The organism is Arthrobacter sp. ov118 (assembly GCF_900116495.1).
Taxonomy (GTDB): Bacteria; Actinomycetota; Actinomycetes; order Actinomycetales; family Micrococcaceae; genus Arthrobacter.
The window spans coordinates 1-51,976 of the sequence record NZ_FPAY01000015.1 but is presented as its reverse complement, the minus strand read 5'-3'; the positions used below and the strand labels follow the sequence as shown (position 1 = coordinate 51,976).

Sequence of the window (51,976 nt, the reverse complement as noted above, 5' to 3'; positions counted from 1 at the left end):
GTTCGGATACCGTGGTCCCAGTCCTGCGCGGTGCGCGGGTTAACGCCCACCGCGCTGGCAGCTTCCCTGCGTGTGCTGCCGGCCTTGCGCAGCCGGAAATACTCCCCGAGCCCGGGATGAACCGGGCCGCCGGGCCTGCCCCGGAACCCGGCACGCCTTGCCCATTTCCGGCACGTGTACCGGTTAAAGCCCAGTGACTCGGCAGCCCGGGCCACATTACCCAACCGATCCAGAACCGAGAAGAACTCGTCCTTCTGCTCCTGCGTGTATTTCCTGCTGGTTCGTGGTGCTTCCGCTAAAGACGACACGGTCGTTGCAACTCCCAATTTTCATTGAGTGTTGCAACGACCGCTAGAACTCGCCAGTGCCGGAATGGGCGGTAAGTGACCCCGCGTTGCTTCTAGCTGGCGCTCTTCTGGGCGACGAGTTCGATCTCGACGAGCATCTTGGGATCCAGGAACGGCAGCACGTGAACCAGGGAGAGCGTGGGCCGGATGTCGCCGAAGACCTCGCCGTGGGCTCGGCCGGCCTCTTCCCACTTGCTGATATCGGTCAGGTACAGCTTGGACTGCACCACGTCCTCAAAGCCGAAGCCGGCCTCGGCCAGCACAGCGCCGAGCTTCTGCAGGATGTGCCTGGTCTGGGAATAGAAGTCGTCGCCTACAATTCCGTCCTCGCCGCTGGCGGCGGTCGCGGAGATGTAAAGGGTGTTGTCCACCTGGACAGCCCGGGAATAGCCGAGGGCCTGTTCCCAAGTGGAGCCGGTGCCGAAGGTCTTGCGCATGGGGGCCTTTCGCAGTTGCCGCAGGGATCGGCACAACTTTAGGTCGCCAGAGCCAAGAGCTGCCAAACCGGGTTGCTTTGTGTCGGCGGGCCCGCGTGGGGCGACTGCCCTGGCTAGAGCTCCTGCCGGTAGACGAGCAGTTTGATCTCCGTGCCCGGCACCAGCCAGTCACGCTCCGGAGCCCGCAGGAAGCCGGTTGTCCGGTAGAGCCCGTGCGCGCTTTCCCAGGTCTCGCCAGTGGTGAGTGCCACGGCATGGATCCCCGGCAGGGTCTTGGCGTGTTCGACAATGGCCTGGACCATGGCTTTGCCGGCGCCGCTGCGCTGGACGGACGGGTCCACCACCAGCATGCGGAACTCCAGCTCGTCGCTCCGGGCGATGTCCGCGTAGGGCTCGCCCTCGACCGCAAGTGTCACCGAGCCGAGAATCCGGCCGTCCCGCTCCGCCACCCAGATGGTTGCGTCTGCCGCACGCTGCGCGACGTTCTGGATCTGCCGCATGTAGGGGTGGTCGGCGTTCTCGAAATAGCCTGCTGCCAGGTAGGCATCCCGGGTGATGCGCGCTATGGCGTCGTAGTCGGCCGGAACGGCGGGGCGGATGAGGATCTGCGAAGGCACCCGTCAATGGTACGGGCGCTCGATGCCCGCCTCGCCCGGAAGAGCCGTTTCCGTGACTGAACTATCACCTTTAGCCGCGGCAACCGCCAACGGGTACCTCCGGTCAGAGGGGGAACTTGCCCGAGAGTTCCAGCGACCCGGCGCACGTCCAGGCCGCCAGCCGTTCCTCGTCGGACGGGCCTCCGGCCAGCGGACTGGTAAGCCGCGGCCGGCGCACCCAGCAGCCGGCCTCCTCAGCGATCAGGGCGCCGGCGGCGAAGTCGTGCTCATTGAGCCCGCGTTCACCGAAGGCGTCGTGGGTGCCGTCCGCCACGAGGCACAGGTCCAGCGCGGCCGAGCCCAGCCGGCGCATGTCGGCGAAACCGTCCATCAGGGCGCCCAGGCCGGCGGCCTGTTCGGCCCGGACGTCGGGATCGTAGCTGAAGCCCGTGGCCAGGATCTGACCGGCCCGTCCCGGGACCGGGCCGAACAGGGCAGTCAGCCGGCCTTGCTCCTGGAGCCACGCCCCCTCACCGCGGGACGCGAAGTAGGTGCGGCCCAGTGCCGGGGCGCTGACGACGCCGGCCAGCCAGGCGCCGTCGGCGTCGGCCACAGCCACGGAGGTGGCGTAGTAGACGATGTTGCGGATGAAATTGGTGGTGCCGTCGAGGGGGTCGATGGACCAGCGGTAACCGCTGGGCTCCGCCGGCAGGATGGTGCCGCCCTCCTCCCCCGTGATGATGTCCCGCGGCCGGGCCGCGGTGATGACCTCCCGGACGGCGGCCTCCGCGGCGACGTCGAAGGCCGTCACCCAGTCCCCCGAGTCGCCCTTGTTGCTGACATTGAGGACCGCTGCCTCCCGGGTGGCCAGGACCGCGGCCCCCGCGGCCGCGGCCGACTTCGCCAGTTCCAGCAATGCCGCCGGTGCGGGTGCGGAAGCGTCAGGGACGCCCGGACCGGAGCTCATTGGGCCGCTGCCTCGCTGTGGTCCTCGAGTCGGTCCTCGCCGTCCTCGTCGGCTTCAGCGGTGATATCAGAACTGCCGTCCGCGTCGCCGGTGGCCGCCGGGCCGTTGGCCAGCAGTTCTCGGAAGCCGTCCTCGTCCAGGACCGGGATGCCGAGCTGTTCGGCCTTGTCCAGTTTGGTGCCCGCGTTCTCGCCGGCCACCACATAGCTGGTGTTCTTCGAGACCGAGCCGGCGGCCTTGCCGCCGCGGATCAGGATGGCTTCCTTGGCCTCATCCCGGCTGAAGCCCTCGAGGCTACCGGTCACCACCACAGTCAAGCCCTCGAGGGTGCGCGGCGTGGATTCGTCGCGTTCGTCGGCCATCCGGACGCCGGCGGCCGCCCAGCGGTCCACGATGTCGCGGTGCCAGTCCTCGGCGAACCATTCCGTCAGGGCCTGGGCAATCACCGGGCCCACGCCGTCGACGTGGGCGAGCTCGTCCTCGGAGGCCTGCCGGATGGCGTCCATGTTGCCGAACGCGGTGGCTAGGGCGCGGGAGGCCCGCGGGCCCACATGCCGGATGGACAGTGCCACGAGGACCCGCCACAGCGGCTGGGCTTTTGCCTTCTCGAGTTCGCGAAACAGTTTGTCCGTGGTGGCCGTGGGCTTGGACGGGGTCTTGGCGGTGGCCTTGGTGTAGAAGTAAGGCACGAGTTCGAATTCCCCGGTGCCCACGCCCTTGGAGCGCTTCTCCCGGCGGACGCGGACGTCGGCGAGCTGCTCCGGGGTGAGGTCGAACAGCGTCGCCTCGGTGGTCAGCGGAGCGGTTTCGGGTTCGGCCGGCTGGGTCAGGGCGATGGCGGCTTCCCAGCCGAGGGCCTCGATGTCGAAGGCGCCGCGGCCGGCGAGGTGGAAGACGCGTTCGCGCAGCTGCGCCGGGCAAGAGCGGGAGTTGGGGCAGCGGATGTCCACGTCCCCTTCCTTCCCCGGGGCCAGCGGCGTGCCGCAGGCCGGGCATTCGGTGGGCATGATGAAGTCCCGGACGGGCGGGTCCTGCTGATCCCGGAGCGCCAGGACCGGGCCCACAATTTCCGGAATGACGTCCCCTGCCTTGCGCAGCACCACGATGTCGCCGATCTTCACGCCCTTGGCTTTGACGACTTCCTGGTTGTGCAGGGTGGCCATTTCCACGGTGGAGCCGGCAACCTTGGCTGGCTCCATCACGCCGAACGGGGTGACGCGCCCGGTGCGGCCGACGTTGACGGCGATGTCCAGCAGTTTGGTGTGGACCTCCTCCGGCGGGTACTTGTAGGCGACCGCCCAGCGGGGCACCCGGGTGGTGTAGCCGAGGGCACGCTGGGTGGCGAAGTCGTCCACCTTGACCACAATGCCGTCGATCTCGTGCGTAAGGCTGTGCCGCTTGTCGCCGTAGCGCTTGATGAACTCCAGGACGTCGGCCAGCCCGGGGAGGACCTCGAAATACGGGCTCGTGGGCAGGCCCCACTCGGCGAGCTGGCGGTAGGTGTCCGACTGGCTGACGGTCTGGAGTCCCTCGCGGGCGCCGATGCCGTGGACGTACATCCGCAGCGGCCGTTTGGCGGTTTCGGCGGGATCCTTCTGCCGCAGCGAACCGGCGGCGGCGTTGCGGGGGTTGGCCAGGGGCGCCTTGCCGGCCTCGATCAGGGCTTCGTTGAACTCCGCGAAGGCCTTGGACGGGATGAAGACTTCACCCCGGATTTCCATCTCCGCCGGGAAGCCGGTCCCGCTGAGCCGTTGCGGGATCTCCTTGATGGTGAGGACATTGTGCGTGATGTCCTCACCGGTGGTGCCGTCGCCGCGGGTGGCGGCCCGGACCAAGACGCCGTCGCGGTAGAGCAGGTTCACGGCGAGGCCGTCGATCTTCAGTTCGGTGAGCCACGACGGCCGGTTGTTTCCGTTGCCGATCTTGGCCACGCCGGCCTCGGCTTTGGCGATCCAGGCCTCCAGCTCCTCAAGCGAGAAGACGTCTTCCAGGCTGTACATGCGCTGCAGGTGTTCGACGGCGGCAAACGCGGCGGAGACCTCGCCGCCCACTTCCTGCGTGGGCGAATCGTTGGACACCAGCTCCGGATGCATCGCTTCGATGGTTTCCAGCCGCCGGTAGAGCTCGTCAAACTCGGCGTCGGAGATGATCGGCGCGTCCTCCTGGTAGTACGCAAATCGGTGTTTGCGGACCTGCTCCACGAGGTCCTCGTACTCCGTGCGAACGTCGCCGGCGGGGATCTGCTCCCCAGTGGGACTTTGGGTGTCGGTCTCTGCTGCGGTCTTCCCTGTGCTCACAGACCTATCCTGCCCTAGTTCGGTGCCGTTGTCCGGTCGCCGGCCCGCTCCCCGGCGTGGTCGGCAGTGTGGTCAGCCGGCGCTCGTTCAGGAGCGGGCATCACCGGAGGCGACGTGGGCGTCGACCACAATGGCGGTGACGTTGTCCCGCCCACCGCTGCGCAGGGCCGCCTGGATCAGCTCGTCGACAGCCGCCTGGGGGTCCGCCTGGGCCCCAAGGATGTCGGCAATCTGCTCGTCGCTTAGTTCGCCGTTGAGTCCGTCCGAGCAGACCAGAATCCTGTCGCCGTCCTCCAGGGGAAGCAGCCAGTAGTCTGCCCCGGTCTCATCGCCCGTGCCAAGTACGCGGGTCACAACGTGCCGCCGCGGGTGGACAGCGGCGTCGGCCTGGGTGATCTGGCCGGCGTCGACGAGTTCCTGCACCTCGGAATGGTCCACGCTGACCTGCACCAGCCCGCCTTGGCTGAACCGGTAGGTGCGCGAATCACCGATGTTCAAAACCAGCCAGTACGGAACGCCCAGTTGTTCCACCACCACGACGCCGGACAGCGTCGTGCCCGCCCGCGAGCCGGTGGCCTCCCGGATGGCTTGGTCCGCCTGGTCCAGGTACTGCTGGACGACGGCGGCGGTAGCCGTCCGCTCCCCCGCGGCCAGTTGCGGCGCCTCGGCGAGGGTGTGCACACAGATGCCGCTGGCTACTTCACCTGCTTCGTGGCCCCCCATGCCATCGGCGACGGCGAAGACGGGGTCGTAGGCGATGTAAGAATCCTCGTTCTCCTCACGCCGCAGGCCACGGTCCGTGCCGTAGCCGCAGGTGAGCCGATAGTCCGCGGTGCCGCCGGGGCTCGTGCTGGCGGCATCAGGAGCGGCGTCGGGCTGTGAATTCATGCCTGTCCTAGGTATTGGTCCAAAGTCCCGCCGGCGGCAGGTGGCTCCGACTATTGCACACTGTCCGCCGCATGGGAAACAGTTCCGGCCGCATGTTGCCGGAGCCGGCCGTTGCCGATTAGGGGACGTCAGTCCAGGATCAGGCCCCGGCCACTGCCGGGCTGCAGCTGCACCGGGTGGATTTCGCCGAACCCGCGGACATCCTCAGCCGGGCGGGGCACCAGGATGAAGCGTTCGTCCTGCTCCAAGGCGGCCGCCGTCATGGAGTCCACCAACACGCTTCCGGGGTCGGCGAGGGCAGTCAGGCGCGCGGCGAGATTGACGGTGGGTCCGTAAATGTCACCCAGCCGCGACAGGATGCGGCCCCACACCATGGCTACCCGAGCCTGCGGCAGGATCTCGTCCTCGGTGAAGGCGCGGCTAAGCGCCAGCGAAATCTCGGCGCCGGCCGCCGGTGTTTCGGCGATGTACAGGACTTCGTCACCGACCGTCTTGACCAGGCGGCCGCCGCCGACGGAAATGATTTCGGCGCACTTGTTTTCAAAGCGCTGCACCAGCTGGGCCAGCGTCTTCTCGTTCATCCTGCGGGACAGGCTCGTGTAAGACACCAGGTCCGCGAAGCCAACGGCCCGGGCCAAGGGCAGCGGCGCATCGTCCTCGTCGCCTTCGCGGCCCTCTTCGCTGGACTGCAGCCCGGCTTCGGCCCGGACGGCCAGGCGCTGGACGCCGGCGTTGAGCTGGCGGTGCCAGGAATAGACAAGCATTTCCTCGAGGGCGTCGATGAGAGACGGCAGCTGGTCAACGAGCTGCTTCCGGGCAACGGCGTCCGGCACCCCCTGCTTCTGGACCATGTCCTCCACCAGGGCCTCGATCTGCCAGACCACCATCCGGTCGGTCATCTGGCCGATGGCCCTGGTGATGGAGATGGCGGCTTCCTCGGTGAGCACGCCCTCACGCACCAGGTCCACGATGGTGGACAGGGCCGCCTGGTCACGTTCGGTGAAGGCGACATCGTCATCGCCGAGGTTGGGGAAGCCGAGGGCGCGCCACAGTTTCCGGGCCGACAGCAGCGACACTCCGGCACCGGCGGCGACTTCACGACGCCGGAGCTTGCGTTCGCCGCCCAGCAGCCGGGCTTCCAGGGCCTTGGCGGCAAGCCTTTCCGCGGACATCGCCCCGGTGGGCGGCGCGGGTTCATCCGCCGGCTCATCCGCCGGTGCGGCTGTTTGTTCTGCTGATTCTTCGGCTGTTGGTGCGGCTTCCTGGTCTTGCTCTGTCCCGTCTGCCGCGGGGCCAGCCGGACCGGTCATGGACTCCGCCGGGCCGGCTTCAAAGGCGGCGTCCGAGGCGGCGCCGGAACCGTCGTCGGGCTCCCGGGTCATATCCGGTGCGGCGAGGTCGGTGTCCTGGTGGACGTTCTCAGCGTTCATCTCTTCCACCTTCTCTCGTCTCCCAGGGCAAGGCCTCGCCCGGGTTGTAGTTCATGCCCTCAGCCTCCCAAACCCCGCCCGGAGGCAGAGCGCCGATGGCGTCAAGCATGTAGTTACGGAATGTCACGACCTCCGGGACGTCAGGAACCACAGTCCCGAGGGGATACCCGGTCTCCAAGGATATATTCCCCGAGCGCAATAGGCGCTGCAACAACGACTGCTCAATGGCCACATGGCGGACGGCCGTGAGCGGAACCTGCTCATCGCGCCTCCGTAACATGCCGTAGCGGGTAACTAAGCGCTGGCTGGTGAGGATGTAGCGGGTGGCCTGCCACCTCAGGAGTCGCGGCAGGCAATAACCCAACAGCACCCATGCCGCCAACCCCAGGCACACCCCGATCAGCCAGGGCGTCCATTGCTTGGGGATAAGAGGTGCCAGCTTTGCCGGGCCACCTTTAACCACCCAGGCGCAGGCGTACGCGGCCAACGCCGGAACAACGACGAACACTAGCCCCGGGACGATCAGCATCCTGGGCTGGGGCCGGGTTAGCACAATCACTTGCTCTCCCGGCAGGAGCACTTTACGCATAGCCACTTTCGGCCCCGCCGGCGGAGCCCTGCGCTCCCTTGCCCTGAACGGCGGTGCCCTGATCGGCGGCGCCGGCCGGATTCCACGGCCGCAGGTGCACGACGTCGCCGGCGGTCACCACATGTTCGTGGCCCGTCGCGTCGACCACCAGGAGCGAGCCGTATTCGTCCAGGCGTGTGGCGTGGCCGATGATCTCGTGGTCGCCCGGGAGCTGGGCACGGACCTGCTTGCCGAGGGTCGTCAGCAGGTGTTCCAGCCTCTTGTGCAGCGAAGGGCCACCGGCCAGGCCGGCGGCGGGGTCGCCGTCGGCATTGCAGAAACTCCGGTACAGCGTGGCGAAGCGAGACAGGTAGCTCTTCAGGAGTTCCGTCCTGTCCACAGTCTCCGGGTTTTCCAGCAGCACTGACGTGGCGGTGGGGACCGGGAGGTCGGGCTCCGTCAGCGTGACGTTCAGGCCGGTCCCGAGCACCACCGGCGGCGTCCCGGCGCCAGAGATCGGGCCGAGCTGGGCGAGGATGCCCGCGATTTTCCGGCCGCGCACCAGGACGTCGTTGGGCCATTTGAGGTCCGCAGGAAGGCCGGCCGTTTCCGTCAGGGCCTCGCGCAGGGCGAGGGCTGCGAGCAGGGAGAGCCAGGAGTAGCTATCCGTGGGCAGCGGGCGGCCGTCCGCGTTCACCGGGCGGAGCACCAGGGAGACGGAGACGGAGCTTCGCGCCGGCGCTTCCCAGCGGCGGTCGAGCCGGCCCCGCGCGGCGGTTTGGTATTCGGCGGTTAGCACCGACAGATCCGGCCAGGCGCCGGGATCCTCACTCACGCCACGGAGGAGGTCGGCGTTGGTGGAGCCGGTGGACTCCACCACCGTCAGGCGCGGAATGCCGTGGGCCGACAGGAATGCCTCATTGCTCAGGGCGTTGAGGTCCAGGGGCGGACGGTCCGGGGTTTCCTGCGCGGCTTCCATGCTTGAATCCTACCGAGGAAAGAGCGGCCCGGCTCCGGCCCCCGGAACTGCCCACCTTTGCCCCAGCAAGCTCAGAGGAAGATGTCAGGGACCAGCCGGTCCTCCGGCGCGCCGAGGCTGTACGGGCTGAAGTCCGTCACACCGGCCGCCGCAAGGACCTGCTCATCGGTATAGAAATTTCCGCTCCGGCTGCCGTCTTCGGGCAACGCGTTGCCGCCGGTCAGCACGGCGTGGGCGGCATCGGCCATGATTTCCGGGCCGCGGGCGCCCTTGACGATCTCGTCGCCGCCGGGCATGTTGCGGATGGCCGCCGTGTCGATCAGGGTGCAAGGCCAGAGCGAGTTCACGTTGACGCCGTCGGCCTTGAGCTCCTCGGCCAGGCCCAGGGTAGTCAGGCTCATGCCGTATTTGGCCAGGGTGTAGGCCAGGTGCAGGCCGGCCCACTTGGGGTCCAGGTTCAGGGGCGGGGAGAGCGTCAGGATGTGCCCGTCGTCAGATGCCCGCAGAGCCGGAAGCGCCAGCTTGGAGAGCAGGAACGTACCCCGCACGTTGATGTCCTGCATGAGGTCGTAGCGCTTCATGTCCACAGTGCCGGTCGGCGAGAGGTCGATCGCCGAGGCGTTGTTGACGACGACGTCGATCCCGCCGAAGCGGTCCACGGCCGCGCCGACGGCGCCGGCAATGTCGGCGTCGTTGCGGACGTCGCCGACCAGCGGCAACGCCCTGCCGCCGGCGGCCTCGATCTGCTCGGCCGCTGTATAGACGGTGCCTTCCAGCGTGGCGTGGGGCCGGCCGGTCTTGGCCAGAAGCACCACGTTGGCGCCGTCCCGGGCTGCGCGCAGCGCAATGGCCAGGCCGATGCCGCGGCTGCCGCCGGAGATCAGGAGGGTGCGGTCCCGAAGCGATCCGGCGGCCTGATAAGGCCCGGAGGCTGCGCCCGAAGCGTCGTTGCTTGAAGTCATGAGCACACTCTAGCCCACCGTTATTACTGGCGGGTAACATTCCGGAGGCCGGGGCGTGTACCGGGAAAATTGTAGGGTTCCTACAGCGGCACCGGCCAATACCGTCACTAGACTTGCCAGCAGAGCCCTGCTTTTGTGTATTCCAGCCAAAGGACCACGCTGTCGGGCGCCGAACAAGCTAGCGACAGAGCCGGAGACACTTGATGAGCCACGATCTGACCACGACTGCGGGAAAGATTGCAGACTTCCGCGACCGCCAGGCCCGTTCTGCGCAACCCTCCGGCCCGGAAGCGGTAGTCAAGCAGCACGCCCGGGGCAAGGGCACCGCCCGCGAGCGCATCGACCTGCTGCTGGACGCAGGCTCTTTCGTCGAATTCGATGCCCTGGCAGTGCACCGCTCCACCGCGTTCGGCATGGAGAAGAAGAAACCGCTGGGCGACGGCCTCGTCTCGGGCTACGGCACGGTGGACGGGCGCCCGGTCGCCGTCTACAGCCAGGACTTCTCGGTCTACGGCGGTTCGCTGAGCCAGGTCAACGGCGAGAAAATCGTCAAGGTCCAGGAGTTCGCGCTGCGCAACGGCTGCCCCGTGGTCGGCATCCTCGACGGCGGCGGCGCCCGCATCCAGGAGGGCGTCGCCTCCCTGGCCATGTTCGCGGACATCTTCCGCAACAACGTCCATGCCTCCGGCGTGGTCCCGCAGATCTCCCTCATCATGGGACCCTCCGCCGGCGGCGCGGCCTACTCCCCCGCCCTGACCGACTACGTGGTCATGGTGGACAAGACATCCCACATGTTCATTACCGGCCCGGACGTCATCAAGACCGTCACGGGCGAGGACGTGGACATGGAGACCCTGGGCGGCGCGCGCCAGCACAACGCCACCACCGGCACCTCAACGTACCTGGCCGCGGACGAGGCGGACGCCGTCGAGTTCGTCCGCGAACTGCTGGACTTCCTGCCCTCGAACAACCTCGCCGAAGCCCCGGTGCTCGACCACCAGCAGGAACTGGAGATCGATGACGAGGACCTCGCCCTCGATCTGCTGATCCCGGACTCCGCCAACCAGCCCTACGACATGCGCAAGGTCATCGAGCAGCTCGTGGACGACGCGCACTTCCTGGAGATGCAGGCCCTCTATGCCCCCAACGTGATCATCGGCTATGGCCGGGTCGAGGGGCACACGGTGGGCATCGTGGCCAACCAGCCCACGCAGTTCGCCGGCACCTTGGACATTGCGGCGTCGGAGAAGGCCGCCCGCTTTGTCCGCCACTGCGACGCCTTCAATATCCCCATCATCACTCTGGTGGATGTTCCCGGCTTCCTGCCCGGCAAGGACCAGGAATTCCAGGGCATCATCCGCCGCGGCGCCAAGCTGCTTTACGCCTACGCCGAGGCCACCGTGCCCAAGCTGACAGTGATCACCCGCAAGGCCTACGGCGGAGCGTACATCGTGATGGGCTCCAAGAAGCTCGGCGCGGACCTCAACCTCGCCTGGCCCACCGCCCAGATCGGCGTCATGGGCGCCCAGGGCGCGGTCAACATCCTGTACCGCCGCGAACTCGCCGCGGTGGCCGACGCCGGCGGCGACGTCGAAGCCAAGCGCGCCGAGGTGATCCGCCAGTACGAGGAAGAACTGCTTAACCCGTACCAGGCGGCCCAGCTGGGCTACGTGGATGCGGTCATCGCCCCGTCCGAAACCCGCGTGCAGATCATCAGGGGCCTGCGCGCCCTCCGGGACAAGCGCGCCGCGCTGCCCGCCAAGAAGCACGGGAACATCCCGCTGTGACCGCCGCTGACGTCCCCGCCGGTCCGGCCACGGAACCGGCAGACACGCCCGACACGCCGCTGCTCTCTGTGGTCAAGGGTGAACCGACGCCGGAAGAGCTGGCCGCGCTGACCGCCGTCGTGCTGTCGCTGGCGCAGGCACCGCAGTCGGCACCGGAGAAACCGGGTGTACGCCACTGGGTCCGCCGGCAGCAGCTTCGGCTGGCACCGAGGCCGGGTCCGGACGCCTGGCGCCGCAGCCTCGGCTGAGCGGCCGGCCTGCCGCCGCGCCGGCCCGAAAAAAGTTCAGTAACCCTTTCATAGCCCCGGCGGCCGGGCTAGTCTCGTCGGGTGACTACCGACACGATTGCCTCAGACAACACTGCCGCGCGCCAGCGGACGGCCATCGACGCCGTCGCCGATGCCTACACGGACACCCTCATCCGGCTTAACCCGAGTTTCGCCACCGAGCTCGGCCTGCCCGGGCACGAGACCGAGTACCAGGACTTCTCCCCCTCCGGCCACGAGGAATTCGCCGCCGCGGCGCGCGAGGCCCTTGCAGCGCTGGAGGGGCTGGAGCCCGTGGACGACGTCGACGCGGTGACGCTTGACGCCATGCGCGAGCGCCTGGGACTGCAGCTGGAAATCCACGAATCGGGCTGGCACACGGCGGATCTGAACAACATAGCCTCCCCGTCCCAGGACATCCGCGCGATTTTCGACCTTATGCCGACGGACACCGCCGAGCAGTGGGATCACATCGCCGGTCGGGCCCACAATGTCCCGGCAGCCATCGATGGCTACATCGAGTCGCTGCGCTCGGCCATGCAGGACGGCAAGGTGGCCGCGGCCCGCCAGGTGTCGATCGTGATCGAACAGGCCACCAAGCACGCCGCGGACGACGGCTTCTTCGCCAAACTCGCCGCAGGCGCCAAGACCGCGGAAGGGCCGTTGCCCGCCGACGTGCAGTCAAAGCTCGACGCCGGTACTGGCGCCGCGCGCGTGGCCTACTCGCGGCTGGCGGGGTTCCTGGAGTCCGAACTGCTGCCTGTCGCTCCCGCCAAGGATGCGGTTGGACGCGAACGCTACTCACTGGCCTCCCGCGACTTCCTCGGCGCCACAGTGGACCTGGAGGAAACCTACGCCTGGGGCGTGCAGGAGCTTGACCGCCTCATCGCCGAACAGGAGCGTGTGGCCGCGGAGATCCGCCCCGGCGCCACCATCGAGGAAGCCAAGGAAGCCCTGAACACAGACCCCGCACGGCAGCTCAAGGGCACCGACGCCCTCCAGGCCTGGATGCAGGGGCTCTCCGACAAGGCCGTGGCCGACCTCGCCGGCGTGCACTTCGACATCCCGGAGGTAATGAAGACCCTGGAGTGCAGGATTGCCCCGACCGACGAAGGCGGCATCTACTACACGGGGCCCTCGGACGACTTCAGCCGCCCGGGCCGCATGTGGTGGTCCGTCCCGCCGGGCGAGGACACCTTCACCACCTGGGCTGAAACCACGACGGTTTACCACGAGGGGGTGCCCGGCCACCACCTTCAGGTCGCCACCGCAACCTATCGCCGAGAACTGCTGAACAAGTGGCGTCGGAACGTCTGCTGGACGTCAGGGCACGGCGAAGGCTGGGCCCTGTACGCCGAGAAGCTCATGCAGGAACTGGGCTACCTCAAGGACCCGGGCGACCACATGGGCATGCTGGATGCCCAGCGCATGCGCGCGGCCCGCGTGGTGTTCGACATCGGCGTGCACCTGGAACTGGAGATCCCCGAACGCTGGGGCTCCGGGACGTGGACCCCGGACAAGGGCTACGAGTTCCTGAAGCAGAACCTTGCCATCAGCGAAGGGCAGCTGAAGTTCGAGTTCACCCGCTACCTCGGCTGGCCGGGACAGGCACCCTCCTACAAGGTGGGCCAGCGGCTCTGGGAACAGATCCGGGCGGAGCTTGAATCCCGCCCCGGCTTCGACCTCAAGGCGTTCCACACGAAGGCCCTGAACATCGGGTCGGTCGGTTTGGACACGCTCAAGCGCGCGCTGCTGGGGTAGCCCGCAGCCCCATGCGCGAATGGGCAGTTCGCGGCTGTGTTTTCCTAAAAACATTGCCGCGTACTGACTTCTCGCGTGACCTAGGGCGGCCGCCGAAGAGACAATCGCCACACTGGGCGCGGGAATAACTTCACAAAAGCGCCTGAATACACGGAAAGTACGGGGATTCCGTGCCGCGGGAGCATTTGTTACGTCGTAACATTTCTCAACATCAGTTCGTCGTGATACGGGCGGCGGTCCTAGCGTGTTCCGGTGAGCACTCAGACAAGCACCCCCGCACCCGCTGGAAAGACCGGGTTCCAGCTGCCCAAATGGGCCGGCTCGTTCGGTTTCCAGATCATCGCCGCCCTGATCGTGGGCCTCGGTCTTGGCCTCCTGGCCAAGTACACCGGCAGCACCAAGACAAACCCCAACGCCCTCGGCGCCACGCTGCAGACCATCGGCTCGAGCTACGTCTCGCTGCTGCAGACCGCCGTCGTCCCCCTCATTTTCACCGCCGTCGTCAGCTCCATCTCCAACCTGCGCGCGGTTTCCAACGCCGCCCGGCTGGCCTGGAACACGCTGCTCTGGTTCGCCATCACGTCCCTGATCGCCGTGCTGATCGGCATCGGACTCGGCGTGCTGCTGCAGCCCGGCGCCAGCACCGGCATCAGCCAGGAAGCCAAGTACTCCGGCAAGTCCGGCGACTGGTGGGCCTTCCTCGTTGGCCTGTTCCCCAAGAACTTCCTGGGCCTCGGCGCGAGCACCACTGTCACCGACGGCGTCGCCACCACCGCAGTGAGCTTCAACGTGCTCCAGATCCTGGTGATCGCAATCGCCGTCGGCATCGCCGCGCTCAAGGTGGGCAAGGCCGCCGAGCCGTTCCTGAACCTTAATGCCTCAGCCCTCGCCGTCATCCAGAAGGTCCTCTGGTGGATCATCCGGATCGCGCCGCTCGGCACTGTCGGCCTGATCGGCAATGCCGTTGCCGTCTACGGCTGGGACACCATCGGTTCGCTCGGCAAATTCACCGTGGCGATCTACATCGGCCTGGCGCTGGTGCTGTTCGTGGTCTACCCGGTCCTGGTCCGCAGCCACGGCCTGTCCATCAAGCAGTACTTCTCCGGAGTGTGGCCGGCAGTCCAGCTGGCCTTCGTCTCCCGCTCCTCCATCGGCACCCTGCCGCTGACCCAGCGCGTGACGGAACGCAACCTGGGCGTCCCCCGCGCCTACGCCTCCTTCGCGGTGCCGCTCGGCGCGACCACCAAGATGGACGGATGCGCCGCGATCTACCCGGCCATCGCTGCGATCTTCGTGGCCCAGTTCTTTGCCATCCAGCTTGATTTCACCCAGTACCTGCTCATCGCGCTGGTCTCCGTGCTCGGCTCGGCCGCGACCGCCGGAACCACGGGCGCCGTCGTCATGCTGACGCTGACGCTTTCCACGCTGGGACTGCCGCTGGCCGGCGTCGGCCTGCTGCTGGCGATCGACCCGATCCTGGACATGGGCCGCACCGCCGTCAACGTGGCCGGCCAGGCCCTGATCCCGGCGATCGTGTCCAAGCGACAGGGCATCCTGGACGAATCGCTCTACAACGCCCCGCGGAACGGCGATCCGTTCAGCGACGACGTCGTTGACGACGCTGCTGTTGTTCCCTCCGCGGCCGCAACGGGTTCGACGGCGGACCGCGAACTGGTGGACGCCAAGGCCTAAGCCGCGGCGCACCGGCGTGCGGGGCCAGTACGGCCAAAACGACGGCGGGGTCCCCGGAATTTTCCGGGGACCCCGCCGTCGTTTGGCTTTAATTGCTCGTCTCCATGTTGCTTGGTTCCATGTTGCTTGTTTCCATGTTGCTTGGTTCCATATTGCTTGGTTCCAGGGGGGCAGGGCGGCCCGTCAGCGTCCGCCGATCACACCCTTTTCGGCCGCCTTGGTGACGGCATCGGCTTCGGCCTGGGTCAGGGTTCCGTCCTTCACGGCCTGGTCCAACCGGGGCTTCAGCGCTGCGGCGTGCTTGGCCTGCTCCGCGGTGCGCAGTTCCTCAAGGGCGGCCGTGACCTTGGCTTCATCGATGCCGAGCGATTTCGCCAGGGAAGCGGCCAAGGCCTTCTCCCTCGCGGCCCGGTCCGGCCGCTGCTGCCCCTCGGCCGGCGGGGCGGCCGGCTTGTTGGCGTCGCGGAAGGCCTTAAGGGCGTCGGTGAGCTTCGCCTGGTCGACGCCCAGCTTGGCGGCGAGTTCCGAGGCGCTGGCGCCGAACGCCGCACCGCCGTGGCCGTGACGGCCGCCGCGCAGGCCGTGGCCGCCGGCGGAGTTGTCCCCCGGCGCGGTGGAAGTGGGAGTCGGCGCGGGGCTGGGCGTTGAGGTGGCCGATGCGATCCCGGCGACACCGAGCCCGGCGCCGAGTGCCACGGCTGCGGCGCCAAGGCTGAGCGCGATTCTGGTTGTGCGTGACATGTGCTGTCTCCTGGATCTGCCGCACAGTGACGGCGCTGTAGCTGCTGGTCTTCCCGGGAAGTCTGCTCCATGAGCAACTCCAGTCTGCACCTGCCCAAGCAGAGATAGCTGTTTCCCAGCTTTCATGTTCCTGTGAATCCTGCTGTTAATAGTGGATAGGCTCTGGGGCATGCTGATCGTTACCTCGAACGACATCCCGGGCCACCGGATCGACGCCGTGTTCGGCGAAGTCATGGGCCTGACCGTCCGCTCCCGGGACATCACCGCCCAGGTCGTGGCCGGCTTCCGGTCGTTGGCCGGCGGCGAGGTGGTGGAAATGACGCGGGCCCTGTACGAGAGCCGCCAGGATGTCATGGCCCGGATGGTGGCAGAGGCCGAACACCGCGGGGCCAACGCCATCATCGCCATGCGCTTCGATACATCCGCGATCGGGCCGAACTGGACGGAAATCTGCGCCTACGGCACCGCCGTCTTTGCCATCCCGCTGGCCCGGGACCAGCCCGGGGCCACAGGCCAGTCGAGCCACCTGACCTCCGGAGGGACGGCGCCGGCGCCCGCCTCCTGAACATCCTTGCTCAGAGTGCAAACATGCACGTAGTGTAATCCCGTGCCGTCAACCCCTTCTCCCGCCGATGCCCCGCCCGCAGCATCCGGCCAACCTTCCGGCGAACCCCGCCAGCCGTCCGGCGACCCCGTCCCCTCGCGCCGCGAACTGAACAAGGCGGCCACCCGGCAGGCCATCACCGACGCCGCCATGGAGTTGCTCCGGACCAGGGGTCCCGGAAACTTCACGGTGGAGGACATCGCCGACGCCGCCGGGATCTCCCGCCGCACGTTCTTCAACTACTTCGGCAGCACGGAGGCCGCACTGGCTTCGGTGACGTTCGGTTTCCTGGACACGGCGCTCCAGCAGTTCCGGCTGCGGCCGGCCGGCGAACCCATCCTGGAATCGGCCCGCGCGGCCCTGGTGGAACTGGCCGATCCCATGACCGTGGCACCGGTGGCCGAGCTCTACAGCCTGGGCCAGACCAATCCCCAGCTCAACCGCTCCGAACTCGAGGCCTGGGACCACTGCACCGCACAGATCATCAACGCCGCCCGCGAACGCTTTGCGCTGACCGCCGGCGGCGACATCGACGAACTGTATCTGCGCGCCCTCGCCGGCTCCATCATCTCCTGCGGCAAGGCGGCCCTGGACGTGTGGTTCGCCCGCCGCGGCGGCGACCTCGGCCCGGCCTCCCTGGCCGCCCTCCGCCAACTCCTGATCGACTCCATGGGTCTGCTCGGTTCCGGCTTCGCATCCCACTCCCCCGCCACCCCTTCCCCAGATCGGCACTGACATGGCCCTATTGCTCTACCGTCTCGGCAAGTTCTCCTACCGTCACCGCTGGCTCGTCGTTTCCCTCTGGCTCGCCGTCCTGGTGGCCGTCGGCGGCGCGGCGGCAGCCTTCCACGGCACCATGTCCAACAACTTCCAGATCCCCGGCACGGAAACCCAGCAGATGGCGGACAAGCTGAAGCGGGAACTGCCCAAGTCCTCCGGCGGGTCGGCCGGCATCGTGTTCCAGGCGCAGGACGGCCAGTTCACCCCGGCCGGGAAGGAAGCGGTCTCGGCGGCCCTGGCCAAGCTGAAGACCCTCTCGGACGTTCAAGGCACCGTGGATCCGTTCGCCACCCAGGCCCAGCTGGACAAGGCCGCCACGGACCTTGCCGCCGGGGAGCAGCAGGCATCCGATGGGAAGGCGCAGCTGGATGCGTCGGCCGCGCAGCTGGCCTCGGGCAAGGCCCAACTGGCGGCCGCCGAACAGCAGATGGCCGCAGCCGGCATGTCCCCGGAGGTCATCGACGCCCAACTCGGCCAGCAGAAGGCTGCCCTGGCCGCCGGTCAGGCAAAGCTCGACGCCGGGACCAAAGAACTCGAGGCCGGTACGGCCAAGCTCGCCCTGGCCAAGCGTCAGCTTGAGGCTTCGCAGGGCATGCGGTTCGTTTCCGAGGACGGCACGGCGGCGATCGCCCAAATACAGTTCAAGACCTCCATCAACGGGCTGGCCCCCGCCGTGCGCCAGCAGGTCCAGGACATCGCCCACGAGGTCTCGTCCGCGGGCGTGACCGCGCTCGCCAGCAAGGAAATCACTGAAGACGTCTCGGAGCTGTTTGGCATTTCCGAGATCCTCGGCATTGCCATCGCGGCTCTGGTCCTGATCATCATGCTGGGAACCTTGATCGCCGCCGGGCTCCCGCTGCTCATGGCGCTGGTGGGCGTGGCGGTGGGCGTCGGCGGCACTTTTGCCCTCAGCGGCGCCGTGGACATGAGTTCCATCTCCCCGATGCTCGCCCTCATGCTGGGCCTCGCCGTCGGCATCGACTACTCGCTCTTCATCGTCAACCGGCACCGCGGCCAGCTCCTGGCCGGCATGGACGGCGAGGAATCCGTGGCCCTCGCCACCGGCACCTCCGGCAACGCCGTGCTGTTCGCGGGCCTGACCGTCATCATCGCCCTCGCCGCCCTCGTCATCCCGGGGCTGCCCTTCCTGGCCGTCATGGGCCTGTCCGCCGCCGCGACGGTGGCAGTCGCCGTCGTCGTTGCCCTGACCCTCACGCCGGCCGTGTTGTCCCTCATCGGCCCTAAACTCATTTCCCGCCGCGCCTGGGCCAAGGCCGCGCAGCACAACGCCGCCCCAGGCCACGAGGCCGAGGACCGCGCCCGCGACGAACGCCGCAGCACCCGCGGCTGGGGCGGCCTGGTCACCCGGCACCCGGTCCTGGCACTGCTGGCCGGTGTCCTGCTGCTGGGCATCGTGGCGCTGCCGGCCAGCCAGCTGCGGCTCGCGCTGCCCGACGGCGGGTCCGAGCCCGTCGAGTCGCAGGCGTTCAAGGCCTACGACGTCACCGGCCGCAGCTTCGGCGAAGGCGTGACGGGCCCCATCGTGGTGGTGGGCGATTTCCCCGCCGGCCTAAGCGTTGCCGAAGCCGCGGCCAAGCAGCTCGACGTCGCCGATATACTCCGCGGCACGGCCAACGTCACCGCCGCCGTTCCGGTGGCCCTGAGCGAGGACCGCCGCACCGCGGTGTTCCAGGTCATTCCCCGGGAGGGTCCCGCCAGCGCCAGCACGGTCAAGGTGGTCTCGGACCTGCGCGCCGAAAAGAGCCAGATCAAGGACTCCACCGGCGTCAGCATCGGCCTTACGGGTCAGACTGCAGGCAACGTCGACGTCTCCACGAAGCTCGGTGATGCTCTGCCCCCGTACCTGGCGATCGTCGTCGGACTCTCACTGATCCTGCTGCTGCTGGTGTTCCGCTCGATCGTGGTGCCGCTGCTGGCCACGGGCGGCTTCCTGCTCTCGCTCGCGGCCGCCTTCGGCGCCGTCGTCGCGGTCTACCAGTGGGGCTGGCTGGGCACGGTGTTCGGCGTCGAAAACCCGGGCGCAGTGCTGAGCTTCCTGCCGATTATCCTGATCGGCGTGCTGTTCGGCCTGGCCATGGACTACCAGGTGTTCATCACCTCGGGAATGCGCGAATCGTTCATGCACGGCGAATCGGCCAAGCATGCGGTCCGCACCGGGTTCAGCCATGCCGCGTCCGTGGTCACCGCTGCCGCCATCATCATGGTCAGCGTGTTCGCCGGCTTCATTTTCTCGCACCTGAACATGGTCCGGCCGCTGGGCTTCGCGATGGCCTTCGGCGTGCTGGTGGACGCGTTCGTGGTCCGCATGACAATCGTCCCGGCCGTGATGTACCTGCTCGGCGGGAAGGCATGGTGGCTGCCCCGCTGGCTCAACCGGATCCTGCCGGACGTCGACGTCGAGGGCGCCAAGCTCCGCCAGCCGGCCCACGCCGCGGCGGCCGCGCCCGAAGCCGAGCCGGACGCGGAGCCGGACGCCGCGCCGGAAGAGGTCGCCGCGCGCTAGGAGGCCGCCGAACATCAAAGCAACGCGGGGTCACTTGGCGCCCAATGATGCCCTCCGATTGGGCCGTAGGTGACCCCGCGTTGCTTTGGTGGGGTGAACTAGGCTGGAGCCGTGACCCGCCTGATTCTTGCCTCCCAGTCCCCCGCCCGCACCAAGCTGCTCAGCCATGCCGGGATCCGGCACGAGGTCCTCGTCTCTGATGTGGACGAGGACGCCGTCCAGGCCCGCTACGGCGTGACCGACCCGCATGACACGGCCCTGCTGCTGGCCCGGGCGAAAGCCGAGGCTGTCGCCTCGCTGCCCGAGGCCGACGGCGCCATTGTGATCGGCTGCGACTCGGTGTTCGAGTTCGACGGCGAAGCCCACGGCAAGCCCTACACGGCCGACGTCGCCCGGGAGCGCATGCTTCGGATGAGCGGCAGCATGGGCGTCCTGCACACGGGCCACTGGCTCGTCGACTGCCGCGACACGGACGCGGACTCCGGGGAAGGCGACGCCGACGGCGGCTCCGGCAACGGCGCCACACGCGGCTCCGGGGCCACGCTGGGCTCGGTGTCCTCCGCCGAGGTGCACTTCATGGAGATGAGCGCCGAGGAGATCGAGACCTACATCGCCACCGGCGAGCCGCTCCAGTGCGCCGGCTCCTTCACCATCGACGGCTACGGCGGGGCGTTCATTCGCAAGGTCGACGGCGACCCCCACACCGTCGTCGGGCTTTCCATTTCCACGCTCCGTGCCCTGCTCAGCCAGGCCAACGTGGGGATCACCGAACTCTGGACCGGCGGGGCGGTGGACCCGTCGGACGTCCGCGCCGAGTGAGCGCGGGGTGAGGGTGAGGTGAGCGCGGGGTGAGCACCGACCGGACCAATTCGGCTGCCTTTTGTGGCAACCCTACAAAGGAAGGACCGTTTACGCGCGGATTCCGCAAGTAATATCGGCGGAACCCTCAAAACCGCGCTAGGCTCCCTGAAGGAAAGAAGGAGACGCCTTGTCAGCAAATTCGGAGCAGTCCGCCACCACCGTGCCGGGATCAACGCAGTCACAAGCAGCCGGAGTCACCCGCCGGCTCAGCAAGGTGCTGATCGCGAACCGTGGAGAAATCGCGGTGCGGATCATCCGCGCCGCCCGCGATGAAGGCATCGCCTCGGTGGCCGTCTACGCGGACCCGGACCGCGACGCTCTGCACGCCCGGCTCGCTGACGAGGCCTACGCGCTGGGCGGCAACACCGCCGCGGAGTCCTACCTCGTGATGGACAAGATCATCGACGCCGCCCGCCAGTCGGGCGCCGATGCCATCCACCCCGGCTACGGCTTCTTGGCCGAGAACGCCGAGTTTGCCGCGAAGGTGATCGACGCCGGCATCACGTGGATCGGGCCCTCCCCCGATGCGATCTCCGCCCTGGGCGACAAGGTCCAGGCCCGCCACATCGCCGAGAGGGTGGGCGCCCCGCAGGTTCCCGGAACCGCCGACCCGGTGGCGTCCGCCGAGGAAATCCTCGACTTCGTGGACAAGTTTGGCCTGCCCGTCGCCATCAAGGCCGCCTTCGGCGGCGGCGGCCGCGGCATCAAGGTCGCGCACACCCGCGAGGAAATCCCGGAGCTTTTCGAATCCGCCGTGCGCGAGGCCACGGCCGCCTTCGGCCGCGGCGAATGCTTCATCGAGCGCTTCCTGGACGCCCCGCGGCACGTCGAGACACAGTGCCTCGCCGACGCCTACGGCAACGTCGTCGTCGTCTCCACCCGCGACTGCTCGCTCCAGCGCCGCAACCAGAAGCTCGTCGAGGAGGCCCCCGCCCCGTTCCTCACGGAGGAGCAGAACAAGCGCCTCTACGAATCGTCCAAGGCTATCCTCAAGGAGGCAGGCTACCTCGGCGCCGGCACGTGCGAATTCCTCGTCGGCCAAGACGGCACCATCTCCTTCCTCGAGGTCAACACCCGACTGCAGGTGGAGCACTGCGTCTCCGAGGAAGTCACCGGCATCGACCTCGTGCGGGAACAGTTCCGGCTGGCGTGCGGCGAAGAGCTCGGCTACGGCGACCCTGAAGTCCGCGGCCACTCGATCGAATTCCGCATCACCGGAGAGGACCCGGGCCGGAACTTCATGCCCGCCCCCGGCACCGTCACCGCGCTGAAGAACCCCACCGGCCCCGGCGTCCGCATCGACTCCGGCGTGGAGCAGGGCGACGTCATCAGCGGCAACTTCGACTCCATGCTCTCCAAGCTGGTGGTCACCGGCGCCGACCGCGCCCAGGCCCTGCAGCGCTCCCGGCGGGCACTGGAGGAAATGGTGGTCGAAGGCATCCCCACCGTGATCCCGTTCGACCTCGCCGTGGTCTCCAACCCTGACTTCGCACCGGCCGAGGGTCCCTTCAAGGTCCACACCCGCTGGATCGAGACGGCCTTCGTCAATGACATTCCCGCCTGGACCCCGACCGGCACCGAGGCTGAGGCGGCCGACGACGGCGACCGCCAGCGCGTCGTCGTCGAGGTCGGCGGCAAGCGCCTTGAGGTTGTCCTGCCGGCTTCACTGGGCTCCGTCACCAACACGGGCGGAGCCAAGCCGGCCAAAGTCAAGAAGCGCTCCCGCGGCGGCGCAGCCACCGCGGCCGCGAGCGGCAACGCGCTGACCTCCCCCATGCAGGGCACCATCGTCAAGGTGGCCGTTGCTGAAGGTGACACGGTCGCCGAAGGCGATCTCGTCGTCGTTCTCGAAGCGATGAAGATGGAGCAGCCGCTCACCGCGCACCGCGCCGGGGTCGTGACCGGCCTCGCCGCCGCGGCCGGCGAGACGGTGTCCGCCGGCGCCGTGATCGCCATGATCGAAGACGGTGCGCCCGAGTAGTTCTGAGGGCCACCCCCGGGGCAGGACGCGGGCGCACCTCTGGCGCGCCTGTGTCCTGCCCGTGCAGACTTGGTCTGTGAAGCCATTCCTGCTGCTGGCCTCCCGCGCGGAGGACGGCGCCGCTGACGACGAGTACCGGGCCTATCTGCGCTACGGCGGGCTCGAACCCGCGCAGCTGCGGCGCATCCGGCTGGAAGCCGCGCCGCTGCCCCAGCTGGACCTCTCCCGCTACTCCGGAGTGATCGTGGGCGGCAGCCCCTTCACGTCCAGCGACCCTCCCGGGCACAAGACCGACGTCCAACACCGCGTCGAGCACGAGCTCGCCACGCTGCTGGACCGGATCGTCGCCGAGGACTTCCCCTTCCTTGGTGCCTGCTACGGGGTCGGCACGCTGGGCCGGCACCAGGGTGCGGTGATCGACCGGACCTATAGTGAAGGACTCGGTGGCGTGACCATCAAGCTGACAGCAGACGGGCTGGCCGATCCCCTCCTGCGCGGGCTGCCGGAAAGCTTCACGGCCTTCACCGGCCACAAAGAAGCCTGCACGCTTCTGCCCTCCCACGCGGTGCTCCTGGCCAGCTCCGCCGCCTGCCCCGTGCACATGTTCCGGATCAAGACCAACCTGTACGCCACCCAGTTCCACCCCGAGCTCGACGCCGAGGGGCTGGTCACCAGGATCGACATTTACCGCCATGCCGGCTATTTCCCGCCAGAATCGGCCGAAATGCTGATGGAGGACGCCCGGCGCTTCACTGCCACCGAACCCATGAAGATCCTCCGGAACTTCGTGGAGCGCTACGCGAGCTGAGGGCGTCGTCCACCGTCCCGCGCTGCTGCGCCCCGCGCTCCTGCCCAGTTACTTTCCGGCGGACACGCAAATGCCCGGCGTGTTCAGCGAACACCCCGGGCATTTCCGTCAGTAACCGGGATGGAGCGTTAGGCCACGTTGTTCGCGTAGTCCAGGTCGCGGGTTTCCTTGCTCAGGAACAGGGCGATGAGCGTCAGCACGGCCATGGACGCGAGGTAGACACCCACCAGCACGGTGCTGCCGTCGGCCAGTTCCCAGAGCGCGACGGCGATGAACGGAGCCACGGCCGCGCCCAGGATGCTGGAGAAGTTGTAGCTGATCGCGGAGCCGGTGTAGCGGACGTTGCCGGGGAACAGTTCCGGCAGGAGCGCACCCATGGGGCCGAAGGTCAGGCCCATGAGGGAGAAGCCGATGATCAGCAGGGCCATGGCGCCCACGAAGCCGGCGCTGAACAACGGAACGAACAGCAGGCCGAAGGCGAAGATGCCGGCCGTCACGGCGATCAGCATCTTGCGTCGGCCGTACTTCTCGGCCAGCGGGCCTGAGACCAGGGTGAAGATGCCGAAGAACACGACGCCGGCGATCAGCATCCAGAGGAAGTCGTTCCGGGTGTAGCCCAGGCCCGGGACGAACGCTGCGGCGGCGGCCTCGGTCATCGGTTTGCCGGCCTTTTCGGCGGCAGCCTTCGCCGCCTCCAGGCTGGCCGGCCGGGTGCCGTAGGTCAGCGTGAAGGTGGTCATCAGGTAGAAGAGCACGTAGGTGGCGAGCATGATGAACGTGCCCAGGATCAGCGGGCGCCAGCTGGTCTTGAAGACCCGTGCCAGCGGCAGCTTGGCAACCTCGTTGGACTCGATGACCTTGGTGAAGGCAGGGGTTTCGATCAGCTTGAGGCGCACCCAGAGGCCGATGATCACCATCACGGCGCTGGCCAGGAACGGCACGCGCCAGCCCCAGGCCTCGAAGGCCGCCGGGGTCAGGGTGTAGCTGAAGACCAGGAAGATCACGTTGGCGATGATGAAGCCGATCGGCGCACCCAGCTGCGGGAAAGTGCCGTAGATGGCGCGCTTGGAGGCCGGGGCGTTCTCGGTCGCCAGCAGGGCCGCGCCGCTCCATTCGCCGCCGAGGGCCAGGCCCTGGGCGAAACGCAGGACCACCAGCAGGGCCGGTGCCCAGAAGGACCAGCCCGGGACGGTCGCCGTCGGGAGGCAGCCGATCAGGAAGGTGGCAACACCCATCGTCAGCAGCGAGGCCACGAGCGTGCCCTTGCGTCCGAACCTGTCGCCGAAGTGACCGAAGACGATCGAGCCGAGCGGGCGGGCAATGAATGCGACGCCGAACACGGCGAAGGAGCTCAGGAGCTGGGTGGTCTCGTTCTGCCCCGGGAAGAACAGCTTCGGGAAAACCAGTACGGCTGCGGTGGCGTACACGTAGAAGTCATAGAACTCGACGGTGGTGCCGATGAGGCTGGCGACAATCACGCGGCCGCGCGAGTTGACCTGCCTGGCGGACCCATGTTCCGCGGAGGTTGCGGTGGATGACATGTAGTAGCGCTTTCATGAAGACCGGACGGAAATGTCCCCACAGCCCGATGCCCGGGGCCGCCGGCTAAGGATTCGTATATGTCCGATAATAGTTCCTACCGTCCAGTCATTGGACAAATGTTCCACTATTTGGACGGCGGGTCGTCGTCTCGCGTGATGGGCGCCCCACCGATCCTCACACAGTCACACAAGCCCCGATAGGCAAAAGTCACTTCCCGTTAATAAACGGCGACAGTCCCTGAAACGCGGCGTCCCTACCTTGGAAGGACAACACCCCCCAAGGAGGTCTCCCCCGTGACTGCTGAACGCACCGCCGAACTCGGCACCGCAGACGCCGACGCCGCCCGTCCCGGCACCCTTACCCTCGACCACCGCCCCGGCCGCTGGATCGCGAACTGGGATGCGGAAAACAAGGAGCAGTGGGAGGCGGCCGGCCGCTCCATCGCCCGGCGCAACCTGAACTGGTCCATCTTCGCCGAGTTCCTCGGTTTCGTGGTCTGGCAGCTTTGGTCGATCGTGGTGGTCCAGCTGCCGTCCGCGGGTTTCAAGTTCTCCACGAACGAGATCTTCTGGCTGATCTCCATGCCGAGCCTCGTCGGCGCGACGCTGCGGATCCCCTACACGTTCATGGTGCCGCGCTTCGGCGGCCGCAACTGGACCATCGTGTCGGCCCTGCTCCTGCTGCTGCCCACGATCGGCCTGGGCCTGTGCGTGGCCAACCCGGAAACCCCGTTCGGTGTCATGCTGTTCGTGGCGGCGCTGGCCGGCTTCGGCGGCGGTAATTTCGCCAGCTCGATGGCGAACATCACCTTCTTCTACCCGGCCCGGGAAAAGGGCTGGGCGCTGGGCCTGAACGCGGCCGGCGGCAACCTCGGCGCCGCCATCGCACAGCTGGCCGTCCCGATCGCCATCACCCTTCTGGCGGCCGGCACCGTGAACCTGCCCGTCGCCGGCTTCATGTGGGTTCCGCTGATTCTCCTGGCGGCCTTCGGTGCCTGGAAGTACATGAACAACCTCACCAGCGCCAAGGGCGACGTCGCGGGCTCGCTCGCCGCGCTGAAGGAACCGCACCTGTGGGTCATGGCGTTGCTGTACATCGGCACCTTCGGCTCCTTCATCGGCTTCGCCGGCGTGTTCCCCAAGCTCATCAAGGACTACTTCCCGGCGTTCTCCTCCATCTCCGTCGGCGCCGTGGCCCTGTCCCTGGCCTTCCTCGGCCCGCTGGTCGGCTCCCTGGCCCGGCCCTACGGCGGACGCCTGGCGGACCGGATGGGCGGGGCCCGGATGACCGTCACTGCCTTCGCGGCCATGACCGTCATCACCCTGACCATGATCTGGACGCTGCCGCTGAAGAACTTCTGGCTGTTCCTGTTCCTGTTCCTGCTCCTGTTCACGGCCAGCGGCTTCGGAAACGGCGCCACCTACCGCATGATCCCGGTCATCTTCGCCACCTCCAGCCGAGCCGCCCGCTCCGGCGCCAGCACCGTAGCCACGCAGCGGCTCGCGTCCTCGGCCCTCGGCCTGATCTCGGCCATCGGCGCCTACGGCGGATTCGTCATCCCCCAGGTGCTCAACGCCTCCAACACCGCCAGCGGCTCCTACACCTCGGCGTTCTACGGATTCGTCGGGGCCTACATCCTGATGCTGGTGGTCTGCTGGTTCTGCTACATCCGCAACGCCACCCGAAACGCGATGGGACACGTCTAACATGACCAAAAGCGCCGACACGCACTGCCCCTACTGCGCCCTGCAGTGCGCCATGACGCTGAAGTCTCCAGCGGCTCTGACCCCGGCTGTCCAGCCGGGGTCAGACCCCGTGCCGGCTCCACCCGCTCCACCCGCAGCCGCTGCAGCAGCGCCTGCACCCGCTGGCCCCCTCCTGGAAGTGTCCGGGCGGGACTTCCCCACCAACCGCGGCGGGCTGTGCCGCAAGGGCTGGACGTCCGCCTCGCTGCTAAGCCACCCCGGACGCGTCACCGAGCCCATGCTGAAGGACGCCGACGGCGTCCACCGCCCGGTCAGCTGGGACGAGGCCCTGAGGCTCATCACCGCAGCCGTCAAAGAAACCCGCGACCGCTACGGTGCGGACGCGGTCGGCGTGTTCGGCGGCGGCGGGCTCACCAACGAGAAGGCCTACCAACTGGGCAAGTTCGCCCGCCTGGCCCTGGGCACCTCGCGGATCGACTACAACGGCCGGTTCTGCATGTCCTCCGCGGCCGCAGCCGGCATGCGGGCCTTCGGCGTTGACCGCGGATTGCCGTTTCCGCTGGAGGACCTCGACGGCGCCAGCACCATTCTGATGCTCGGATCCAACGTCGCCGAGACCATGCCGCCCTTCGTGCAGCACCTGCAGGGCGCGCGCGACGCCGGCGGGCTGATTGTGGTGGATCCGCGCCGGTCCGCTACAGCCGCCTTTACGTCCGACGGCGGCGGCCTGCACCTGCAGCCCCTGCCGGGCACCGACCTCACCCTCCTCCTGGGCCTGTCCCACGTGGTGATCCACGAAGGCCTGGCGGACACCGGCTTCATCAGCACGCGCACCAGCGGCTTCGAAGCCCTGGCCCGCAGCGTCAATGCTTTCTGGCCCGAACGCGTCCAGTCCCTGACCGGGGTGCCCGCGGACCTGATCCGCGAGACGGCCCGCCGGCTGGCCGACGGCGCCACCAAGGGCGGCGCCTACATCCTCACCGGGCGCGGCGTGGAACAGCACATCGACGGCACGGACACCGCCACCGCCGCGATCAACCTGAGCCTGCTGCTTGGCCTGCCGGGCTCGAGCCGCAGCGGCTACGGCACCCTGACCGGCCAGGGCAACGGCCAGGGCGGCCGCGAGCACGGCCAGAAGGCCGACCAGCTCCCTGGCTACCGCAAAATCACCGACCCCGCCGCCCGCGCCCACATGGCGAAGGTCTGGGACGTACCCGAATCCCTCATTCCCGGGCCGGGCCTGCCCGCGGTCCAGCTCCTGAAGTCCCTCGGACAGCCCGACGGCGTCCGGTGCCTCTTCGTGCACGCCTCGAACATCGCGGTTGCCTCCCCCGATGCAAACGCGGTCATTGCCGGGCTCCGCAGCCTGGATTTCCTGGTGGTCTGCGACTTCTTCGTCTCCGAGACCGCAGCCGAGGCGGACCTCATCCTGCCGGTACTCCAGTGGGCGGAGGAGGAAGGCACCCTCACCAACCTGGAGGGCCGGGTCCTCCGCCGCCGCCGCGCGCTGCAGCCGCCGGCGGGTGCCCGCAGCGAACTGTGGATCATGGCCCGGCTGGCGGAACTTCTCGAGGCTCCGTCCACCTACAGCGAGGACCCCGAGACTGTCTTCGAGGAACTGCGCCTGGCCTCCGCCGGCGGCCTGGCCGATTACTCGGGCATCGACTACGCCATCCTGGACCGCGGCGAAGCCGCCTACTGGCCTTTCCCCGCCGGCGGCACCGGCACACCGCGCCTCTTCCTCGACGCGTTTGCCCACGCCGACGGCAAAGCGGTCATGACCCCGGTGGCGCCCCGCCGCCGTCGTCCCCCGGCAGCAACCCCCGACCGGGATAGCAGCCGGGACATATCAGCCCGGGACATTCCGGGCCCGGGCGCCAAAACCATGACGCTCATTACCGGCCGCCTGCTGGAGCATTACCAGTCCGGGGCGCAGACGCGCCGTGTGTCGGAACTGTTCGCCTCCCAGCCGGAGGCCAAAATGCAGATCCACCCCGCCGCTGCCGCGTCCATGGGCGTCACCGACGGCGCGTTCGTGTCGGTCGCCAACGAGCGCGGCGAAGTGCTCTGCCGGGCCGAGCTCAGCACGGACATCCGGCCCGAGACGGTGTTCCTGCCGTTCCACTTCCCGGAACTGGAGAGCGCCAACCGCCTGACAGAGGCCGCCACGGATCCCATCTCGGGGATGCCCGAGTTTAAGTTCAACAAGGTGTGGGTCCGGGTGGCCACCAACGCACAACAGAGCAGCGTTCTTCAGACATCGGAGGCCTCATGAGTGAGCAGGTAGTAATTGTTGGCTTTGGCCCGGTGGCCGCGCGGCTCATTGATGAGCTGCTGCCCGCAGTGCGCAGCGGACTTGCCCACCTGACGGTGATCGGCGAAGAGTCCGACGCCGCGTACAACCGCGTGCTGGTGGCCGACCTCGGCGTGGGGCGCACCACCGCCGGGGCGCTGGCACTCTCCGACGCCGCCGCCCTGGTCGCCGACGGCGTCGATGTCCGGCTCGGCGTCCGCGTCCGCCGGGTGGACCGGGCCCGCCAGCGGGTGGTTCTCACCGACGGAACCACACCGCACTACGACCGGCTGGTGTTCGCCACCGGTTCCCGCCCGGTGATCCCCAACCTGACCGGCCTGAACCCGGACCCGGCCCACCCCGTGCTGCCCGCCGGAGTGACCGCCCTGCGCGACCTCCACGATGCGGCGGTACTGCGCGAGGCCGTCGCCGGCGGCAAGCGCGTGGTGGTCCTGGGCGGCGGCGTGCTCGGTCTGGAGACGGCCCTCGCTGCCGCCGAGGAGGGGGCCAGGGTGACCGTAGTCCACAACGGACGCCACCCGCTCGGACGCAACATCGACCGCAGCGGCGGTGGGGTGCTCGCCGCTTCGCTGCGGAACTGCGGCGTGCGGGTGGCCGGCAACGCCCGCTCCACCGGTGTCGAGCACAACGCGCCCGACGGCGGTTTCTCCGCCCTGCTGCTCGAGGACGGTTCCGCGATCGACGGGGACCTGCTGGTCCTGTCCTGCGGTGTCCGTCCGCGGACCGAACTCGCCGAGGGCTGCGGGCTGTCCACCGCCACCGGCATCCTGGTGGACCACAAGCTCCGGGCGCACCACGAGCCGCACATTTTCGCCATCGGTGACTGCGCGGAAGTCCGCTGCCCCGATCCCGCCTGCGGTGAATGCCGCACGGCCCGCGGACCGTCCGGGCTGGTCGGCCCGGGCTGGCGCCAGGCGGAGTGGCTGGCCGAGTACCTGACCCTCCTTGCCGAAGGAACGGCTATCTGCCCCGGCGACTCCAACGACAGTGCACCGGGAGGCGGTGCGGTGGGGGCGGCTGCGTCCCTGCCTGAGCTGCCCATGGAGAAGCCGGGCGTCATTGTCCTCAAGGCCCGCGGCACGAACCTGGCCGTGGCCGGTGACGTTTCCGCGGATCCATGGGACGAGGAAGTCCTTTCAGCCGGTGCCGTGAACGGGCGGGCACGGCTGCAGGTCGCACAGTGGGCCGATCCCGAGCACGGCCGCTACGTCAAGATGACCACCCGCGCCGGCGTGCTCGAGGGCCTCGTAGCCGTGGGCATGCCGCGCACGGCGGCCGAGCTAGTGCAACTGTTCGAACGCGGCGCCGAACTTCCCGCCGACAGGTCGCTGCTGCTGCGCCTGGACGGACCGGACCAGCCCGCTTCCCACGGTGCCGCCGACGCCTCGCGGACCGTCTGCCGGTGCGCGGGCGTCAGCGGTACGGCCGTTGCCGCCGCGGTCACCGAGGGCTGCGCGACGGTGCCCGAAGTTTCTGCGGCCACCCGCGCCGGCACCGGCTGCGGCGGGTGCCACGAGGACATCAAGGGCATCATCGAGGCGCACTTTCAGGGGGCGGTTGCCTGATGGAAAACAGGTAGTCTACTCTCTGTTGTGTCGCCGACTCGGTGCAGTAGCCTGAGCCCCATCGCCAGCCAGCGGTGCGCGAGGGGGCGCGTTGCTCCGGCCTTTTCATCTACGGGTCGGCCACAGAAAATTACCCCTCACACCGCTTTCCGGCGAGTAGCTACAGGCCGCACCGGCCGGGTCCTTACCGGGACACTCGGCTAGTCGGTGCCGGAGCGCGCCGCCCAAGCGCGCCGCCCAAGACCGGGAGGCGGACCGGTGAACCGAGAACGGGGGACACCTCATGCAGCGACGAATCACACCACCAGCCGTCATCCTGGTCGCCTTGCTTGCCCTTACGGGCTGCGGGGCAGGCACCAGCCCTGGTGCCAGCACCGGTACCGCCACTGGCACCGCCACGCCAGCCATAGCGCCGGCGGCAGCTCCGACAGCCACACCTACTCCCGCGAAGAGCTTCAGTAACGCGGACCTGACCGGCCTGCTTTCTACGCTGAAAGATGCTCACGGCAAACCGCTTACAGTGGTCCCAGCGGCACAGATCGACCAAGGCATCATCAAAGCCAAGCAATTGCTCAAGACCGCCGTCTTCACCCCGGCGGCCTGCAAGGCCCTCGCCGACAGCAACGCCCAGATCCCGGACGGCAGCACCTACGCGGCCGGCACCAGTATCTCGGCAACTGACAAAACGACAACGGTGGTAACCGTCATCGCCCTCAAGGACGCCCAAACGATGACCAAACAGCTGAACACATCCCAGGCCGCTGCCGCGCAGTGCAAGACTTTCACCCTGGAAGCGGGCGGCCAGAAAATCACCACGGAAACGACGCCCGTGGACTCCGCAACTGACGGGGACGTGTCCTTTGCTGCCCTCACGAAGCAGCGCCTTGCCACGGGCCAGGCCCAAACAGCACTGACTGTTACCGGCATCAAAGGCAACCTTGCCGCGACTGCAGTAAAAGCAGGGCCAGCAGTCACGCAGCAGGCGTCAGCCGAACTGACCCAGCTGGTCAACACGATCCTCGCCCACGGCTGATGTTATTCGGTTAGTCCAGGCGTCCCCGGGCCGGCACCGGCGCCCGTCCCGGGGGCGCCCAGGCGAAACGACGGGCCGCGGAGAACAGCGCGCGGCCCGCTCCACATGTCCCTTCATGTGCAGAGTTCTAGTGGACCCTACACAACTCGGGAAGCCCGGAGATTGTTCAGACGCAGTGCATATGGCCGTGGTTTTCGCTGAGCGCAATCCCACCGGCATGTTCGAGGCCGCCGGACCACCTCGGACCAAGCAAGTAGTGGACTCCCCCGATGCCAGTGGTCAACACTCCAGAGGCGAGTGATGAACACTCGCGTTCGAGCTGTGAGGGCGGTGTAGTCTCCGAGGGCGCGAAAGTCAGGGACTTGTCCCGTAACTCTGGGGGGACACTCGCAAAGCTTTAAAGGAGGATCTTTCATGAAACGCTGGCTCGCATCCATCGCCATCACAGCAGGACTCGTCGCTGGCGCCGGCCCGGCTGTTGCCGCCGCGCCCACTCCGGTCGACGTAACGTTCACCTCGCCCTGTCCGGGCTTCGATGCCACGCTTCACGCCACGGGCAAAGGGGGAACCATCAACCTGCCGGGCGACCGGGTGACCCTCACCGGTCCCAACTTGAGGGTCACGGTCACGGGTCCTACGGGGAAGTCGGTGAGCTATGTCATCACCGGGGCGACCCACATTCAGAACCTGCCCGACGGTAGCCAGGACATCACCGCAACGGGACGAAATGTCGTCCTGGTTCCCGAGGCAAACGGGCATCCTGCAGGGCTGTTCCTCACGGTCGGAACTGTCAGCTGGACCCTCAATCCAGACGGGTCGGAGAATACCTTGTTTTCCGGCCACGGCAAGGTGACCGACGTCTGCCAACTGGTGGCTCCGTAACTCCGGACAAACGCAGGGCGCCCCCGGGAGTTACTGGGGGCGCTTTGCCCTTAAATCGGGAAGCCCGGAGTTCAGGACGACAAAGCAGCTCCCTCCAATTCGAAGCGGGCCCTTCTCCCCTTACCTCCGCCGCCGGGGTGGGGATGCAATGGACTGAGGCTCCGTTTGTCAGCAGGAGGCACCCCATGGACGTTTCGGTCATCTTGGCGCTGGGCGCGATCGTTGTGGTCGCCGTCGTGATCGCCATGACACGCCAACAGGATCCGCAGCAGCGGGCCACGGTCCTGACGCGCACCGGGGCGGCGATCATGGCCGTGTTCACGGTCCTCGCGGGAACCGTCATCACCGGCTGGGCCATGCAGGATCCGGGCGGAACTGCCGGACTGCTGATCACGCTCGTGTGGTTGGTGCCGATGCTCCTCCTGGCAATCACGGCCTGGTTCTGGCCGGCGCCCACCGCTCCCCTGTTGCTCGCCCTCGCTTCTGCGTTCATCGCGGCATGCCTGTGGCTCGCCTTCGACCCTGCGGCCCTGCGCAGCTTCGTCGGCGACAACGGACCCGTCATCGCCGTCAGCGTCGTCGCGCTGGCGTTCCCGGCCGCCGTGCTCGGCCTCAAACGCACGGCGCTGGCCGGCTGGCTGCTGGTGGCCCTGGGCGTGCTGCCCCTGCTGATCACCCTCATCGCACGGTCCGGCCCGGTCGCCACGCTCATCGCAACCAGCCTGTTCCCATTGATCGCAGGAATCAGCTACCTTGCCTCGGCCAGAATGGTCACCGGAAGCGCGGCCACGGGGAACCACCGCGCGGCGGCCACCTAGAACCGGGGTCTGCCACGTAACGCGAATCGGACCACGGCTGATCGGCAGGTAGCATCGGGGCCATGAGCGCCGAAGACGAGGACATCACCGAAGAGCTGTTAGCCGACGCCGGGAAACTCACCGGACTGAGCCTGGAACTGCTGGGGCTCGATCCGCACCCGGATGACATGACTGCCGAACAGCGGCTCCAGTTTGATCCGGAAGACCTGATTGAGATGGCCGCCGTCCCGCCGGAGGACCGCCAGAAAGCCGTGCGCCAGACGCGCCTGCTGGCCGGGCTCCTGTGGAACTCGTCCAGCATCCTCATCGACCAGCTGTTCCGAGATCTCGGAACGCTCAGCACCCTGGAGGTCCTCACACCGGCCGACATCGCCGGGACCTCCGTTCTGTCTTCGCTCCCGCCGCAGTTCGCCGCCAGCTACGACGCGAAGTTCACCCAGAAGTTCATCGTCGTCGCGGCAGATGTCACGGCCGCGCTCGCCCGCGGCTGGACCGCACCGGGCTGCCTTGCCGCCGAGCTCGCCGTCCGCTGCCTGCTCGACCAGGCGGAAATCACCGAGGACATCTACGAGCTGGACCTGCCGGAGGACTGGCGCGCCGACGTCGCGGAAGTCCTACTGGAGGACGCTGACAGTGACGCCCTGTACCCCGACGACGACGCCGCAGGCTCCGGGAGCCCGGACGATGCCGGCCAGTTGGGCTTCGAGCGGTGGTTCACCCCGTTCGCGCCGGGCGACGCGGTTCCGCCCTACGCCTGCTCCTGAACCTCACTCCTGGCCTCACTCCTGTCCCTGCCCGTCTATGCCTGGCCGGGTGCGTGATTGGGCGTGCTGGCCAGCCGCTTCAGGTAGTCCTCGGTGAAGCGCCGGACGCCGTCCCACTCGGTGTAGACGTAGTCCCGGGTGGTGTCCGTGTCCAGGGAGCCTTTGTCGCTGGCGATCTTCTTCATCAGGTGCTTTTTTATGAACCCGTAGTGGGTGTAGAGCAGCGCGCCGGCGAACAACCCGACGTGCGCGGGCCGCCACCCGGTGTTCTCCTCGAACTTCGTCACGTAGCCCTCGGCGGTCTCCTCGTCTCCGTGGGCGGCCATGCTGACCGAAACCAGCGCGGAGGGCAACCGCTCGAGCTCGCCGCGGTTCTTCTTCACGAAGTCCGTGACGTGCCCCTCGTGTTTGCCCATGTGGACCGAAGCCGCCACGATCACGCCGTCGTAGCCGTCGGGGAGGGTGTCGCCCGCGTGTTTCAGATCAGCCGTCTCTGCCTGATGACCTTGCGCCTTGATCACCTCGGCAATGTAGTCGGCAATCTGGGCTGTCTGTCCTTCGACAGTCCCGTACGGAACGTAGATGTTGGCCATGATCCAGTGTGGGAGCGCTGTGGCCTGCGGTCGTAGGGTCTAACGCCCCGACGGCGATGCGCAAGACCGTCGAGAACAGAAGAATCCCTGTCCGGATTTCCGGCCAGGGATTCTTCGTTTTTGAAAAGTGCTCCCAGTAAGAGTGCTCCTAGTATCCGGTGGGCCGGTCGAACCGCTGGCCGGACGGATTGGACGGCAGGATGGTCATCACCAGCACCGCCAGGCCGCCGAGGATCGGCACCAGCACCAGCAGGATCAGCCAGGCACTCAGGTTCACGTCATGCAGGCGCCGGGCCAGGAGGGCCAGGGACGGAACGATCGTTCCAAGCCCCCAAATGACGGCAAGGATCATCCCGATAACGGCACCGGGTCCCGTCATGGCGGATCCGGACGCAGTAGTCGTCGTGCCGGTGCTCGTGATGACGTTGATGATGATGCCGACGATGAGGGACACCAGCGCCCACCACCAGTACTCACTGCGGCTGGCCCGGCCGGAGAAGGTGGCGTACTTCTTGAAGAATCGCTGGACGGCTTGCTTGATGGTGGCCCCGTAGAGCGGCGCCCACAGCGGCGGCTCCCCGGCCTGGGGCGGAAATGCATTTGGCTGCTGCGGATAGCTCATGTAGTCCCCTTTAATGAGTGCGGATGACGAGTTAATGAGTGCGGATGACGAGATTCATCCTAGGGCCGCCGGCGCCCGGAAATGCCCGTTGAGCGGCGGGAATTCACGCCCGTTCATCGGTGCGGGTGCGGGCGGGTCCGTTGCCGTGCAGCTGCCGGATTTGGGGCGCCGTTTGGGACCGCTGAAGCTAGGCACGCCGATAGAGGACTCCGCGGTGAGGACCCAGGACAAGCTGATGTGGCGCCGGAGCGCCATTGGCGTCAACCATGCCGGGCGGCACCTTCAGGCGGCGTCGGCGACGCCCGTCCTGATTGAAATTCACGGCTGCCCAGCCTCCCGTAAACTCCCGCAGCCACGCGTGTCCGTTCCCTTTGGCTGCGCCCAGTGGTTGCCCCAGATCCCAGTCGAGTTCCGGAGAGTACTGTGTCCGGCTGTAGTCGTCATGGGCAGTCGCGGAGTAGGCCCCGGTACCCCCGTTGAATACCCAGAATGCGGCTAACCCGTAGCTGAAATTGGGATGACGGTCGTTCCCGTCCGTAGGAACCCGAAGAATCGTCAGGCCCGGGCCCTCGGCCTGGGGAAGTTGGGCTTCAACGGTTGCCGGGTCGAAGAGGTTGGTTGCGCTATACCCCAACCAAACCTCCTCGAAGCCCCCGCCGTAGGAGGCATGAGATGCCCACCGGCCCGGCTCGCGCCGGGACTCAGCGATGTTTGGAACCAGGACCTTCCCCACCCGGTTGAGCCGCGGACCCGCATCGTGTATTAAGCTGTTCAGGCCGGCGCGGATCGCTGACAGCGATTCGGCCCCCCGCAGTGGCAGGTTCAAGCCGTAGTAATCGTCGAACACGTCATTGTCAGCCATTACTCCGTCAAAAGGCGAGTCCTCGAGCTCGGCAATGACGTTGGCCACCCACCGGGACAGGTACTCCGGATCCCACACTTTCATCTGCCAGTGTCCGGGATACCGGTCCCACTCCACCCGCCTCCCATCCAGCCGCTGTGCAAACCACCCGGCGCCTTCTCTCTCTGCCTCTGCAAAGGAGACCCCCGACGAGTAGATCGGCCCCGGCTCGTAGTCGCGGGTCGAGGACAGGCACTTGTAGCACAACAACGTCATGTCCGGCCGCCTGCTCTTCAGCTCCCGGGCGGCGTCCAGCTCCCACGGCTGCAAAATCGCGGCCCGGTAGTGTTCGGCGGCGAAATCGATCTGCTCGGCGGTCATCGGATCGCCATACCGGATCCAGGCTCCGACACCGCTCATAATGCTGCCCTCAGGCTGTCGCCATGTTTCGCAGTTTCGGCCACCGGCAGAGCTGACATGTCGCCCAGCGCACGGTAGATCTCGTTGTATGAAGTCATGACGTCGTGCATCTGAAAGAACTCTTCCACGCGTGCGCGCGCATTGGCCGCATACTCTTTATATGTTTCTACGTTGCCGACGACGGACTGAATGCCGGCGGCCATCTGATGTACATCACCAGGCGCAGTGAGCACCCCGCAGGGACCCAATGTACGACCCTCGGGGGTGTAGAGGTCGTCGGCGACGAGTTGGCTCATGCCACCTACGTCCGAGCCGACGGTCGGGATGCCGGCGGCCATGGCCTCTAGAACCACGATCGGCTGGCCCTCGTTGTAGCTGGGGAGCACAAGAACATCGAACTGGTCCAACATGTCGCGCACGTTGACCGTGCCGTGAACTGTGACCTGATCGTGTAGGCCCAGACTTTCGATCTTCGCCAGGCAGGCCTCGTAGTATGCGGGGTCGTGCTCGGTTGGCCCCAGCACATCCAGATGGATGTTCGGATAGCCGCGTTGACCCAGCAGGTGGATGCTCGAGAGCAGGTCCATAAGGCCCTTGATCGGAACTAGACGCGCAATATAGACCAACCGCCAGGTGTGGGCGGACGGAAGCTGCGTAATATGCTGCAGCGCGTTTTGGCGGGCCCGGTACTTTTCCTCGAACTCCTCAATGACCATGCCATTTGGCACGACCACCGCCTTGTCAATATCGGTTCCCAGACGTGCTGCCTCAGTAATCGCCGTGGGGTACAAATACGTGATGAGTTTGGCACTCGGGTAGCAGAAATGACCCATTTCCGTCCACCATGCCATCCACGCCCTCTGCTCGGGCGTCACGTCAAAGCTGCGATAGTCGTCCGAGGTGACGGACAGTGCCATGTTGCGGCTCAGCAGGGTATTGATCGTATCCCTGACATAGAGGTTGTGCTCTGTCAGCAAGAAGGATGAGCCATGGTCCCGTGCGGCCGCAGCACCGAGCAAGGATGCGTAGCCCGTGGTGTGGGCATGGTAAACGCGGGCTCGGGGCATTGACTCGCCGAGCGTTGCGAAGGCCAGGGAGAAGAAATTACGCAAAGTCCAAAACGAGTCGGCCAACGAAAGATCGAGCTGGGGCATTCTCTGCGCCAGCGCTTCCATAAACTCACGGGAACCCAGCAATGCCCACAGCGGATAACGCCGGGTGCGTTCGTTGAGGCCCTCGCCAATGAGATCCCACAGGGCCTGCGTCTCGCCGTCCTCCGACAGCGCGTATAGAGCGTCGAACAAGCGGTGAGAAAGTGCCGTGCGCTCTTCAGCGGTCATGCCAAGGTCTTGGGCGGAAACCGCCGAGAAGTTGTGTCGGTGCTCCTGCATATTGAGGTACACGGGTCGAACCCACAGGACGTTGCCCGGCATCCCGTACAAGTCCTCGTGTGGGGCGTCGGAATCCCACGTGATGTGGATGATCCCATACGTGAGATCCGGGTTATGGGTGACGATGTCGTGAACTACGGCCGACACCCCGCCTTTTAGGTATGGGTACGTGGACTCCATGACTATCGCTACGTCAACGTCCGGGTACTCCCGATTACGGATTTCCTGGGCCGCTGGAACGGTCAGGGAGTCTTGAAGCCTTGGACGCCTGGCTTTAGGCAAGAGAAAGCTGTACATGAGTTATTCCTTAGGAGCGCTGGGATGTACGTAGACGCCGGCAGACCGGGCCCCGGCTGCCCGGGACTCGGGCGCGAAGCTGCAAAGTCTGGGCGGAGGTAAAGGCCTGTCCGGGATCACCAGGTCGTTGCGTGGCGCCAGAACAGGGTGTACTCCGGCTGGGACCAGTGTCGTTTGTAGAGCAGCCAGGCCACACAAACCAGAATGAGATCGGCAACAACCAGCGCCGAATAGGCACCCGCCCCGCTGGCTCCGTCACCCGGAACGCCGAACAAAGTGAACGCAGCCATGCAAAGGAGTAAATGGGCGCCCCCCAAGAATTGGGGGGAGGCCTTCTCTCCGATGAAATCAAGCTCGTAGCTTAGGAGGGTCAGCATCATGAAAGCCCACGACGATGCGCCCGCGAAGACTGCCAACAGCACCTGCGCCGGCTGCAACCCGTTTACCGCCAGCGAAACCGCCAAAGTAAGTAGAACCCCAATCGTGCCAGTTGTAAGCACGGATCGGTCCACGACGAGGCTCAGGCGTTTCGATGTCCTAAGCAGCACCGCCAGTGGTTCTTCGGCGATAGTCCTGTGGAGTCCTGCCACCTCACGGTCCACCCGAGGCGCCAGATTGATGAAGTAGAAGTTGTAGGCGACGACAGCGGGCAGCATCGCTGCGAACACCACTACAACCTGGAAGTCACCGCCCGTAGCCAGGAACAACACCAATTTGTCCGCCCACAGGACCGATCCCATAAGCAGTCCACGGAGAACATCGGCACCGAAATCGCGAATCCCAATTCTATGGGCTACTCCGAGTTGGCGTAGTCCGTGGCCCATAGCCGCAATCTGGGTCGCAGACCCGATCACCGGAGGCAGCCACCAGAGTGTCGGGGCAGCCAAGAGTGCGGCGGCGTACGCCGTCCAGGCCACGGCCCAAAGTCCACGACGGTTTGCTACGTTGGCCATCACCAGGGACTGCACGAACAGCAGGTGTAATCCGCACAACGCTGCGAAGGTAGCCACCGCCGTGTACGACCATCCCGTCAGAAGCCACAGCGGCAGCGCAAAAAGTGCCACCAACGGGAGCGACTGAACAAACATCATCGGCCAGAATTGGCAAAAGCGTCCGGTGATGGCTTTCAGATCCCGCTCAGCCATGAGATCCCCTATAACCCGATAGACCGGCAGACAAGCCGCCTGCGCGAGCCACGGTACGGTGATGGACGAAGCGAGAACCACCAGGGTCAACGGGACGCCTCCGACGTCCACCGCTGCCATCCCAGGGCTCACCGATGGGTAGACAAGGTTCAACAGGATGACCGGCGAAAGGTACAGCAGGAGGGCCGCCCCCGTTCGGGCATCACCACTGCGTTCCGCTAGGTCCTCCCCTGCCTCAATCCCCGGGCGCATCATGATGAGGAGCGTGATCATGACCAGAATGACGCCGGCGGCCAGGAGCACGGTGGATGACCCCGACGGCAGTACTGCCTCGGCGAATGGTACAAGTGCCGTGAGCACAAGGCCCACGGTCATGGCGAGCATCTGCTTGCGCGCGTAGGCGTCCCTCATCAGGGCGCTGAGTGGTTTCATTGCTTCCCCCATTGCAACTGCTTCCATGCCACATGCCTCCCCAGAGGCCGCCGACAAACCATGCTTCGCACGGGACGGCAGGTGGCGTGGACTACTAGACCGGTCTCATCGGTGCTTCTCTACGCGGCAGCATGTGCAACGCTGCTGAGACTCGCGAGATCAGCCACTGATTTCGGGCCCGTCCCTTCCAGACGACGAAGATTCCGGAGGGTCGTTTGGGCCCACTTGAAAATCTACCCACGACATGGAGAACGTTCGCCAGTAGTCCCTACCTGAGTTACATAGCCCTGGGGCGGACTCAGTACCTGCAGACAGCACTTGGCTACTCAGTCTCAAGCGCCTTGACTACTTGGGTGGCCGAACAAGACCGACCCGGCAGCGTCGTGGCACTTCCGGCGCCGGCTGCCGCAGCTCCCACTGCCCAAAAAATGGAAAGTATGCTTACGATGTAGTGGACAACACCGATCCGACAGCACTCGGTTTAACGACACCGCTTGGAAGGATGAACCAATGACTGACAATGGCAACAACGGCGAAGGCTTTGTAGTTCCGAACCCGTCGAAGCTCCGCGAGGACATCCCCGGCGACGCCGGTGACGAGGCCAACGCCATCCGCTTCAGCGAAGAGCAGGCCCTGATCGAGGAACAGTCTCACGGGATCCGGCCGGAGCGCTACGACGTTCCCGCCGGCGGGCCGACGATGGCCGAAGGACGCGGGAACATGGACCTGCCGCCCGAGGACGCCGATGGCTCACCCGCGGGTGACAGCAGCGACGACGGCCTGCACGGCGGCGCCGAACAATAGGCACGGAAGTGTAGGCGCCGAAGTGTAGGCACGGAATAGCCGGCCGCTCACCCAGGCTCAGCCTCCCGGCTCGAACGCTGCCGTTCCCATCATCAGGATGCCGCGCTGGGGTATCCAGAAATCCCCCAGCTTGTCCTGGACCGGCAGGGCCGTCGGCTTTCCCAGGTCGTGTCCCTGCAGTGCGGCCCGGCTGCCGGCGACCAACCACACGCGCCGGGGGCGGACGCCGAAACGCTGGCCGTTGGGCACGGAACCCGTCAGCCTGAGCCGGCCCGCTCCCAGGAGCGGGCCGGCGACGGCACCCATGGCCGCCAGGAAACGGCGGCTGCGCCAGAGCCGATCCGGCACAGCCCCGGAAACCGCCGACATGAACCTGGTGACCGGCGTGGCCCGCAGCGTGAGCTCCCAGTGCAGCACTGCGCCGCCGTCGACGTCCACAGTAAAGGCGTGACTGCCTCCCCAGGCGAGGGAGATGCGCGAGGTCGACGCCGATTCGAGGGCGGCGCCGAAGTACCGGGGGCAGGACAGTCCGGGGTCCACGGTGCCGTGCATTGACCAGGCACCGGCAGGATCCCGGATCCAGACCGAGGTGTACCCCGGCCCGATCGATGACGCGGCGAAGCGCCGCAACGCCAGGACGTAGCCGGAACTGAACGGAACCCCGGTGACGCCGAAGCCGGTAAAGCGTTCCTCGTCCCCGGTGAGGCCGACTCCGGTGACACCATCGCCGGCGCCGGCGTCCGCGCCAGAATGTCCGGCCGCCCGCTCGGCTGCCTCAATCAAGGTCTGGGGACTCGGCATGGCATCAGCCTCCGGATTGCGTCGGACCCGGCCTGTGCCCAGACTAGGTGTGCCCGAGCTACATGTGCACGTGCAGCCGGCGTGCCGCTTCCGAGATGGAGCCGCTCAGCGACGGGTACACCGTGAAGGTGCTGGCGACGTCGTCAACGTGCAGTTTCTGGGTGACGGCAATCGAGATCGCGAAGATGAGTTCGGAGGCGTTCGGACCCACCACGACGCCGCCGATCACGGTGCCGGAGCCCTTGCGGGCGAAGATCTTGACGAAACCGTCGCGGTGGTTGCGCATCTTGGCGCGGGCGTTGCTGCGCAGGGACAGCTTGATCACATCGCCCTGGTACTTGCCGGAGTCGATCTCCGCCTCGGACACGCCCACGGAGGCGATTTCCGGCGAGGTGAAGATGTTGGACGCCACTTGGTGCAGCTTGATCGGCATGACAGCGTCGCCGAGGAAGTGCGCCACGGCAATCCGGCCCTGCATCGCGGCCACGGAGGCCAGCGCGAGGACGCCGGTGCAGTCGCCCGCGGCGTAGATGTTCGGCGCCGTGGTGCGCGAGACGCCGTCGACCTTGATGTGGCCGCTCTCGGTGACGGCGACGCCGGCTTCCTCCAGGCCGATTCCGGCCGTGTTGGGGATCGAGCCGACGCAGACGAGGCAGTGGCTGCCGGTCACCTTCGAGCCGTCGCCGAGGGTGACCACGACGCCGTCCTCCGTGCGTTCCACGGTCTCGGCCCGGGCGCGGGAGAGCACCTTCAGACCGCGGCGTTCAAAGACGCCTTCAAGGACCTCCGCGGCGTCCGTGTCCGAGCCCGGCAGGACCCGGTCGCGGCTGGAAATCAGGGTGACCTTGGAACCCAGGCCGTTGTAGGCCGAGGCGAATTCCGCGCCAGTGACACCGGACCCCACCACGATCAGTTCCTCGGGGAGTTCGTCCATGTTGTAGATCTGGGCCCAGTTCAGGATGCGTTCGCCGTCCGGCCGCGCGGTGGGCAGCTCGCGCGGGTGGGCGCCGACGGCGAGCAGGATGGTGTCCGCTTCCACGATCTCGGTGCCGTCGGCGGTGAGCACCTCGATGGTGTGGTTGTCCAGCAGCTTGCCGGAACCGAGCAGGATGCGCACGTTCTGGTGTTCGAGACCGGCCTGGATGTCTTCCGACTGCTTCCGTGCAAGCCGGAGCAGTCGATCGTTGATGTGCTTGAGGTCCGCGCGCATCGCGGGGGCAAAGTCGCCGCCGTCGACGTCGAACTTGACGCCCAGCTCCCCCGCCTCGCCGACGCGGGTCATCAGGTCCGCCGTCGCGATCAGCGTTTTGGACGGCACGACGTCGGTCAGCACCGCAGAGCCGCCAAGACCGGCGCGCTCGATGATGGTGACTTGCGCCCCCAGTGAGGCGGCGACCATGGCGGCTTCGTAGCCGCCGGGCCCTCCGCCGAGAATTGCGATGCGTGGTGAGCTGAAATCGGGATGCGTAGTCACAATCACCCATTCTCCACCATCCCCACCGAGCCACCAATAATCCGGCCCCCCACGGGTCCGGACCGGGGTGCTGGGCAGCAGGCCCGGGGCGCGATAGCTTGTACCAGTGAGCTATACAAAATTCCTGGACGCAGACCCCTTCGATGCCGCCCGCGACGCCGCCGCCTACATCGCCGAAGAGACTGGCGTCGATTCCCACGATGTCGCGCTGGTCCTCGGATCGGGCTGGGGCGACGCCGCCGAACTGATCGGCGAGACCACCGCCACCCTGTCCGCCACCGAAATCCCCGGCTTTTCCGCACCGTCAGTGGTGGGGCACGTGGGTACCATCCGCTCGGTGCTGACCAGGGAGGGCAAGCGGGCCCTGGTCCTGGGCGCGCGCACCCACTACTACGAGGGCAAGGGCGTCCGCTCCGTGGTCCACGGGGTGCGCACCGCCGCGGCCACCGGCTGCAAAACCCTGGTGCTGACCAACGGCTGCGGCGGGCTCAACGAGAACTGGACGCCCGGCACCCCGGTGCTCATCAGTGATCACATCAACCTCACCGCCACCTCTCCCTTGGAAGGGGCAACGTTCGTGGACCTCACGGACCTGTACTCCGCCCGCATCCGCGGCCTGGCCCGCGAAGTGGACCCGTCACTGGACGAGGGCGTCTACGCACAGTTCACGGGGCCGCACTACGAAACACCCGCCGAGGTGCAGTACGCCAAGCGGATCGGCGCCGACCTGGTGGGGATGTCCACGGCACTGGAGGCCATCGCCGGCCGGCACGCGGGAATGGAGGTCTTCGGCATCTCGCTGGTGACCAACCTCGCCGCAGGGATCAGCCCGGTGCCGCTCAGCCACGGGGAAGTCCTGGAGGCCGGCCAAACCGCGGGACCGCGCATTTCCAAGCTGCTCGCGGAGATCATCGCCAAACTTTGATGCGGCCCCAGCGCCTGATCACGGCGCAGGTCTGACCCTGAAACCCACGAACGGGGCTAGTCCGCCGCCAGGTAGTCCAGGACCTTGGCTTTGTCCTCCGGGAACCGGCGCTCCATCGAATCCGCGAGCCCGGCGATGCTCTGGCGGGCCAGGGCCTGGCGCCAGGCGAGCTCGGCCTGGCGCATCGTCTGGGAAATGAGGCACGTCCGGGCGAAGTTCTCCTGCCGGGCCGGTTCCGGGACATTCCCCATGATCGCTGCGCACCGGAAGGCCGGGTCCGTGCCCTCCAGAGCCAGGACGATGTCCAGGACGGAAATGTTCTCCGGCCTGCGGGCCAGAAGGAAGCCGCCGCGCGGGCCCGAGACCGAATCCAGCACCCCGGCCCGGACCAGCGGCTGGAACTGCTTGTTGAGATAGGCGGCGGGGAGCTTGTAGTACTCGGCGAGGCGTGCACTGTTCACCGGCTCCCCCGCCGGCGTCCACGACATGTTGACACAACTGTGCACGGCCCATTCCACCCCGCGGCCCATCTTCATATTTCAGACACTACGTATCCGGAAATTTGGGTGTCAAGGGTCCGCCGGCCCGCGGGAAGAGCCCGCCACTCGATTGCCCGGCGAGGAATCACGATAGTTTGGTTCCTATGACGTCTTCTGATGCCGAACTCGCCCGACTCCTGAGCGACGCCCGCGACTGGGCCGACCAGGACCCGGACCCCGCCACTGCCACCGCCTTGACCGAGCTGATCCGCCTCACGGACGCGGGCGTCCCGGCGGCCCGCCAGGAACTGGCTGACAGCTTCAGCGGCACCCTGCAATTCGGCACCGCAGGACTGCGGGCAGCCCTGGGGCCGGGCCCCAACCGGATGAACCGCTCCGTGGTGCGCCGCGCCGCCGCCGGGTTTACCGCCTTCCTCACCCACGCCGTCGAGCAGGCCTCCCCCGGGACCCGCCCGCGCGCCGTCGTCGGTTTCGACGCCCGCTACAACTCAGACATTTTTGCCGAGGAAACCGCCGCGATCCTTACCGCGGCCGGGGTTGAAACCTTCCTGATGCCGGCCGCGCTGCCCACCCCGCTGCTCGCCTACGCGGTCCGGGCGCTCGAGTGCGACGGCGGCGTCATGGTCACCGCCAGCCACAACCCGCCGCAGGACAACGGCTACAAGGTCTACCTTGGCCGCCATGCCGTCGAAGAGAGCGGCCGCGGCGCCCAGATCGTGGCACCGTACGATGCCCTGATCGCGGCGAAGATCGACGCCGTCGACACCGTGGAGTCCGTCATCCTGGCCGCGGACGGGTGGACCGTGCTGGAGCCCTCCGTCGCCGCCGACTACGAGGCCGCCGTCGCCGCGCTGGCAGCACCGGAACACTTCCCGGCCCGTGACCTGAAGATCGTCCTGACCCCCATGCACGGCGTGGGCGGCGAGACGGCCGCCGCCGTGCTGAACGCCGCCGGCTTCGCCGACGTCACGCTCGTCGCGGAGCAGGCGCAGCCTGACCCGGACTTCCCCACCGTGAACTTCCCCAACCCCGAGGAGCCCGGCGCCCTGGACCTGGCCCTGGAAACGGCCGCCCGCGTCGACGCCGACATCGTCATTGCCAACGATCCCGACGCCGACCGGGCAGCTGTGGCGGCAAAAGACCCGGCCACCGGGGCGTGGCGCATGCTGCGCGGCGACGAGGTCGGTGCCCTGCTGGGCGCGCATATCGTGGCCCGGCAGGCGGCCGGCGGCAGCGACGGGTCCGACGGCGTGTTCGCCAACTCGATCGTGTCCTCACGGCTGCTGGCGCGGATCGCGGCCGCGGCGGGCTATGCGCATGAGGAAACCCTGACCGGCTTCAAATGGATTGCCCGGGTGCCCGGACTGGTCTACGGCTATGAGGAGGCGCTGGGCTACTGCGTTGCCCCGTCGCTGGTGCGGGACAAGGACGGGATCTCCGCGGCGGTCCTGATCGCCGAACTCGCGGCGGCGGCCAAGGCCGCGGGGAAGACCATTTTTGACACCCTGGACGAGCTCTACCTGGTGCACGGGCTGCACGCGAGCGACCAGCTCAGCATCCGCGTGGCGGACCTGGGGCTGCTGGACGCCATGATGAACCGGCTGCGGGTCAGCCCGCCGGAATCATTCGGCGGTTCCGCCGTCGAGACGGTCACGGACCTCGCCGAGGGCAGTGAGAACCTGCCGCCCACCGAGGGCCTGCTGTACGTGGCGAAGGACCTCAGCCGCGTCATCATCCGGCCCAGCGGCACCGAACCGAAGCTCAAGTGCTACCTGGAGGTCATCCGCAGCGTCGGCTCGGCCGCGGAACTCCCGGCGGCCCGGACCGAGGCCCGCGCCGCCCTGGACAGCGTCCTCGCGGACGTTCGCGAGGCCTTGGGCCTGTAACCGCTCCCGGCTTAGAGCTCGACCTCGATGTAGCCGTTCACGACCCGGGTGGCGAACGTGGCCAGCCGGAGTCCGGGTGCCGTGAGGCATTCACCGGTGGCGAGGTCGTAGACCTCCTTGTGCAGGGGGGAGGCGATGGTCGGGCGCGCACCGCGGGAACCGGTGATGCCGCGCGCCATAACGTGGGCGCCGGTGGCCGGATCTTCCTGCGCGACGGCGAAAACCTCTCCGGCCAGGGTCCTGAACAGAGCGACCTGCCGGCCGGAAATCAGTGCTGCCTCACCCCATCCGGGCTCCAGGTCCGCAACGGCGCACACACCGTACCAGCCGGCAACAACGTCGCCATTTCCCCGGGACGCGCGTTCTTCAATTTCAAGTACTGCGGTCATTTTGGCCCCTCTCAACGTACCCGTTCATTCGGGCAGGACCGCTGGTGCGGCCACCTCTCCAAGCTAGGGCCGCGGTGTAACAACCGCGTGCAGTCAATGTGTCCGGCGCGTAAAAGAGACTTCACGGGGCCGGAAATCTATTCGTGATGCAGAAGTTAAGATCACGAAACAATTGGGAAACTGAAGCGAAACTGCGCCTCCCTAGGCTGATTGGACAAGCTGCAGAGCACCGTCTGCGGCCCATGCGAAAGGCCCACCGTGACCGGACAGACTTCAAGCCACCCAAACTTTGGCGCAGCCAGCGCCGCCAGCCCGCGACGCATCGTGGTGGCCGGCGGCGGCCCTGCAGCCCATCGTTTCGCCGACGCCATGCACGCCCGCGGCCTCGACGGGTGGCAGGTCACCGTCCTCGCCGAGGAAGCCCACCTCCCCTACGACCGCGTCGCACTGAGCAAGGCGCTCACTGACGCCGACGTCGACCTCACCCTGGGCGATGCCTCCATGTGGGACCACGAAGCCCTCATCCTCAAGACCGGCGAGCGCGTGATCAGCATCGACCCCGCCGGCAGGACCGTCGCCACCGCCGCCGGCACCGTCTACCCCTACGACGAGCTCGTCGTCGCCACGGGCTCCGACGCGGCCCGCCTGCCCATCCCCGGTGCCGAGCTCACCCACGTCTACCGCACCCTTGAGGACGTCTGGTCCATCAACAAGGCCATCGCGGAACTGACCGAGAAGCTGGGCCGCCAGGTCATTGCCGTGACGATTGGCGGCGGCCTCCTGGGCCTCGAGTCCGCCGCCGGCACCGAACAGCTCGGCGCCGTCCCCGTGGTCATCAATGGTTCGCCCTGGCTCATGAACACCCAGCTGGACGAAGGCGCCGGGCAGGCCCTCGGCCGCCTGATCGAAGCCAAGGGCTTTACCGTCCACGGCGGTGTCTTCCCCACCGAGGTACTCTCCGACGACGACGGTCAGGTCACCGGCGTCCTCATGGCCGACGGCCGGATCATCGATGCCGACATCGTCATCGTTGCGATCGGCGTCAAGCCCCGCGACGAACTGTTCCGCGCCGCGAACGGCCCGGACGGGCAAAGCGGGGCACAGCAGTTCCAGCTCGGCCCCCGCGGCGGCGTCGTCATTTCCGACGGCTGCGAAACCGAGGTCCCCGGCATCTGGGCCATCGGCGAGGTCGCGAACTTCGGCGGCATGTGCCTGGGCCTCGTCGCCCCGGCCAACACCATGGCCGAAATCGTCGCTGACCGGCTGCACGGCGGCGAGGCTACGTTCCCCGGCTTCGACACCGCCACCAAGCTCAAGCTTTCCGGCGTCGACGTCGCCAGCTTCGGCGACGCCTTCGCCAAGACCGAACACGCCCTTGAGATCGTCTACGCCGACCCGGCCCGCGGCGTTTACCAGAAGATCGTCACCACGGACGACGCGAAGACCCTCCTCGGCGGCATCTTCGTCGGCGACGCCGCCCCGTACACCAGCCTGCGCCCCATGCTCGGCCGCGAGCTGGCTGCCGAACCCGGCGCCTACCTCACCGCCGCCGTCGGCGGGGACGCGCCGGAAACAGAACTGCCGGACGACGCCACCCTGTGCTCCTGCAACAACGTCGCCGCCGGAACCATCCGCGACACCATCAACGGCTGCGGCGCCTGCGAGGGCAACGCCCCCGTCCGGGAACTCGGCGAGCTCAAGGGCTGCACCCGCGCCGGAACCCAGTGCGGCTCCTGCGTGCCCATGCTCAAGAAGCTGCTCGAAACTGAACTGACCAAGTCCGGCGTCGAAGTTTCGAAGGCCCTCTGCGAACACATCGAGCTCTCGCGCCAGGAACTGTTCGACGCCATCCGCGTCCTGGAACTGACCTCGTTCGAAGAAATCATGACCAAGTACGGCACCGGTGCGGGTTGCGACATCTGCAAACCGACCGTTGCCAACATCCTGGCCAGCCAGAACAGCGCCTACGTCCTGGACGCCGGCCGCGGAACCCTGCAGGACACCAACGACCGCGCCCTGGCCAACATGCAAAAGGACGGCACCTACTCTGTGGTCCCGCGCATCGCCGGCGGCGAGATCACCCCCAAGAAGCTGGGCGTGATCGCCTCAGTCGCCGATAGGTACGGCCTCTACACCAAAATCACCGGCGGCCAGCGGATCGACATGTTCGGCGCACGGCTGGAGCAGCTTCCGGAGATCTGGAAGGAGCTCGTGGACGCCGGCTTCGAATCCGGCCAAGCGTACGGCAAGAGCCTGCGCACCGTGAAGTCCTGCGTCGGCTCCACCTGGTGCCGCTTCGGGGTTCAGGACTCGGTGGCCATGGCCATCCAGCTTGAACTGCGCTACCGCGGACTCCGCAGCCCGCACAAGCTGAAGATGGGCGTCTCCGGCTGCGCCCGCGAATGCGCCGAGGCCCGGGGCAAGGACGTCGGCGTCATCGCGACGGCGGACGGCTGGAACCTGTATGTCGGCGGCAACGGCGGCGCCACCCCGGCGCACGCCCAGCTGCTGGCCAAGGACCTCGACGACGAAACCCTGATCAAGTACATCGACCGCTACTTCATGTACTACATCCGCACCGCCGACCGCCTGCAGCGCACCGCGCGCTGGCAGGAGGAGCTCGACGGCGGCATCAAGCACGTCGAGGATGTGGTGGTCAAGGACACCCTGGGCATCGCCGAGGACCTTGAGGCCGCCATGGCCAAGCACGTGGACACCTACGTCGATGAATGGGCCGACACCCTGAAGGATCCCGAGCGCCTGCGCCGTTTCCGCTCCTTCGTCAACGCCCCGGACCAGAGGGACGATTCCATCACCTTCGTCCCCGACGAGCGCGGCCAGATGCGCCCCGCCACGGCCGAGGAAAAGGGCTCGACGCTGATCGCGACGACTATTCCCGTCCGGGCAGCCGATCTCACCAGCAGCGACGCCACCGAAAGCAAGGTCTAACCATGCAGCTCAGCATCGATCTCACCGGCCGCGACGTCCTGATCACGGGTTCCGAGACCGCCGCCCGCCAGGCCGTGCGCCGCTACGAAGCAGCCGGCGCCGTGGTCTCCCGGCTCAGCACTCCCCACGGCGCCGGGCACGACCGCCCCCTGCCCGAGCGGCCCTTCCTGGTGGCGGCCGTGGAGGACGGCCAGCCCGGATGGGACGCCCTGCTGGATCGCTGCCGCGCTGCCGGCATCCCCGTCTCGGCCGAACCCGCCGCGGGCCCCGCCGGGCACGTCACCCTGGTCGGCGGCGGCCCCGGGACCACCGAGCTGCTGACCGTGGCGGCAGTCAACGCGCTGCGGGACGCCGACGTCGTCTTCTACGACCGCCTCGCCCCCTACCAGGACCTGCCGTCCCTGGCCTCGGCCGAGCTCGTGGACGTCGGCAAGAAGCCCGGCCACCACAAGGTCAGCCAGGGCGACATCGAGAAGCTCATGGTGGAAAGCGCGCTGGCCGGCAACAACGTGGTCCGGCTCAAGGGCGGGGACCCCTATGTCTTTGGCCGGGGAGGAGAGGAAGTCGCTTCCTGCGTCGCCGCCGGCGTTCCGGTCCGGGTGGTGTCGGGCGTGACCAGCGCCATCTCGGTGCCGGCCGCCGCCGGCATCCCCGTCACCCACCGCGAGGTCAGCCACATGTTCACCGTAATCTCCGGGCACGCCCCGCTGACCGAAAATGAACTCAAGCATTTGGCCGGGCTCGGCGGAACCATCGTAGTCTTGATGGGCATCGGTACCTTGCACCACCTCACAGCCGGGCTCCGCCGGGCCGGGATGCGCACCGACATGCCGATGGCCGTCGTCGAACGCGGCTACCGTCCCGGCCAGCGCACCACGATCGCCGAACTCGGCACCATCACCACCGCGGCCGCCGGCTGCAGCAACCCGGCCGTCCTGGTGATCGGCGACGTCGTCCGGGTGGCCGAAGCCAACCGGGGCTGTGCCGAGGCCACGGCAGAACTCGACCGCCTGGCCGCATCACTGCTGGAAGCTTAAGGATTCACATGAGCGCACTGAACGCCATCGCCGCCGCCTTTCCGGAGCCCGGCGCCCCGGCCACTGCCGGCACGCCGGATCCTGCCGATGACGGGTCCGAGAAGGACCTGCCGCTGGACGGATTCCGGATCGGCGTCACCTCGCACCGCCGCTCCCAGGACCTCATCGAGGCCCTGGAGCGCCGCGGCGCGGAAGTGCTCCACGCCCCGGCGCTGAAGATCGCCCCGGTCCGGGAGGACCAGAGCCTGATCGATGACACCCGGGCCATCATCGCCGCCAAGCCCGATCTCTGCATCGCCACCACCGCGTACGGCATGCGCCGCTGGTGCGAGGCCGCGGACACCTTCGGCATCGGCGAACAGCTGCTGGAGACCCTCTCCGCCACCCGGATGTTTGTGCGCGGGCCAAAGGCCCGCGGGGCCGTCCGTGCGGCCGGGCTCGCCGACGTGGGGATCAGCAGCGACGAAACCACCGCCACGCTCGTGGACATGCTCCTGGCGGAGGGTGTGCGGGGCAAGACGGTGGCGGTGCAGCTGCACGGCTACACCGACGTCCGGCAGCTGGAGCGCCTGCGCATGTCCGGCGCCACCGTCCTGACCGTCACCCCGTACCGCTGGGTCAAGCCCGACGGCGCGGACCGGCTGCCCAAGCTCATTGAAGCCGCGTGCAGCGGCAACCTGGACGTCCTGACCTTCACGAGCGCCCCCGCCGTGGATGCGATGTGGAGCACGGCGCACGAGATGGGCGTCTACAAGCAGCTCGTGGAGAGCCTGAAAACCACGGTGGCGACCGCCGTCGTCGGGCCCATCACGGCGCAGCCGCTGCTCGACGCCGGGCTGCAGCCGCTGATCCCCGAACGGTTCCGGATGGGTGCCCTGATCCGGCTCGTCTGCGAGCACCTGGCGCTCAACCACGTCCGCCGGCTCGACACCGTGTCCGGCAGCGTGGAGCTGCGCGGCCGCTCGCTGCGCATCAACGGCGAGCCGATAGAGATGGCGCCCGCGCCGCTGCTGCTGCTGCGCGCGCTGATCGGCGCCGGCGGGGCGGTGCTGTCCCGCGAAGCGCTCTCGGACCTGCTGGAACTGCGCGGCTCCGTGCACGCCCTGGACATGACGGTCAGCCGGCTGCGGTCCGCGCTGCCGGACACCCGGCTCGTGGAAACCGTCGTGAAGCGCGGTTACCGCATCCGGGTCTAACGCAACGCGGGGTCACTTAGCGCCCAATGATGCCGGCGGTTTCTAGTGGTCGTTGCAACACGTTTGGCGGCTTAGGTCGTTAGTAGTAGATCACGCAGGCGCTCGGCTGGGGTATCCCAGTCGAGCGTTTTGCGTGGGCGGCCGTTGAGTTTCTGGGCGACGAGCTCGAGATCCTCTGGCCCGTAGGCGGACAGGTCGGTGCCTTTGGGGAAGTACTGGCGCAGCAGTCCGTTCGTGTTTTCGTTCGAGCCGCGCTGCCAGGGGCTGGCCGGGTCGCAGAAGTAGACGTCCATGTCCGTGGCGAGGCTGAAGGATTTGTGGGCGGCCATTTCCGCTCCCTGGTCCCAGGTCAGGGACCCCCGCAGGTGCGCTGG

Annotated in this window: 44 protein-coding genes and 1 pseudogene; 23 read left to right on the top strand and 22 right to left on the bottom strand. The window is 67.4% G+C overall.

The window, feature by feature from the left end; translation table 11 throughout:
• The 10 genes and pseudogenes from BM372_RS20910 to BM372_RS19740 form a co-directional block, all read right to left on the bottom strand.
• A pseudogene (locus BM372_RS20910) lies at positions 1-308 on the bottom strand (hypothetical protein); the annotation flags it as partial.
• Between the two features lie 92 nt (positions 309-400).
• Positions 401-784, bottom strand: coding sequence for a RidA family protein (locus BM372_RS19780; RefSeq protein ID WP_090957152.1), 384 nt, complete (start codon positions 782-784; stop codon positions 401-403).
• A 113-nt stretch (positions 785-897) separates the two neighbouring features.
• A complete protein-coding gene (locus tag BM372_RS19775) occupies positions 898-1,401 on the bottom strand; it encodes a GNAT family N-acetyltransferase (protein WP_090957151.1) in 504 nt (167 codons plus the stop codon).
• 103 nt (positions 1,402-1,504) lie between these two features.
• Complete coding sequence (locus BM372_RS19770) at positions 1,505-2,347, bottom strand: inositol monophosphatase family protein (protein ID WP_090957150.1); 843 nt, start codon at positions 2,345-2,347, stop codon at positions 1,505-1,507.
• Complete coding sequence (gene ligA, locus BM372_RS19765; RefSeq protein WP_371261769.1) at positions 2,344-4,587, bottom strand: NAD-dependent DNA ligase LigA; 2,244 nt, start codon at positions 4,585-4,587, stop codon at positions 2,344-2,346. Before ligA ends, BM372_RS19770 begins: the two co-directional genes overlap by 4 nt.
• A 144-nt stretch (positions 4,588-4,731) precedes the next feature.
• The gene (locus BM372_RS19760; protein WP_090957148.1) at positions 4,732-5,532 is read right to left on the bottom strand and encodes a PP2C family protein-serine/threonine phosphatase; all 801 of its coding nucleotides are present in this window, start codon (positions 5,530-5,532) and stop codon (positions 4,732-4,734) included.
• A gap of 128 nt (positions 5,533-5,660) precedes the next feature.
• Positions 5,661-6,962, bottom strand: a complete 1,302-nt coding sequence (locus tag BM372_RS19755) for an adenylate/guanylate cyclase domain-containing protein (RefSeq protein WP_090957147.1) — start codon at positions 6,960-6,962, stop codon at positions 5,661-5,663.
• Positions 6,952-7,551 (bottom strand): PH domain-containing protein, encoded by a 600-nt coding sequence (locus tag BM372_RS19750; RefSeq protein WP_090957146.1) that lies wholly within the window; start codon positions 7,549-7,551, stop codon positions 6,952-6,954. Before BM372_RS19750 ends, BM372_RS19755 begins: the two co-directional genes overlap by 11 nt.
• The gene (locus BM372_RS19745; RefSeq protein WP_256214463.1) at positions 7,544-8,509 is read right to left on the bottom strand and encodes a biotin--[acetyl-CoA-carboxylase] ligase; all 966 of its coding nucleotides are present in this window, start codon (positions 8,507-8,509) and stop codon (positions 7,544-7,546) included. Before BM372_RS19745 ends, BM372_RS19750 begins: the two co-directional genes overlap by 8 nt.
• A gap of 71 nt (positions 8,510-8,580) precedes the next feature.
• Positions 8,581-9,471 (bottom strand): SDR family oxidoreductase, encoded by an 891-nt coding sequence (locus BM372_RS19740; protein WP_090957159.1) that lies wholly within the window; start codon positions 9,469-9,471, stop codon positions 8,581-8,583.
• Positions 9,472-9,674: 203 nt separating this feature from the next.
• Here BM372_RS19740 and BM372_RS19735 point away from each other — a divergent pair, with 203 nt between their 5' ends.
• The 4 genes from BM372_RS19735 (at position 9,675) to BM372_RS19720 (ending at position 14,977) form a co-directional block, all read left to right on the top strand.
• A complete protein-coding gene (locus BM372_RS19735; protein ID WP_090957145.1) occupies positions 9,675-11,258 on the top strand; it encodes an acyl-CoA carboxylase subunit beta in 1,584 nt (527 codons plus the stop codon).
• Entirely contained in the window at positions 11,255-11,506 is a 252-nt protein-coding gene (locus BM372_RS19730; RefSeq protein WP_090957144.1) for an acyl-CoA carboxylase subunit epsilon, read from the top strand. The genes BM372_RS19735 and BM372_RS19730 overlap by 4 nt, the downstream gene beginning before the upstream one ends.
• A gap of 81 nt (positions 11,507-11,587) precedes the next feature.
• Positions 11,588-13,285: a DUF885 domain-containing protein gene (locus BM372_RS19725; protein WP_256214462.1), complete on the top strand. Its 1,698-nt coding sequence runs from the start codon at positions 11,588-11,590 to the stop codon at positions 13,283-13,285.
• Positions 13,286-13,537: 252 nt separating this feature from the next.
• Positions 13,538-14,977 (top strand): dicarboxylate/amino acid:cation symporter, encoded by a 1,440-nt coding sequence (locus BM372_RS19720; protein WP_090957143.1) that lies wholly within the window; start codon positions 13,538-13,540, stop codon positions 14,975-14,977.
• A 183-nt stretch (positions 14,978-15,160) separates the two neighbouring features.
• Here BM372_RS19720 and BM372_RS19715 read toward each other — a convergent pair whose 3' ends face one another.
• On the bottom strand, positions 15,161-15,718 hold the full coding sequence (locus BM372_RS19715) for a Clp protease N-terminal domain-containing protein (RefSeq protein WP_090957142.1): 558 nt from the start codon (positions 15,716-15,718) through the stop codon (positions 15,161-15,163).
• A gap of 169 nt (positions 15,719-15,887) precedes the next feature.
• Between BM372_RS19715 and BM372_RS19710 the strand changes: the two genes are divergently transcribed.
• The 6 genes from BM372_RS19710 to BM372_RS19685 all read left to right on the top strand — a co-directional run bounded on the left by BM372_RS19710 (position 15,888) and on the right by BM372_RS19685 (position 23,276).
• Positions 15,888-16,283 (top strand): YbjQ family protein, encoded by a 396-nt coding sequence (locus BM372_RS19710; RefSeq protein ID WP_090957141.1) that lies wholly within the window; start codon positions 15,888-15,890, stop codon positions 16,281-16,283.
• 42 nt (positions 16,284-16,325) lie between these two features.
• A complete protein-coding gene (locus BM372_RS19705; RefSeq protein WP_371261768.1) occupies positions 16,326-17,057 on the top strand; it encodes a TetR/AcrR family transcriptional regulator in 732 nt (243 codons plus the stop codon).
• Position 17,058: 1 nt separating this feature from the next.
• On the top strand, positions 17,059-19,626 hold the full coding sequence (locus tag BM372_RS19700) for an MMPL family transporter (protein ID WP_090957140.1): 2,568 nt from the start codon (positions 17,059-17,061) through the stop codon (positions 19,624-19,626).
• Between the two features lie 111 nt (positions 19,627-19,737).
• Positions 19,738-20,445, top strand: coding sequence for a Maf family protein (locus tag BM372_RS19695; RefSeq protein ID WP_090957139.1), 708 nt, complete (start codon positions 19,738-19,740; stop codon positions 20,443-20,445).
• Positions 20,446-20,647: 202 nt separating this feature from the next.
• Positions 20,648-22,468: an acetyl/propionyl/methylcrotonyl-CoA carboxylase subunit alpha gene (locus BM372_RS19690; RefSeq protein ID WP_090957156.1), complete on the top strand. Its 1,821-nt coding sequence runs from the start codon at positions 20,648-20,650 to the stop codon at positions 22,466-22,468.
• Between the two features lie 76 nt (positions 22,469-22,544).
• The gene (locus tag BM372_RS19685) at positions 22,545-23,276 is read left to right on the top strand and encodes a glutamine amidotransferase (RefSeq protein ID WP_090957138.1); all 732 of its coding nucleotides are present in this window, start codon (positions 22,545-22,547) and stop codon (positions 23,274-23,276) included.
• 128 nt (positions 23,277-23,404) lie between these two features.
• On the opposite strand, the gene BM372_RS19680 is transcribed toward BM372_RS19685, so the two are convergent.
• A complete protein-coding gene (locus BM372_RS19680; protein ID WP_090957137.1) occupies positions 23,405-24,817 on the bottom strand; it encodes an MFS transporter in 1,413 nt (470 codons plus the stop codon).
• A gap of 294 nt (positions 24,818-25,111) precedes the next feature.
• Between BM372_RS19680 and BM372_RS19675 the strand changes: the two genes are divergently transcribed.
• The 7 genes from BM372_RS19675 (at position 25,112) to BM372_RS19645 (ending at position 33,900) form a co-directional block, all read left to right on the top strand.
• On the top strand, positions 25,112-26,524 hold the full coding sequence (locus BM372_RS19675; protein ID WP_090957136.1) for an MFS transporter: 1,413 nt from the start codon (positions 25,112-25,114) through the stop codon (positions 26,522-26,524).
• Position 26,525: 1 nt separating this feature from the next.
• The gene (locus BM372_RS19670; protein WP_090957135.1) at positions 26,526-28,799 is read left to right on the top strand and encodes a molybdopterin oxidoreductase family protein; all 2,274 of its coding nucleotides are present in this window, start codon (positions 26,526-26,528) and stop codon (positions 28,797-28,799) included.
• A complete protein-coding gene (locus tag BM372_RS19665; RefSeq protein WP_090957134.1) occupies positions 28,796-30,403 on the top strand; it encodes an FAD-dependent oxidoreductase in 1,608 nt (535 codons plus the stop codon). The genes BM372_RS19670 and BM372_RS19665 overlap by 4 nt, the downstream gene beginning before the upstream one ends.
• Positions 30,404-30,686: 283 nt before the next feature.
• Positions 30,687-31,436, top strand: a complete 750-nt coding sequence (locus BM372_RS19660; RefSeq protein WP_143111520.1) for a hypothetical protein — start codon at positions 30,687-30,689, stop codon at positions 31,434-31,436.
• Positions 31,437-31,850: 414 nt separating this feature from the next.
• Complete coding sequence (locus tag BM372_RS19655) at positions 31,851-32,318, top strand: hypothetical protein (RefSeq protein ID WP_090957132.1); 468 nt, start codon at positions 31,851-31,853, stop codon at positions 32,316-32,318.
• Positions 32,319-32,503: 185 nt separating this feature from the next.
• Positions 32,504-33,136 carry a hypothetical protein gene (locus BM372_RS19650; RefSeq protein ID WP_090957131.1) on the top strand — a complete coding sequence of 211 codons (633 nt, stop codon included), beginning with the start codon at positions 32,504-32,506 and terminating at the stop codon, positions 33,134-33,136.
• 62 nt (positions 33,137-33,198) lie between these two features.
• On the top strand, positions 33,199-33,900 hold the full coding sequence (locus BM372_RS19645) for a hypothetical protein (RefSeq protein WP_090957130.1): 702 nt from the start codon (positions 33,199-33,201) through the stop codon (positions 33,898-33,900).
• 35 nt (positions 33,901-33,935) lie between these two features.
• Here BM372_RS19645 and BM372_RS19640 read toward each other — a convergent pair whose 3' ends face one another.
• The 5 genes from BM372_RS19640 to BM372_RS19620 form a co-directional block, all read right to left on the bottom strand.
• The gene (locus BM372_RS19640; protein WP_090957129.1) at positions 33,936-34,493 is read right to left on the bottom strand and encodes a flavodoxin domain-containing protein; all 558 of its coding nucleotides are present in this window, start codon (positions 34,491-34,493) and stop codon (positions 33,936-33,938) included.
• 148 nt (positions 34,494-34,641) lie between these two features.
• Entirely contained in the window at positions 34,642-35,115 is a 474-nt protein-coding gene (locus tag BM372_RS19635; protein ID WP_090957128.1) for a DUF805 domain-containing protein, read from the bottom strand.
• A 187-nt stretch (positions 35,116-35,302) separates the two neighbouring features.
• Positions 35,303-36,337 carry a putative glycoside hydrolase gene (locus tag BM372_RS19630; RefSeq protein WP_371261767.1) on the bottom strand — a complete coding sequence of 345 codons (1,035 nt, stop codon included), beginning with the start codon at positions 36,335-36,337 and terminating at the stop codon, positions 35,303-35,305.
• A gap of 35 nt (positions 36,338-36,372) precedes the next feature.
• Positions 36,373-38,064 carry a GT4 family glycosyltransferase PelF gene (gene pelF / locus BM372_RS19625; RefSeq protein WP_090957126.1) on the bottom strand — a complete coding sequence of 564 codons (1,692 nt, stop codon included), beginning with the start codon at positions 38,062-38,064 and terminating at the stop codon, positions 36,373-36,375.
• A gap of 116 nt (positions 38,065-38,180) precedes the next feature.
• Positions 38,181-39,668, bottom strand: a complete 1,488-nt coding sequence (locus BM372_RS19620; protein ID WP_256214456.1) for a hypothetical protein — start codon at positions 39,666-39,668, stop codon at positions 38,181-38,183.
• 483 nt (positions 39,669-40,151) lie between these two features.
• Between BM372_RS19620 and BM372_RS19615 the strand changes: the two genes are divergently transcribed.
• Complete coding sequence (locus tag BM372_RS19615) at positions 40,152-40,445, top strand: hypothetical protein (RefSeq protein WP_090957125.1); 294 nt, start codon at positions 40,152-40,154, stop codon at positions 40,443-40,445.
• Between the two features lie 57 nt (positions 40,446-40,502).
• On the opposite strand, the gene BM372_RS19610 is transcribed toward BM372_RS19615, so the two are convergent.
• Together BM372_RS19610 and BM372_RS19605 are read right to left on the bottom strand one after the other, a co-directional pair.
• Positions 40,503-41,246 (bottom strand): hypothetical protein, encoded by a 744-nt coding sequence (locus tag BM372_RS19610; protein ID WP_090957124.1) that lies wholly within the window; start codon positions 41,244-41,246, stop codon positions 40,503-40,505.
• A gap of 58 nt (positions 41,247-41,304) precedes the next feature.
• The gene (locus tag BM372_RS19605) at positions 41,305-42,720 is read right to left on the bottom strand and encodes an NAD(P)H-quinone dehydrogenase (protein ID WP_090957154.1); all 1,416 of its coding nucleotides are present in this window, start codon (positions 42,718-42,720) and stop codon (positions 41,305-41,307) included.
• A gap of 106 nt (positions 42,721-42,826) precedes the next feature.
• Here BM372_RS19605 and BM372_RS19600 point away from each other — a divergent pair, with 106 nt between their 5' ends.
• Positions 42,827-43,645, top strand: coding sequence for a purine-nucleoside phosphorylase (locus BM372_RS19600; protein ID WP_090957123.1), 819 nt, complete (start codon positions 42,827-42,829; stop codon positions 43,643-43,645).
• A gap of 56 nt (positions 43,646-43,701) precedes the next feature.
• Here BM372_RS19600 and BM372_RS19595 read toward each other — a convergent pair whose 3' ends face one another.
• Entirely contained in the window at positions 43,702-44,181 is a 480-nt protein-coding gene (locus tag BM372_RS19595) for an RrF2 family transcriptional regulator (RefSeq protein ID WP_090957122.1), read from the bottom strand.
• A 107-nt stretch (positions 44,182-44,288) separates the two neighbouring features.
• Between BM372_RS19595 and BM372_RS19590 the strand changes: the two genes are divergently transcribed.
• Positions 44,289-46,031, top strand: coding sequence for a phospho-sugar mutase (locus BM372_RS19590; RefSeq protein WP_090957121.1), 1,743 nt, complete (start codon positions 44,289-44,291; stop codon positions 46,029-46,031).
• Between the two features lie 11 nt (positions 46,032-46,042).
• On the opposite strand, the gene nirD is transcribed toward BM372_RS19590, so the two are convergent.
• Entirely contained in the window at positions 46,043-46,420 is a 378-nt protein-coding gene (nirD, locus tag BM372_RS19585; protein WP_090957120.1) for a nitrite reductase small subunit NirD, read from the bottom strand.
• A 258-nt stretch (positions 46,421-46,678) separates the two neighbouring features.
• Here nirD and nirB point away from each other — a divergent pair, with 258 nt between their 5' ends.
• The 3 genes from nirB to BM372_RS19570 are packed head-to-tail and all read left to right on the top strand — an operon-like array spanning position 46,679 to position 51,602.
• Positions 46,679-49,369, top strand: coding sequence for a nitrite reductase large subunit NirB (gene nirB, locus BM372_RS19580; protein ID WP_090957153.1), 2,691 nt, complete (start codon positions 46,679-46,681; stop codon positions 49,367-49,369).
• A gap of 2 nt (positions 49,370-49,371) precedes the next feature.
• Positions 49,372-50,406: a uroporphyrinogen-III C-methyltransferase gene (cobA, locus tag BM372_RS19575; protein ID WP_090957119.1), complete on the top strand. Its 1,035-nt coding sequence runs from the start codon at positions 49,372-49,374 to the stop codon at positions 50,404-50,406.
• 8 nt (positions 50,407-50,414) lie between these two features.
• Positions 50,415-51,602, top strand: a complete 1,188-nt coding sequence (locus BM372_RS19570) for a uroporphyrinogen-III synthase (RefSeq protein ID WP_090957118.1) — start codon at positions 50,415-50,417, stop codon at positions 51,600-51,602.
• Between the two features lie 71 nt (positions 51,603-51,673).
• Here the strand turns inward: BM372_RS19570 and BM372_RS19565 are convergent.
• Positions 51,674-51,976, bottom strand: a 303-nt coding sequence (locus tag BM372_RS19565) for an IS30 family transposase (RefSeq protein WP_143111519.1), incomplete at its 5' end; no start/stop codon positions are given.

Coding starts and splice junctions, on each gene's coding strand:
- BM372_RS19615 (WP_090957125.1), top strand. CDS start 40,152: ATGACTGACAATGGCAACAACGGCGAAGGCTTTGTAGTTCCGAACCCG.
- BM372_RS19570 (WP_090957118.1), top strand. CDS start 50,415: ATGAGCGCACTGAACGCCATCGCCGCCGCCTTTCCGGAGCCCGGCGCC.
- BM372_RS19645 (WP_090957130.1), top strand. CDS start 33,199: ATGAGCGCCGAAGACGAGGACATCACCGAAGAGCTGTTAGCCGACGCC.
- cobA (WP_090957119.1), top strand. CDS start 49,372: ATGCAGCTCAGCATCGATCTCACCGGCCGCGACGTCCTGATCACGGGT.
- BM372_RS19595 (WP_090957122.1), bottom strand. CDS start 44,181: ATGAAGATGGGCCGCGGGGTGGAATGGGCCGTGCACAGTTGTGTCAAC.
- BM372_RS19750 (WP_090957146.1), bottom strand. CDS start 7,551: ATGCGTAAAGTGCTCCTGCCGGGAGAGCAAGTGATTGTGCTAACCCGG.
- BM372_RS19710 (WP_090957141.1), top strand. CDS start 15,888: ATGCTGATCGTTACCTCGAACGACATCCCGGGCCACCGGATCGACGCC.
- BM372_RS19700 (WP_090957140.1), top strand. CDS start 17,059: ATGGCCCTATTGCTCTACCGTCTCGGCAAGTTCTCCTACCGTCACCGC.
- BM372_RS19630 (WP_371261767.1), bottom strand. CDS start 36,337: ATGACCGCCGAGCAGATCGATTTCGCCGCCGAACACTACCGGGCCGCG.
- BM372_RS19760 (WP_090957148.1), bottom strand. CDS start 5,532: ATGAATTCACAGCCCGACGCCGCTCCTGATGCCGCCAGCACGAGCCCC.
- BM372_RS19680 (WP_090957137.1), bottom strand. CDS start 24,817: ATGTCATCCACCGCAACCTCCGCGGAACATGGGTCCGCCAGGCAGGTC.
- BM372_RS19715 (WP_090957142.1), bottom strand. CDS start 15,718: ATGTCACGCACAACCAGAATCGCGCTCAGCCTTGGCGCCGCAGCCGTG.
- BM372_RS19670 (WP_090957135.1), top strand. CDS start 26,526: ATGACCAAAAGCGCCGACACGCACTGCCCCTACTGCGCCCTGCAGTGC.
- BM372_RS19650 (WP_090957131.1), top strand. CDS start 32,504: ATGGACGTTTCGGTCATCTTGGCGCTGGGCGCGATCGTTGTGGTCGCC.
- BM372_RS19755 (WP_090957147.1), bottom strand. CDS start 6,962: ATGAACGCTGAGAACGTCCACCAGGACACCGACCTCGCCGCACCGGAT.
- BM372_RS19780 (WP_090957152.1), bottom strand. CDS start 784: ATGCGCAAGACCTTCGGCACCGGCTCCACTTGGGAACAGGCCCTCGGC.
- BM372_RS19660 (WP_143111520.1), top strand. CDS start 30,687: ATGCAGCGACGAATCACACCACCAGCCGTCATCCTGGTCGCCTTGCTT.
- BM372_RS19610 (WP_090957124.1), bottom strand. CDS start 41,246: ATGCCGAGTCCCCAGACCTTGATTGAGGCAGCCGAGCGGGCGGCCGGA.
- BM372_RS19635 (WP_090957128.1), bottom strand. CDS start 35,115: ATGAGCTATCCGCAGCAGCCAAATGCATTTCCGCCCCAGGCCGGGGAG.
- BM372_RS19735 (WP_090957145.1), top strand. CDS start 9,675: ATGAGCCACGATCTGACCACGACTGCGGGAAAGATTGCAGACTTCCGC.
- BM372_RS19640 (WP_090957129.1), bottom strand. CDS start 34,493: ATGGCCAACATCTACGTTCCGTACGGGACTGTCGAAGGACAGACAGCC.
- nirD (WP_090957120.1), bottom strand. CDS start 46,420: ATGACCGCAGTACTTGAAATTGAAGAACGCGCGTCCCGGGGAAATGGC.
- BM372_RS19770 (WP_090957150.1), bottom strand. CDS start 2,347: ATGAGCTCCGGTCCGGGCGTCCCTGACGCTTCCGCACCCGCACCGGCG.
- BM372_RS19745 (WP_256214463.1), bottom strand. CDS start 8,509: ATGGAAGCCGCGCAGGAAACCCCGGACCGTCCGCCCCTGGACCTCAAC.
- BM372_RS19740 (WP_090957159.1), bottom strand. CDS start 9,471: ATGACTTCAAGCAACGACGCTTCGGGCGCAGCCTCCGGGCCTTATCAG.
- BM372_RS19620 (WP_256214456.1), bottom strand. CDS start 39,668: ATGGAAGCAGTTGCAATGGGGGAAGCAATGAAACCACTCAGCGCCCTG.
- pelF (WP_090957126.1), bottom strand. CDS start 38,064: ATGTACAGCTTTCTCTTGCCTAAAGCCAGGCGTCCAAGGCTTCAAGAC.
- BM372_RS19665 (WP_090957134.1), top strand. CDS start 28,796: ATGAGTGAGCAGGTAGTAATTGTTGGCTTTGGCCCGGTGGCCGCGCGG.
- BM372_RS19655 (WP_090957132.1), top strand. CDS start 31,851: ATGAAACGCTGGCTCGCATCCATCGCCATCACAGCAGGACTCGTCGCT.
- BM372_RS19590 (WP_090957121.1), top strand. CDS start 44,289: ATGACGTCTTCTGATGCCGAACTCGCCCGACTCCTGAGCGACGCCCGC.